Here is a 57323-nt window from a genome sequence, read left to right on the forward strand (position 1 = left end):
GATCGGGCAAATCCCCGTTTCTATATTCGGGCAGATAGAATCGTTCGAAAAATTCTTCCTCTTCGATCCGTCCCTTTTCGAATTCCACGAAAGCTTCTCTTTCCCTTCCCTGAATGAATTTTTCTCTCGATTCGCTAGGAAGTATTTTATAAAGTGCAGAATGAAAGGGATCCTTGATTAGGGTGTCCATCAGATCAAAAGCAAATAAAACTCCGCTCATAAACCTATGATTTTTCTTTATCAAATCCTGACGATCTTTCTTCTCGTCTTTCTCGTTCCGTTCCTTCTCTTATTTCCGTCGGCCAGGCTTTTTTTGGGCAAACGTTCGGCGGATAAGAAACGAATTCTTTCCAAAAATTTGGATCTTTCGGGAAAACATACGATCTGGCTGCACGCCGCTTCGGTGGGAGAATTGGATCAGTGCCGCGCTCTTGCTTTGGAATTTCGAAAGAAAGATCCTTCTTCGTTTTTGATCCAATCCGTTTTTTCGGAAAGTGTGCGCGATTCTCAATTGGAAGCGTTTCCCGCGGACGAAACCTTCCGTCTTCCGATCGACACTCCGTTCGGATACGATTGGATTTTTTCCCGTTTTCAACCGAAGGTTCTCGTGCTGATGGCCTGGGACACTTGGCCGAATCTGATCTTGTCCGCAAAACGTTTCGGCGCCAAAGTCGTGTTAGGTTCCGCGGTGATAGGCGCGCGCAAACAAGGTTTGATGGGAAGATTGACCGAGGCTGTCTTTCGTCATCTCGACGGAATCTATCCTTCGCACGAATCGTTTTACGAAGCGTTTCGCGCGCTGGTTCCGGAATACGTTCCGGTCAAGGTTTTGGGCGACACAAGATTCGACACGGTATTGAAAAAGATCGAGGACAATAAAAAGGAATTCAAAAGACCGAAGAATTATCCGTATTCGAAAATCATACTATTCGCATCCACCTACGAGCCCTGCGAAGAATTGATCGCCTCTTTATACGGACTTCTGCGGGAAAAAAATCCCGGATTGTTAAACGAATTCGCATTTTGGATTTTTCCCCACAAAACGTCTCCCGATCGGATCGTTTCGATCGAACATCGTCTGCAGGACGCAAAGATGGAATATCGAACCTGGACTTCCACTCCGTATGAGACGATGACCGCGCAGACGATCGTATTCGACGTGTTAGGCGTTCTGGCTTTCGCGTATCAAGCGGCGGACTTCGCGTATGTCGGGGGCGCGCTTCACAATCGTGTGCATAACGTTTTGGAACCGGCCACGTTCGGTTTACCCTTGATGACCGGTCCGAAAATCTCCAATTCTCCCGAGGCGATGATTTTGCAAAAAACGGGAGGCCTGTTTATCGTATCGAGTCCGGAAGACGTATTCCAAGTTCTGAATCTTGCGGAATCGGATTTAGAAACGATTCGAAAACAAAACCGAGAATTCGTTCAGTGCGGACGCGGTGCGGCAAAGAGGTTGTATGAGGAAATCCAGGGATTGTTGTAGTAGATTTTGACAACGTTGGGGAGATTTGTCGAAGTTCCGACGATCCTTTGTAAATCGTGCGAGCTCGAGCTATGGCGCGCCCTTAAGAAAGCTTTCCATTAAGTTTGTACGGAGGCGGGAAGATTTCCGGATTTTCCCCCTATCAGAAAATCCTACGTTCTACAAGTATAAATCCATCCCCGAAAATGTTGGAACTCCAGCGTTCTAAACAAAACAACTGCTTTACCGAATTCGAAGCGGCTTCTACGAAACCCCCTTTATATCGAGAAAAATATCCGTTCTACTGACGAACTCCCGTTCATCCCAGAAATTAAAATTCGAATTTTTTCTAAGATGTCGGATCGATTCGGAAATCTAAAATTTATTTCCTAAATTCAGTTTTACAGTCTAAGAAAAGAAATTCGGGAAAACAAAAAATGAGGAAACTAATCCCATTCTTAATTTTAATTCAATCATTTTCAATATACGGGGAAACTAAAAAGTTGCGGTTTTTCGGAACGGCAACAGATCTAAATTCGGGAAAAATTCTCTATTACGATCATCACGAAGAAGTTTGGGAGAATGGAGACCATTCCTATTCGATAATCCGATATAAGGACACGAATGGGAAAGTCTTTGCAAAAAAGAAAATCGAATTTTCCAAAAATAATATGATTCCGGATTTTCAATTGGACGATCTGCGTGACGGTTATCTGGAGGGAGGTTCTTTTTTAAAAACGGGAACCGTACGACTATTTGCTCGAAGGGCCTTCGAAAAACCTTTGGAAGAAAAGTTAGTATCGTTTTCGGAGCCGGCATCGATGGACGGAGGTTTCGATTATTTTATTAAAGCCAATTGGGATTCGCTTTTAGAAGGTAAAACCATTCGTTTTCGCTTTTTAGTCCCCGTCGAGAAGGACTCTTTTGCGTTTTCCGTTTCCAAGACCAAAATCGGAGATTACAAAGGCAAACCCGCCCTTTTTTTGAGGATGAAAATCGACAACGCGCTCTTTTCCGTTTTCGTGAAACCGATCGACATGGTCTACGATACGAATTCGAAAAGGATTATGGAATACAGAGGAACCTCGAACATAAACAACGAACAAGGAAAAAGTCTCAACGTGAAGATTGTCTACGATTTTCGATAACGTCCGGTTTCTATAATGATTTTCTTCGGCATCATCTCAAATGAATCATTTCAGGACGGATTCCTTTTTTTAGAATTCTTCCACAATCGTATCAGAAAGGATACAAAGACAAAATCTACGATCGTTGAAAACATCGCAATTCAATTCATTTCCCTTCCATTCTCCGTTTCAAAATTCTTAATATAGAATTCTGAATGTCCCTCATCAAAAAATCGCCCCAGAGAGAAGCATAAAAATTAAAGTGAGTCGATAGACGGTATTTGCTTCTCAAATGAAGAACGACGGTTTTCTTTCCAGGATACTTTAAGTTTTCATTATATTCCAATTCGTATTCCCCTTGCAACGCGTCGAAATAAATTCCGCCGGGAACGACGTGAGGATCCAAGGTTGTCAGAGGAGTCAGATTCGGATCCGCTTGGATTTCGAACTTCAACCTACGCTCCGGTTTCCATTCGGTGATCGTTTCGTAAAAGACCAATCCCTTCTCAAACCTCGCTTCTCGAATTCCTCCGATTCCTTCGTGAGAAAGAGTAGCTTCCACCGGTCTTGGAAATCCCATTGAATAAAAAAATCCTTCCTCGGTTTTTTCTAGTTCCGGAATGCGAACGATGTTCTTCCAAATTTTTTCCGGTGTCGATTCGATCGTAATCTTCGTTTCCACAATACGAATTTCATTCGGCAAATCCCAAAAGGTTTCGAAATATCCGGTAACAAGCGGAAGCGAAAGAAGTGAGAACACGGCTAGTAGATTCGTTCGATTCTCGGGAAAAATATAAAACCAAATCGCGACCGCTATTCCGCCTAAACTCGATAAGACGAGATAAATCGGAAGACCCATGGTGAGACAAATCATTCCTTCGATATTCACCAAAAGCGCGAAAAGCATGGAAACGATCGTCGGCAACCAAGGAAAGAATATATGAAAAAGCACGGTTCGGGACTTCGATTTTTCGGCGCTGTAGCACGAAATCAATCCGATCAAAAAGGGAAGAATAAAAATTCCTCCGTAAGTCATTCCGAGCCCGAGGTCCTTTAGGGATTCGATTCGAAAACAATACTGCACCGCGATCGCATACAAAACGGAAATTACAACAGGAATCAAAAAAGAACGTAGATTCATAACGTTGAAGGAGATCGTTCTTTCGTAGAATTGGCAAGAAAAAAGCGAAGAGAATTCTGTCAAAAAAAGCGGCTTTGCGCTTTTAAATCCAAAAAATTTCCGCAGAGGCGCCCGAAAATAAAAAAGGTTCTTCTCGCGCGAGCGAAAAGAACCTCCTTGTTTTCTATTTCAAGAAATCCTAATTTAGAAATTCTTAATGGTGAAACAATCTCATCAAAAGTCCGCCTTGTTGAACGAAAAATTCCGCAAACACGAGGCTTGTGATCGCCATCAATTTGATGAGGATGTTGATCGAAGGCCCGGAAGTATCCTTGAACGGATCCCCAACGGTATCGCCTACCACGGCGGCCTTGTGCTGATCGGAACCTTTTCCACCGGCTTTTTTCTCGATGTATTTCTTCGCGTTGTCCCATCCCCCGCCGGAGTTTGCCGCGGAGATCGCGAGAACAACTCCCGCAACGAGCGCACCCGCAAGAACACCCGCAAGAGTTTTTACTCCGAAAAGATATCCAACGAGAATCGGAGTCAAAAGAACGAGTAGTCCCGGAAGAATCATTTCGCGCAGAGCCGCGGTCGTGGAAATATCGACACAACGTTTGTAATCCGGCTTGTTCTTTCCTTCCATAATGCCCGGTATTTCGCGGAACTGTTTACGAACTTCTTCCACCATGTCGACTGCAGCCTTACCTACAGACTTCATCGTCATCGCGGTAAAGAGGAACGGCAACATCGCTCCGAACATCAATCCTCCGAACACTTCCGCGTTCAGAACTTCGAGACTTGTGGTATGAGTTCTCGTGATAAACGCAGCAAAGAGTGCAAGAGAAGTCAGCGCTGCGGAACCGATCGCGAATCCTTTTCCGATCGCCGCAGTCGTATTTCCCGCCGCATCCAGCGTATCGGTTCTGTCGCGAACTTCTTTTCCGAGTTCCGCCATCTCAGCGATCCCGCCCGCGTTATCGGCAACAGGACCGTATGCGTCGATGGTCAATCCGACAGCGATCGTGGAAATCATTCCCAGAGCCGCGATCGCGATTCCATACATTCCCGCAAGAAGGTTCGCGGTAACGATGGTGATCACGAGCAGGATCACGGGAATCACGGAAGAATGATATCCGAGAGACAATCCGTAGATGATGTTGGTCGCCGCACCGGTGTTAGACGCTTCCGCGACTTCTCTTACGGGTTTGTAAGAATGAGAAGTATAATACTCGGTTACGATTCCGATGAACATTCCGGAGAATAAACCCACGATCATGGAGATATAAACGTCCCATTTCGTGATCGTCTTTCCTGCGATTTCAAAAGAATCCACCATGAACGTGTTCGTTACGAAATACATGATTCCCGCAACGAGAAGCGTGGAAACCCAGAGCTGAACTTTCAGAGCCGATTCTACGTTTCCGCCTTCCTTCACTCTTGCGAGAAAACTCGTCAAAAGAGAAGCGGGAATTCCGAATGCGGAGATTAAAAGAGGATACAAAAGCGCGTCCACGGAACCGGAAAGAGCCGAAGCCGTCGCACCGATCACAAGAGCCGCACAAGTCGCTTCCGCACAAGAACCGAATAAGTCGGCTCCCATTCCGGCAACGTCTCCCACGTTGTCTCCCACGTTATCCGCAATCGTTGCCGGGTTTCTCGGATCGTCTTCCGGAATTCCCTTCTCCACCTTGCCGACTAAGTCCGCTCCGACGTCCGCGGCCTTTGTGTAAATCCCGCCGCCTACTCGACCGAAAAGAGCCACAGCGGAACCGCCTAAACCGAAACCGGCTAAGGATTCCATAAGAAAATGTTTTTCAACGGTTGGATGTAATCCCGTAAAAACGAGGAAAAGAACGATCATCCCGAGGATCGCAAGACCCACCAGACCGAATCCCATCACCGCACCGGAGTCGAACGCAACTCGGAAGGCTTTCGCCATAGAAGTTTTAGCCGCTTCCGCAGTTCTAACGTTTCCTGCGGTGGCGATTTTCATCCCGATAAAACCGGAAAGACAGGAGATCAAAGCCCCGGAAACAAACGCGATTGCGGTATGAACTCCGTCGTTAAAGCCTTCTGTGATCGGATTGTCCAAAAGAAGGACGATCAAAACCGCCATAAAAGCGATGAATAGGGAAATGACTTTGTATTCCCGAACGAGGAAGGCCATTGCGCCTTCGGAAATGGCGGAGGAAATTTCTAAAAGTTTTTTCGTTTCTTTTTCGTTACCGCCTGCGGCGCCGACTTGGATACGGACGACCTTCAGGGTATACACAACCGCAGTAACGATCGCCAAAATAGACATGGCGATAATAATCGTAACTGAATTCATTCAGTGAAACCTCTTGTTTTTTTTCAATGTTCCGATGTTTAAAAAGATGGGAAGAATTCTACCCGACAGACTGCCTGGGAAACTACTATCCACTTGTTTCTTTTTTTTACTTTGCACAGGTTATTCAACGCTCTATGGGAATTCAACCTTTTCTTACGGGGAGTTGCTCCGCCAGGCCAGGGAAGAATTGGGCCGCCTCCGCTACGATGAAGCCCTGCAGAAACTCGAAATCGCGAATTCTCTTGGAAACAAAAAAACGGCCGCCTATTACGAGATCGAAGGAAGAGCCTGGATCGGAAAAGGAGATCTCACAACGGCGATGGAGAGTTTTGAAAAGAGCCTCGCCATCGAACCGGACAATTCGGTCCTTTGGACCGAAATCGTAAGCGGTTATGAAGAATTAAAAAAGCCCGCAAAAGCCTATCATTTCGCAAGACTCAGTCTTTCTCAAAATCAGGAAAATCCGATTCTTCGATTTAAGATTCTCGTGTTGAGCTCGAGATTGGGAAATTTAGAATATTACAAAGAAACGTTGCGTTGGATCGAGGCAAACAATCCGTATCAGAACGATTTGTCCGCGATCGAAGCCGAAGTGACCGTTTCGTACGAAACCGGAAAAATCGACGAAAGCATCGTAAAATGCAAAAAATTCCTCCTCTACTTTCCCGAAAATCGATTCTTGCACAGAATTCTTCTTTTATGCTTGAAGAAAAAAAAATCGGCCGGGCTCGAACAAGCGCTCTTGGATCGGGCGGCGATCTTTCGAAACGAACCGATCTTCGCATACGAATCCGCGCTTGAATTTTTGCAGAACCGAAGATTTGTGGAATCGCTTTCGATGTCCAGACGAGCCTACTATCTAACTTTGAAAAAGAACGGACAACCTTCCAAAGAGATTCTGTATCCACTTCATAGAATTTACAGACAACAGGGATCGGTCATAGACGTACAGGCGATCGAAATTCTTCAAGAAATCGTGGAAAACGGAAAAGAAGGAAACGAAACGTTCCTCGACGCCAAACTCAAACAAACCGGATTCAACCGCGAACTCCTGTTATACGCTCTTTTTCAACTGCGGAAAAATCCGAGCGAAACTTCCGAACAAAGATCGAACGAATGGAAATCCTTCTTCGCAAAACTCCGAAAGCAACAAGAGGAAGAAGACTTATCCAATATCATATCGCCGTTCACATACGATACGGAAGAATCCGATTTTTTATCCGAACGTTAAATTCGAAATCTCGATTGTCAGACTATTGTCAGCGTTCCATCCTTCACAAAGATTCGAATGGATATTTTTTCCCAAAAAAGGGAATTTACTGTCATAGAATCAAGGTCTTTCGGGATATAATTTCGCGGAGGATTCAAGATGGCTCGATTCCAACTATTTTCAGGTCCGAGGATTCCGATTCGAGTCCCGATCCTTTTTCTTCTATTGTTCGTTTTCCAATGCACCGGAGTCAACATACTCAATTCCCCGGTGGGATCGGAAGAGATGAACACCAATCCCACCCCGGCGTACGGAAGACCTTCCCTCGAACTTTGGTACAAGGGAGGATTGATCTTTCACAACGAATCCATTCCTCACACGATCAACGGAAACGCTCGAAACCTGGAACGCGGAGAATCCTGTTCTAGATCGGCGCTCGCTCTTTTCGCCTGGGGCGATTCCTCCATTCGAAACGCATCCCGCAAAGCGAATATTCAAAAAATTGCACATATCGAATACGAACACACGGCAATTTTAGGAATCGTCTATCATAGCTTTTGCACGATCGTAACGGGAGAATCCGCGGCGGTTCCGGCGCTGAAGGTTAAGGAAGAAGCGAAAGAAAAACGAATCAAACAAAAAACTCCGACCGTCACCGAAATCAAACCCGAAGGAGACAAATCGGACGAGGAGGAAGACAAATGACAACGATCGTAAGAGTCCTTTTTTGTCTTTTCCTTTCCACCGTTTTCGTTCAATGCGCTTCCGGACCCGTGGGCGGGTTGTTATTCACGCACAACTTATATCCGGGAGAAATCAATCCGACGAACGAAGTGCGACAAGACGCTACCGCGGAAGGATGCATTCATAACATTCTCGGCGTGCTCAGCTTCGGGGACGCCGGTGCGGGCTCCGTTGCCAAAAAGAACGGAATACGGAGAATCGCGATCGTCGATTACAGCGTTCTTCACATTCTCGCGTTCGTTTATAGAAACCACTGCGTGATCGTAACGGGAGAAAAAGAATGAAACGGATTTTGAATATTCAAAAAATAGCGATTCTTTTCTGTCTCGCTTTCGCCTTCTCTTTCGCGGGATGTATTTCCACTTCGGAACCGGCCGCCGTTTTTTCCTATAATACGCAGCACCTTCTTTCCAAAACGAACGGAAACATGATTTCCTCCGCCAGAATTTTGAAAAAGGGAGAAAGTTGCGCCTATGCGATTTCCCTTTTTTATTACAGCACATCGTATCGGGGACCGAAAAACAGCGTCGCCGACATAGCGAAGGAATTCAACATCGAGAAAATCGCAGTCGTCGACTATTCTTCCTTCAGTTTTTTGGGCCCGATCTTTTACAAAAACTGCGTCGTAGTCTGGGGTGAATGAACTTTAAAAAACACTTTACGCCGCAAGTCGACCGCGGATAACATCGACGCGGATTCTTTTATGAAACGCGTCCTTGTGGTCTTCCTCTCGATCGGGTTGTTATACGCTGCGTTAGGCTGCTCTTCCGAATATGTGGTGATACAACCCTCTTTGAACGGAGAGGAAAAACCCATCGGGAGGGTGCAGGGAACCGCCTGCGGTTTTTTGGGGTTTATCGTTCCCTGGTACACGTTCTTTCCGATGACCCAAAACTCGAAACTCAATCGAGCTTATTTCGAAGCGGTCAAACAATCTCCGGGCGCCAAAGGTCTGAAGAACATCCAAATCGAAGAATACTGGTTTTGGGCGGTGGCGGGAATGGTCCAGTGTATGACGATTTCGGGAGAGGCGGTCCGATGAAGCTGCGCCCCGTCTTCCTGTGTTTCACATCGGCTTTCCTCTGCTTGTTCCTTTTTGTTTCTTGTTTTGCGCAGCCGCTTCTGATTCCGGAAAATAAAATCGTTAAACCGACATCGGAAAAAAGCGTCACCTATCCCGTATATGCGAAAGAATGCGGATTCGTTCTCTTGTTGGTCATTCCCATCGGGATCAACGATCGTTTTGTACGAGCCTACGCAAAACTCTCCGCACAAGCAAAGGACGGTTTTCTTTCCGAGATCACTTTGCAGGAATCCTGGTTTTACGGACTGCTCGGAACTGGATATTGTACGACGATGACGGGCATGGTCACGAAAGAGGTCGCCGATGAAAAACAATAATTCTTTCGTTTTGCGGATTCTCGCTTTCGCGTTGTTGCTTTTACTTTCCGGTTGCATCGCGATCCGAGTTTATATTCCGAAACAAGGGACGGATGCGTTCGACATAGGAAATTTGGATACAATTCCTCACTTGGCGATTCCGCATCCCAATCCCCAGTTTGAAATCGGCGAAGCACCGCATCTCGGCAATGCAACCTTTGCGCGTCGCGTATCTTCCCTTTTCTTTTTAGCTCCCGATAAGCTGGAAAACGAATACGGTTCCATCGGAGTGCTTCTCCGCCGCGAACTGGATCGAAACCGCAACGATTACAAAACGAACGGCAAATACAAAATCTTCGTCAAAGACTTCGAACTTAAAACCGACGATCATTGTTTTTCGGGAAGCGTGACCGGGGTCAAACTTGCCATCGAGGTGACCGATCTTTCCAAAAATACGAGCGTCTTGGATTTTCAATATGCCGATTCCATAGAATCGAACGTGACCGATTGTCATTCTACTTTGGCGACGGCCACCATCGTCGGCTGGCTGATCTACATGCCTTATTTGGGATTTCGAGGAAACAGAGAAGATCAACTCAACCAACTCGGAAGAACCGCTTTATTAGAATTTTCTGAAAAACTAAAATTCTCACTGCGGAAAAAAACGGAACCCGCGACTTCCGAAACTAAAAAAGAGATTCCGACACGATGAATCCGATCTTAAAATTTTTGAGCGCATTCGTTCTTTTAACCGCTTTGATCGCTTCGATCGGCTGCACCTATTCGATCGAAAAAAAATACGTCTACGCGAAACCGTATTATCCGAATCAGAATTACTTCGATGAAAACAATCCTCAGTTCGAAGAGGGCGAGCCTTACTGGCTTTTGGACTTTTTAGGAAACGTTTTCGGGGTTCTTTCCAAACTCATTCTTTGGAACCGCAAGATGAGCAATCATCGTTTTTCCGAAGAGACCAAAAATTATCTGAAAGATTATATTCGGGAAAACAACCTGAAAGACGTCAAGGTTCGTTTTAATCAATACGCTCCGATCGACGATTTGGTTCAACTTTGGAAGTCGGATACCGTTCATCCGATTTTGAAATATACTGTGGGAATTTTTAACTGGGCCATCGGCGCGATTCTTCCCGGAAGACTTTTTGCGGGATTGTTCAACGGAGATCATTACAACCCGTATTCGAACACGATCAATCTTTACAGCGATCTTCCTTCCGTCGTTCTACACGAGGGGGGACATTCGAAGGATTTTGCGCTTCGTAAATATAAGTCCTTATACAGCATCGGCTATTCGATTCCGTTTTTAGGTCCGTTGTATGCGGAGGCCCGTGCTTCGGATGATGCTCTTCGCTATCTGAGACACAGATGCGATCTGAAAAACGAACTCATCGCCTATCGAACATTATATCCTGCGTATGCGACGTATGCGGCAGGACCGATTCTCGATTCGGTCGGCGAGCTTGTAGGGTTGGCGGCTTCGATTCCCGGACATATCGTAGGATATCGAAAACAAAAGAAAGTGGAGAAGGAAGAAATTCCGGAGTGTAAGGTTTTGGAAGAGATGCGTTGATTTTTCGGACCTCGAAAGGAAAAATCCGGACGTCGATCAAAAAAGAATTTTCCCGAAACAAAATCGGATTCCGTTTTAAATCATCGATTATTTCGGTTTCGTTTCGGATTTTCAGAAGTATTTCATTCTATAAATCCGTAGTCGAAAAGCTTTTCGAAAACAAATTGACAGCCTCGCAAAAAAGAGGGATGATCCTTTTTCGCATAAAGGAGTAAAATCGTGAAAAAAAGAATCTCCTGGATCCTTCTGACACTATCTTGCGCTGCTTTGCTGAGTCCTCTCTCGGCCAAAGATTATCACGTCGCAGGTTGCGGATTAGGTTCCTTAATTTTTAAAGAGAATAAAATGTTACATCAGATTCTCGCGTTGACTACGAATGTAACCGGATTTCAAACGATCGGTATTACGATCGGAACTTCCAATTGTAAAACGGACGGACTTGTGAAAACGGAAAAAGTTCAAGAAGTATTCGTAGCGGTTAATTATTCTTCCTTGGAACAAGAAATGGTAAGCGGGAAAGGGGAGAAGTTAGACGCTCTTTCATCGCTCCTCGGTTGCCCGTCCGAGATGAACGAAAGATTTTCAACGCTGACGCAGAATCGATATTCGAAGTTATTCGTGCCGAACGGAACTCCGGCAACGCTTCTTGACGGAGTCAAAAACGAAATTCGACAGGACGAAGTGTTAGCTTCGGCTTGCAAGATCTAAAGGGAGAAACAAGAATGAAACCGAATCGGAAAATCATATTAATTCTTCTTGCCATCCTTTCCCTTTCCTACGCAAAAAAAGCGGATGCGTACGGCGCCGCCGGATGCGGGTTAGGATCGGTCGTCATCACCGAAAATAAGGTGGTTCACCAGGTGATCGCGGCGACGGTAAACGGGTTATTCTCCGGAAATCAGCTTTTCGGAATCACCACCGGAACTTTGAACTGCAAAACCGACGGCGTAACCCAAAAGGAAAAGGAACAGGAAATCTTCGTTCATCTGAATTACGATTCTTTAATGTTAGAATCGGCTCAGGGTAAAGGGGAAAAACTGGAAGCATTCGCCTCTCTAATGGAATGCAAGGATACGAAGGCGCTCGCCGATCTTACAAGAAAGAACCATTCTTCCCTGTTTGCGAACGCGGACCCTTCCGATTTTCTTGTTAAAATCAAATTAGAAATGAGCAAGGATACAATCTTATCCAAAAGCTGCAAAATCTAATCGACATCAGGCTTCCGGAAACAAACGGAAGCCTGTACAATAAATTTTAATTCTTGAATATTCTAAAATCTTTCCATTTCATTCCGCTATCAGACGAGGTCGCAATTCTTAGAAGCCGAAACAGATCCGTATTTTTTCCTCTTTCCTTTCTTTTTTCATTCTTCGCAATTTCTCCGCTTCTTTTTGCGCAAGAGTCGACAACCGCAACACATCCTCGACAAGAAACGATCGATTCCTACGTTCAGAACGCGGAAACAAAAAAACTTCATTCCGAACGCTATTGGCTCCTTCTGCTGCATTACCGCAAATCGATCTTCGGAAACGAAAAAAGCGAAGTCGACGGACAAGATTTTTTTCTTTCGACCAACGGCAAATGGAACGCCAAAGACGAACTCGCGGAAACCATTCGGGAATTTTTTAGAACGCCTACGCCGGAGGAAATCGAGGAAAAAGTATTACATCCGATGTGCAAATATCCGGAACGGTTTCGATGGTTGGATTCTCATTTGCATTTCGACAAAAACATACTCCCCCCTCTTCCTTGCACTCGATTCAACAACTGGATTGCTGCGTTGAATCCGACGTCGATTCAAGTAATCTTCGCTTCCTTTTACTTAAACAATCCCGCGTCCTTATTCGGACACAATCTCCTAAAAATCGGAAGCAAGAATCCCAATCGATCGGAGCTCTTGGATTACGCGGTCAATTTTGCCGCGAATCATTCGCCGGAGGACGGAAGTCTAACGTATGCCGCACGAGGACTTTTCGGCGGTTATCCCGGCGCATTCAGCCTCTTTCCCTATTACTTTAAAATAAATGAATATAACGATATGGAAAGCAGGGATCTTTGGGAATATGAACTTGAAATCGAGGAATCGGACGCGAGAAGAGTCGTGTCTCATGTGTGGGAGTTAGGCGCGACCCACTTCGATTATTACTTCCTGGATGAGAATTGTTCGTATCACCTTCTTTCCTTGTTGGAAATCGCAAGAAGCGATCTGTTCCTACGAGAAGAATTCAATCTCTATACGATCCCCACCGATACGGTGAAGTTGATTCTCAAAAAGGAAGGTTTTATTCGGAAGAAAAGTCACAGACCTTCTCTTTCATCCAGGATGGAACAGAAAATCCGGGAATTATCCCCCAAGGAAAGGACGCGATTTTACGATTATATCTCTTCCAAAATCTCCCTTAAAGATTTGTTAAACGAATTCGAAGGTGAAAGACTGTCGCGGATCTTCGACGCGGCTTTGGACGCAAAACGATTCCAAAAGACGCTGGAAAAACAGAGCCTCGATCAAGAACAGGAATATAAGAATCTCCTAATGGAACGGAGCCGCCTGCCGTTCCCTCCGATCCCGAATCAACCGCCCGTATTCGCTCCCCCCGAGGAAGGACATGGAAGCGGAAGAATCAAACTCAGCCGCGGAGCATCCGCGTTAGGCGGCTTTACGGATATTTCGATCCGTGCGGCATATCACGATTTCATGAACTACGATAAGGGATTCGTTCCTTTTTCCACGATCGAATATTTTTCGATGAATCTGCGACAATACGACCTACAAAAAAATCCGCACTTAGAAGAATCAAGCCTAATCAAAGTTCTTTCCTTGGTTCCGGTAACTCCCATTCAAACGCCGTTTTCTTTTTTGATCGACGTGGGAAGCGATTCTTCCATGATCCGGTCCGCATATTCACCGAGAAATCAGATCGTATTTCTCCCTTTTTTATCGGACCCGACTTCTTTGAGCGTTCTCCATTCCGTATACGAAGACAAAAAAGAAAAACGGGAAACCGCTACCCGAGTTGCAAACTTCAACACGGACGCGACCCTAGGTTATTCTTTTTCGAACGGTGATCGGGAAAATTCGTTCTCTTGGGTTGTCTCGTTTCAGGCGGGAGGAAAGGCGAGAGGAAACGGCTATTACCGCGAAGGACTTTTGGTCGCTCCCCAGATCGCGTTTTTCGGAGCGGTCGCTTATCAAAAATGGAAGTTCGGTTTAACGGCTCAGTATTTCGCGTTCTCGATCTACGGTTACTTGGACGACTTCAAAGTCGCACCGATGTTCGCTTATGCGCTCTCCCAAAACTGGGAAATTCGAATGGAAGGAAAATTACAAAGATATTATGAAGAATTTCAGGTTTCCGCGGCGTTCTTTTTTTAAAACGATTCCGTTTTCCACACTTCTTTTCCTATCCTGTTCTTCCTTGTTTTATCAACCCACGCAGGAACGATATTGGAATCCGAACGCATTCGGTTTTTCTTATAAAGAAGAGGACTTTCATACGATCGACGGAGAAACACTCAAGTTCTGGAGAATCGGCCCGAAATACGACAAACCGAAAGGTGTCGTTCTACAATTTCACGGAAACGGAGAGAATCGAACGAGTCACTTTATCAGTCTCGTCTGGCTCGTAAACCAAGGATACGAGCTCGTCGCCTTCGATTACAGGGGATATTTGGATTCGACCGGTGCGGCGGAACGCGAAAAAATCCACGAGGATTCGATCGCTCTCATTCGAAAAGAATTAGAATTTTCTAAATTACGAAATCTTCCCCTCATCGTTTACGGACAAAGTTTGGGAGGCGCGATCGCGGCTCGGGCGGTATCCGAAATCGAAAACAAATCCGGAATTCTTCTTTTGGTTTTGGACGGAAGTTTTGCAAGTTACCGTCAGGTGTTTCGAGGAGTTCTAAAAAACGTATTCTTCGCTCCGATCGATCTGATCTTCGCAATCTTTATGGACGACGACTTAAGTCCGGGGGAAACGTTGCATAAAATTTCGCCCGTTCCCATTTTGATCGTTCACGGAACGGCAGACCCGATCGTTCCATACGAAAACGGTTTGGAATTGTTTCGACTCGCAAAAGATCCGAAATGGTTTTGGGAAGTTCGGGGCGGCGGCCACGTGGATTGGATGGCATTGGGGAACTCGAAAGAATCTAAGAATTTTCTAATATTCTTGGATTCTCTCGTTCGGAATTTCAATCCGTAGAATCAGGATGACGATCCATATGATCCGCCTCGATTAAAAATTCGAGGGCTTGTTTCGCGCTCAATTCCTTAAAATAAAGTTCGGTGAAGGAAAAAAAGGATTCGTTGAAAAGATAATAGTCCACGAAACGGATTTTGTTCTTTTCCAAAAAAAGAATCTTCCCTTCTCCTCTGGATTCCAAACGGTAATACCCTTCCTCCATATCCAAACGGATATATTCGCCTTCGTCTAACGTAAATTCACGATACGGACTCGGAACGGAATTCTGAAACGAACCTTCGTATTTGGAAATAAGTATTTTCTGTTTCCAAAAAGCCAAAGGAACTCTGGAAGGTCTGAGCAAATACAGAACCGCTGCCGCCGGAGCTTCTTTTTTCAATCGAATGAATTTGGATTTCTGTAATCCGCAACCGCTCACGAACATCAACAAAATCACAGCAAAAAGCGGAAGCGCTCTTTTCATCACGCATCCAGAGAATTCTTTCGAGAGAACGGATCAAGGACTATTTCGATCGGGGACAATCCGATAAATTCGGAGAAATAGATTTGGCAATCCGGGCATCTCTTCTGAAATGGGAATTGCAATGAATATCGAACTTACGCGCGAACAATACGAAGCTCTTTTGAAGTCCTTGGCGATCACCCGTTTTCTCTATCATTCCATCTTAGAGGAAGAAGAGCCCGCTCCCGATAGATTGGATTCGTATGACGCTTACGAAGATATGGAACAGCAGATTCTCTCGTATGCGAAGGCGCTGGAAGTTTCCCACCTGGTCGCATATGACAGCGAAGAAGAACTTCATTATCTCACAAGAGAGTTCGAAGAAAAGACGGATATATCCGATCTGATCACCGAATATCAGGACAGCATCTTCTGGGATGAATTGGTTCAGAGACTCGCGGCAAGAGATTTTATGAGAACCTACAGCGAATCCGAAATCAAGGGAATGGCGATCGAAGAAAGAATCGAAAAAGAAGCCCCCTTCATTTCCAAATACGAGGAGATCTTCACCGAATCGGGAATCGAAACTCTCGAACTCAAGTGATCAGGTTCCGGTGGATTCGTAACGGCGCTGTCCCTTCTTCCAGATAAACAAGGATCCGAAGAATAAAAGGAAGCCCACGGGAAAATTCAAGTATATAAAGAAAGGATGAAATAGAGATTCGGAATTTTTCGCTAAAAAATAGTGAGCCGGATAAAAGTTCACGAAACCGAGAGGCAACAAAAAAGTAAGAAGAATCCGAATCGAAACGTTGTAGATGTTCATCGGATACATCATGAACTCTCTGCTCGAAAAGATGAATAGATGCACCAGAGAATAGTTCTGGACCGCATAAAACGCGATCGAAGCGATCGCGATCCGAATGCCCGCCAAAATCATCGCGCTTCCGAAGACCGAAAGAAACAACATACAAACTTTCCAAAAAGTCCATTCAATATTCGTAAACTGATTCGCCACGAGAAACGTTAGAATTCCCAAAACGAGGTGTAAAAGCCCGGTGATATCGAAGTGATTCATCAGCACCTGACCGATCGGAGACAAGGGACGAAGCAGATAACGATCGTAACTCCCGTCCCGAACCAAAGAACCGAACTCCACCATTCCTGAAAAAACCGAGGCTACGATTCCCTGCGCGAAGATGAGTAAACTGTATAAAAACGCGATTTCACCCCGACTCCATCCGCCGATCGAGGAAAATCGGGAAAGAAGTATGAAAATCGTTCCCGCCTGCGCGGAATAATATACGAGTAATGTTACGAGATAAATCCAAAAACTCGCCTTATATTCCATGTGGGATTGAATGGAGGAAAGCGCGAGTTTGAAATACGTTTTGATCGAAGAGATAGACATCTAACCTCCCGCTAGCTCCAGACGCTTTAAACCGGAAAGATAAACCGCGGATGAAAGAGCGGTTAACGTCCCGATCATCAGGCAATAGCGAATCATCAGTTCCGCGAAAGACATTCCATATTCTCCCGAAGTCAAAATCTGAGTCGGGTAATAATACATATATGGAAACGGTAGCCAAGAAGATATGTTCCGCAAAAACTCCGGAAACAGATCCAAAGGAATCACAGCTCCCGAAAACAACGTAATCAAAGCAAAATACAAAAGGAAAAATGAGAATATCTCCGTGAAATAAAACGAAAGCGATGAGATCATAAATCCGATCAAAAAGAAAATCAAAAACGCAAGGATATAAACGACGACAAACAATATGAACGCGTTCGGATCGGGAACAAAGCTGAGATCCAAAACGAAATAGGCGAGCAGCAACAAAGGAAGCGCTCTGGAAAAAAGATGATACAAACTGACTCCGATCGTATCCGCAAAAACGATCAACGGAAATCGGATAGGTTTTAAGAGATCGAAAAGAATCGTTCCGTTCTTGATCTTAGAAGATACAAGTCCGTCCTGCCTTCCGAACGAAACCTTGATCAGTGTGGAAAGAACCGCATACAGCACGAGAGAATTCCGATCCCTTCCTCCTCCGAATTCATTCAACGCAACCGATTTCCATACGGAAGTGAGAATCGCAAGATACAGTACCGCGTTCAAAATTCCGGTAAAGTATTCGAGTCGATACGTGGCCGATCTTTGGAACGCCTTGGAGACGACCTTTAAATACAACATCAGACTTTCCTTTCACCGTACATCTGTTTGATGACCGCGGCGAGATCCGGTTTCTTATGTTTTACTTCCAGGATTTCGAAACCGGATTCGCCCAAAAACGATAGAAGTCGGTTTAACGATTCTCCTTCTTTTACGGTGACTTGAATCGAATTCGGGTTCCCGTTTTGGATAACGTGAAATTCGGAAGGAAGTTTTAATCTCTCTTCTCCCTTGTATCCGATCTCAACTACGTTGTCCGTTCCTCCCAAATTTCGAAACGAATCCAAATCCCCGTCAAAATGAATTTTTCCGTGGTCGATCAATACGATTCGTTTTGCTAGCGTTTCGATATCTTGAACGTCGTGGGTAGTCAAGAGAATCGTAACCTTTTCCTCTCGATTGATCGTCCGGATAAAATCCCTTACGCGTTCCTTTACAAGAACGTCCAGACCAATCGTGGGTTCGTCCAAAAATAACACTTTCGGAAAATGCAAGAGACTCGCGCCGATCTCCGCCTTCATTCTTTGTCCCAAGCTCAATTTACGGACCTGTTGATGAAAGAATTCGTCCAATCCTAAAAGATCTCGAAACATCTCCATTCGTTTTTTATAATCTTTGGCGTCGATTTTGTAGATGGACCGCAAAAGATCAAAGGACTCTCCCACGGGAAGATCCCACCAAAGCTGGGTCTTTTGTCCGAAAACAACTCCGATCTGTTTGGAATTTTCTCTTCGATCTTTGGAAGGATCCAATCCGAAAATCGAGATCGATCCGGAATCCGGAGTCAACACACCGGTCAATAATTTAATGGTAGTCGACTTCCCCGCTCCGTTCGGGCCGATATAACCGATAAATTCTCCCGGTTGAATCGAAAAAGAGATATCATCCACGGCACGAATGGTTTCCGGATTGGAATAAAACAACGATCCAAGAGCTCCAAGAAATCCCGGCTTTCGTTTCGATATGATAAAATTCTTTTTGAGGTTTTTAACGGTGATCAATGATAAAAAAGCTCCGCATTACAGATCTAAGAAATTAAACGTCGGTTTGGAAGGAAATCTAAAACCGCTATTGCATATATCTGACTGGATTCTTTCCGAAATAGAATAAAAAATACGACTCTGAAAATAAAAATGAAAATTCGACTTTAATCGAGTTTCGACTCAATCCTTTGATCGATTGAAACCGGATCGAAAAAATTCCGAACTCCCGCTCAAAACAAGCGATTTACAGAGGCCCTCGCGATTCTATCGTGGCATTCATGGAAAACGATTCAAAGCCGCGGCCGCAACCGCCGACTCACACCGCTTCCGTTGAAAGAATCGCTTCCAATCTTCGCGGAATTCTTATCGTAGAAAAAAACAAAATCGAAGTTCCCTATTCTCTTCCCGGCGACGCATACAACGTAACGCTTTTTAAAAAGAAACGGCGCAAACCGTCCGCCAAACTCGAACTGATCTCCCGGGTTCCGAGAGCCGTAGAACCGCGTTGTCCTGTTTTCAGTCGTTGCGGAGGTTGTTCCGCCCAACATATTCCTTACGAAGAACAATTCATTCTCAAAACGACGAGCTTAGCGGATAGTTATCGTCGCGATTTCGGAATCGAACCGATTCTTCTTCCCGCAAAAGAAAACTATCATTACAGAAATCGAATGGACTTTGCGGTGTTTCCGGGTCCGATCGTAGGCCAGAGAGAATCGGGCTCTTTTCGTCATATCGTGGACATCGATTTCTGTTTTATACAAAGTCACGAATCCAACGCGGAACTCCGAAGATTTCGCGATCTGATTTCCCGATTTCCTCAACTGCCGTACGATAGAAAATCAGATGCAGGATTTCTAAAGTACGTTACTCTTCGAAAAGCGAAAAACACTTCCGAGCTGATGACGATTCTTACGTTCGTGGAAGAATTTCAAAATACGCAAGAGGAACAAGAATTCTCCGAAGCTTGTATCGAAACGTTACGCGCGGATCATCTTCTCTTTTGCTACAACCGCAGAAAGGGAGAAGTTTCGGCGATCGGAGAAGTAAAGGTTCTTCGCGGTAAGGAATCCTATCTGGAGCTCGTTTGCGAAAAAGAATTCAGGGTTCCGTTCGATTCCTTCTTTCAACCGAATCCGAACGGTTTCCAACCGATTTTGGATTTTATCCGGGAAGAAATTCCACACTCGTCCGAACATCTCATCGATCTGTTTTGCGGCTCCGGTTTTTTCAGCAGGATCTTTGCGGATCGATTCAAAAAGATCACCGGAATCGATTCGATCGAAAGTTCTTTGGAAATTGCACGCAAACAGATGTCCTCCGATTTCCCGAACGTAGGGTTTTCCTATCTCCGAGAAGACTTGTTCGCGAAAAAAGCTTCTGCGAGTTTGGACGCTCTCTTCCAAACGCAAGAAAAGAATTTTCTGATCGCCGATCCGCCGCGGGCCGGTTTGGGCGAATTCGTAATCGAGGCTTTACGAAATTCTAAGATTGATTCGTTTCTGTATGTTTCCTGCAATCCCAGCTCTCAAAAAGAGGACCTTTGGAAATTAAAAGAAACGTTTCAGATTCGAAAAATTCTCATCACGGACCCGTATCCGCAAACTCCGCATCTGGAATCCGCCGCGCTTCTTACTTCCAAAACGGCATAAAACCCAAAAATCTCTGTAGGGATTTTCGAATCGCTTCGATATTCAAGAAGAGAGATAGACGTATCTCCGGGAATTCTTATGACCAGAAAACTAGTTTTACTTTTGATTCTTTCCATCATTCTTTTGGAAGTCGGTTGTAATACCGTCATCATTCGTCCTTGGACCCCTCCCTACAAAAGCCGTTCGGTTCACGAGGTGCGGGTTCTCCTCGGCAAGGCGGAAGGCGATCTTCAAATCCGCGGAGAAGGAATCATCTCCGTCTACGACGCGAATGATCTTCTCATTAAAAAAGGGATCGATATCATCTCTCTCGACGCGTCCCGTTTGAAAGCTCCGATCCGTTTTACGGGAGAAAACCCGGGCTTGGAATTCAAATCCCTAAAAGTAAGAGGTTCGATTCATCTGATTCCTCAGGGCCAAGGTCCGGCTCTCGTGGTGAACGTTCTTCCTCTAGAGGAATATTTGTACGCGGTCGTCCCTTCGGAAGTTCCGTATAGCTGGCCGATGGAAGCGTTAAAGGCGCAGGCGATCTGCGCGAGAACGTATGCGGTTCGTGAAATATTAAATAAAAAGAATGCACTCTACGATGTGGAAGCGACTACCAATTCCCAAGTGTACGGCGGTTATGAAAAGGAACATCCATCCACTACAAAAGCCGTGCAGGACACGACCGGGGTAATGGCGGTCTACGACGAAACTCCGATCCAAGCATTCTTTCATTCCAACAGCGGCGGTAAAACCGAAACGCCTGAGAACGTATGGGGCGGCAAAAGAATTCCGTATCTTTCCACGGTCGCTTCGGAGTTCGACCGCGCGGGTGATAACTTCTATTGGAAAGAAACGATCTCCGGGGATCTCGTCAATTCCAAATTCTCGAACTTAAAACTAGGTGAAATTCAATCGATTCAAGTTCTTTCCAGAACCGGATCGGGAAGAGTCGACCTCATGGAACTTTCCGGAACGGAAGGAAGTTCCAGAATCCGAGGAAAAGAATTCAGACAAGCCCTCGGCGCTCCGGTCCGCTCCCTTCGTTTCGGAATTCAGAAAGAAGGAAACGGTTATCTCTTAAAAGGAATGGGTTCCGGTCACGGAGTCGGCTTAAGTCAATGGGGAAGTTTCGGAATGGCGAAAGAGAATTACAACTACGTTGAAATTCTCAGACACTATTATCCGGGAACCGATCTCGCAAGGATCACCCGTTAAACCGTGGGAATTCCCACCAAAAAATGACGACGCCCGAATCGAAACGAATCAAAATCGCGAATCTTCGCAAGTCCTATCAAAGCGGAAAACTCAAAACGGAAGTTCTCAAAGGATTGGAATTGGACATACCCAGTTCTTCCGTCATCACTTTGATGGGACCTTCGGGTTCCGGAAAATCAACTTTTTTGAATATACTTTCCGGCATCGATACCCCCGATCAGGGAGAAGTCATCGTCAACGGAAAGTCTCTTCATTCGATGAACGAACGGGAACTCACGCGCTACAGAAGACAGGATACGGGAATCATATTCCAATTCTTTCATTTACTTCCTTATTTAGACGCTCTGGAGAATGTGGCCGTTCCTTTATACATTTCCGGAATCGGTAAAGCCCAAGCCCGCAAAACCGCGGAAGAAGCCCTTGCAAAAGTCGGATTGACCGAACGAAAACTCCACAAACCCGACGAACTTTCCGGAGGAGAACAACAAAGAGTCGCGATCGCCAGAGCCGTTTGCAAAAATCCGTCCCTCATCTTGGCGGACGAACCGACTGGCAACTTGGATACGAAGAACGCGGAGAAGATCATTCGTCTTCTTATGGATTTACAAAAACAAAACGGCTTCACGTTGTTCATCGTCACCCACGATCAAAAACTCGGTTCCATCGGAGAATACCGTCTGAAAATGGCGGACGGAATTCTTACGGATTGAAACCGATGTCATTTCGGATTTACATCCTTTTTCTCTTCGAATACTTTCGCAGTCACAAAACGGCCGCCTTCTTTGCGTTAGCCGGAATTTCCCTGGGAGTCGGACTTTTCATATCGACGACCGCGAACGGAATGAAGGCGGAAAAAAGCCTCGCCGATTTTGCGATGGGATACTTTCAGGGAGAATACAAGATCAAGATTTCCTCCGCACTCGGAGAACAGAATTTTCCCGTTTCTCTCATTCGAACGTTGTCTTCCGATCCTTCTCTGTCTTGGATCGTAAAAATCGCGCCTCGTTTTCAAAAAGAAGTCATCCTAAACGATTCGATTCGAGCCGTATATATCGGTTTGGATTTTTTAAAAGAAACGCCCGAGTTTCGGCGAGATTCGAATTCTTCCCTTTTAAAGGAAGAAACGAATCCGCTCGCCCAGGTTTGGATCAGCCGTTCTCTTTCGGAAAATATCTCGTCTCGCAGCGTGAACGTTCGCAACGGCTCTCAAAATTTTACCCTCGAGAATCCGATTCCATTCGATATGGAAGGCGGAAGCGTTCTGATGGAAGACATAGAATCCGCGATGGAACGTTTCGAAACGAACGGAAACGTTAGTTTTTTTCTCATACAACCGAACGAGTTTCGATCGGAACAAAAAAGAATTCTCGAGCAAAAATTGGGATCGAACTTTCGAATCGAAACCGTCGAAGACATCCGCGAAAAATCGGGAAACGCGTTGCGATCGTTCCAACTCAATCTTTTGGTGATCTCTTTTATCTCTTTGATCATAGCGTTCTTTATGGTTTCCAACACGATGTCCGGTTTATACGTCAGTCGTGAAAAGGAACTCGGAATCTTAAAGACGATGGGACTGAGTCCGGGTCACACGTTCTTGCTCTTCGTTTCGCAAGCGATGTTGCTCGGAGTTGTGGGAAGCGTTCTCGGACTCGGTTTAGGATTTCTATTTTCCAGATTGGATTTTTTCAGTCCGGAAGCGGCCTCCGCCGATCTTTCTTATCTCAAAACGTATAAGTCGATTCCCTCCTCCACTTGGATGTTCGGTTTAGCGATCGGGATCGCGGGTTCGTTTATCTCCGCGGCCTTTCCTTCTTTCCGTGCGGGAAGAATCTCTCCGATTACGATTTTGCGGGAATCCGCTTCGGGCACGGTTCGCGTTCGAGAATCTCGTCTTTTTGCGATCGGACTTTCGCTTCTTCTGACGTTTTCGTTCGTCGCATTTTTACCGGTTCGTTCCAAATTTCCTTGGGCCGGTCTTTTGGGGATCGGAGGAATCGTGATCGGCGTAACCCTCTGTTTTCCCCGGGTGTTTCAAATTCTTAGCGCGTTCTTTTTTCGGCTCAGCGAACGATCCGACCGTTCTTTTGTGTTTATGAAGGTCGGCTTGGAAGAAACGAGAAACCAACCCTTTCGAAACACTCTTACTTCCGCGACGCTGATGCTCGCCACGGCCCTTGTCGTTTGTCTTTCGATCCTCACCGATAGTTACCGCAGATCCTTAAACGACTGGGTCGAGGCGGAATTTCCCGCCGAGCTTACGATCATCAACACGGCGAACTTGGCGGCGGGAATTCACGGAGGAGTTCCGATTTATTTGTTAAGCGAACTCCGTAAAATTCCCGAAGTTTCTTCGTTGGACGGCTTCTGCGTCAACACGAGAATTTCAACGAACCGAGGGAACTTTACGATTCATGCATATACGTTTTCCGCATACGATCGCGAACATTCTCCGGAACGTCTGATCGTCAACGAGAACGAACTTCTGATTTCCTCGAATATGGCGTATCTCCAAAACTTCCAAGTCGGAGACAGGATCACGATCGAAACCAAACTCGGACCGAAGGAATTTCTGATCCGCGGAATCAAGGAACACTTTTTTTCGGAACGGGGAACGATCATGATGGATATCGGAAACTACGAAAAATTTTTCGGAATCCAAGGATACAATTCGATTAAGATTTTTCTAAAGAAGGACTCTGACCGGCAACGAGCGGAACGTTCTATCGCCGAAATTCTTACACAAAATTCTTCCCTGAAATTGTTAAATTCAAAGGAACTCCGGGAACTCTACACCGAAGGGGTGGATAAGGTGTTCGGAATTTTAGGAACCCTCAAAACCACCGCGTTTATCATCGCTATGATTTCACTGATCTCTTCTTTGCTTCACAATCTGATTTCGAAAAAAACGACTCTCGGAATTTTGAAATATCTCGGCGCGGATCAAAGACAACTCGGAAGTATTCTTTTGACCGAGAGCGTTTTTATCACGGTCGTTTCCACTTGTTGGGGAATTCTACTTGCGTTCGTTCTTTCCCCCGTCGTCTTGTATGTAATCAACAAAAACGCGTTCGGTTGGACCTTGAAGTTTACCGTGTCTCCGGAAGTGCCTCTCTTTTTTCTCGTATTGTCGCCGATCCTCGGAATTTTTTCCTGCGCCGTCCCCTTGTATACTTTGAGAAAACTCGGATTTCATATCAGCCGGGAATAGACGATGATCGTTCCGCTTTCGCGATGAAAACCAACTTGATTTACAACCTGAATCCACGTAGGATGTTCAACCTATGAGTGCCTTGAGCGAAGTATCGCTGGAAATCGCTTCCGAAATCAAAAGAGTCAATCTTCAGGAGGACGATAAAATCCCTACTTCGGATACGTTCATCAAGGAGCTGATGTCCCTTTTTTCGAGGGAGCCGGACGATATACGAAACATCCTCGAAACCCTTCGCGAAGCGAAGATCATCTTCATCATCAAGATCGTATTGCCGGAAGAAAAAGCGAGCAAGATGAACGATCCCGGCGTGGACGCGTATGCGTACGCCGATCTCAAAATTCTGCACGACCTGAAATACTACGCCGAGAAAAAACTCGAACGTCTCTACGAAGCGACGTATTACAAAAAGAAATCCCCTTCTCTCATCACGAGAGAACTCTTTCCGAAAATCCGGGAACTGAACAACACTCCGATCGGGAGAATCGTCAACATCGCCGTGATGCTCGAAGAGTTCATCCGAATGATGAACAACAACCCGAACGATTTCCAGGAAGAATTTCGCGTTCAAGCGATGGAAGAAATTCTCGTCGCGAAAGGAGACGTGGCGCCGACGGAAGGAAAGGATATCGCCGACGAACCTTCAAGGTCCAAAACTTCCTTTTCGAATTCTTTCGGTCCCGTTCCTTCGCAAAGAGCTGCTGATCGAATCGAAGCCCAGGCGCAGGCGGCCAATCTCAATCCGAACAGTCCTTGGGGAAGAATGGTTTCTAAATTTTCGGTGGAATTTCTGCTGCGCGTGCATCTACGCAAATGCGAGTTCGAGACGGTCAAAAAACTGATCACATCGGGAAAAGTAACCGACGGTGAAAATCTGAAGCTGATCCGGGACAATCTTGTAAAGATGGAAAAGAACATCAACGTCGACAAGGTTCTCGCTTCCTATCTGGAAGAAATGACGGAGCTAAGAAGGCTCGTTCAAAGAAAGCTGAACGCCCTCTCCAAACCGAGAATGTTGTAGAAATTCTTCCGTAATTTGCAAACGAATCGCGAATTTTTTTTCCAAAAATTTCAGAACATGTTTCAATTTTCTTTTAAATATTAAAGAACCTTTAAATAGATCAGACACTGCGCGATCAAAAGCGCCCCCAAAAGAAAAATCCATCTTCGTTTGGCGGAATATACGAGTTTGACCTTGTCTTCCGGAAAATAAACCGCGACCAACAACGCATTCACGTTTGCGATCAGATAAAAGGATTCGATCCGGATATGGAACGCAGGATATGAAACGACTCCCAACGCGACAAAAGAAGGAATAAAATACAAAAGGGTTTTCGGATGCAGAAAACCTGCCTTGGATTCCTGAAGGACGACCTTCTTTCCCGAATTTTTTTCCAACTCTTCCTGAAAACGATCCGGCTCCAATAGATTCAAAACGGGAATTTGATCTTCCTTGGTTGCGATCAAAAAACGAACGTAGGAACGGAACACATCCCTTTCGATCGAAACGATGGACTTCAGTCTGGTTTCGAGAGCTTGTCCTTTGGAATTGAAAAGTCTGAGTGCGTTGGAAGTCAGTTCCACCTTCGCGCCCTTCAACACCTTGATCTGTCTGGAAAAATTCCGATAGAGAAGAAATCCGAGAACCAAAGAAAGAAGACCGAAAATCCGCACGAAGTCTTCTCGGTTTTCTTCCGGAACTTTGAGGAAGTTCCACGTGATGAACGCAAGATACAAAAGAATCACCGCGCCGGAACGAAGAATCAGATTCTTCCGAAACTTATTAAAATCATACGCGAATTCAGTCATGCTGGAGGTTTCCAAAATCACTTTTTTTGAATATAGGAAACATCTGAACTCCTTCCGCGAGAATCGCTTCCATTCCGCCTTCTTGACGATCGAGGATGCAGATGCCCTGCGTCACTTCGATTCCCGAGTCGCGCATGGAACGGATCGCTTGGATCGTGGAGCCGCCGGTGGTGATCACATCGTCCACGATGACGCAGGTTTTGACGGCGTGAACCGCTCCTTCCACGAGTTTTTTCGTTCCGTGATCCTTGGAAAGTTTACGCACGATCAAAGGATAAACGTTCAACTTTTGTTTTCTGAATTCTAAACTGATTCCGTAGCAGATCGGATCGGCGCCCATCGTCAAGCCGCCGAAAGCTTCCGGTTTTAAAATTCCGGAATCCTTTAAGTGCTGTTCTACGATGAACTTGCAGAGGAGTTCCAATCGATCCGGAACGAGAGTGATCTCTTTGCAATTGAAATAATGCCTGGATTGTTTTCCGGATGCGAGCGTAAAGGGCTCTTCCGAATAACGATAAGCGTGCAAACGAATGAGTTCTAAAAGTTCTTGTTTCATCTTGTTGTAGAATTCCGGTGCGGTTTGATTTAACCAGTGAAATTCCCCGAAAGAATCTGGAAAACCGTTTTCGATAAAACGATTCTTAAAAAGCCCGAAACGCCGCAGCTTCCATCCTTCTTACCGAATAAAAAACACTTTCAAAACGGATTCGAGCCTGAATCCTGTAAAACATGCAGTCAGTCAGACTTACGTCCGTTTCTCTCAAAACGAGAGTCTTCGATTTTGAAGGCAACTTTGCGAAGATCCAAAAAGTTCTCGAGCTCGAAACGAATTCGGACCTCATCCTATTCCCCGAGCTTTGCATTTCCGGATACGGATGCGAGGATTCTTTTTTCTTTCCGCGCATCTGGAAAGAATCCTGGAACACTCTGACTCGAATTCTTCCTTTGACCGAAAATAAGATCGTAGTCGTCGGACTTCCCGTATTCCAAAATCCGTATCTATTCAACTGCGCGGCCGTTCTTTGCAACGGAGCCGTCGCCGGAATCGTTCCCAAATCGAACCTCGCCACGACGGGAGTTCATTACGAAAACCGTTGGTTCGCAAGAGGGGAAGAAGCACAGGAGAATTTCGTGGCGCCGGACGGTTCCGCGGTTCCGTTCGGCTCGCTCGTTTTTGAAACCGATCATTTCTCCTTCGGTGTGGAAATCTGCGAGGATTCCTGGGTTTTACAAAAGCCTTCGATCCCTCTCGCGGAAGCGGGAACCGATCTGATCCTTTCGCCGGGTGCGTCCCATTTCGCGTTCGGAAAACAAAGAACGCGCAGACAGATCTTCCGCGAAAGTTCGAGAAGAGAGTCTAACGTGTATCTTTTTTCCAATCTTTGCGGAAACGAATCCGGAAGATTGATCTTCGAAGGCGGTTCTATGATCGTTCAAAACGGAAAGTCGATCGCGGAATCGGAACGGCTTTTTTTCGGAGATTTTCATCTTTGTTCTTCGGAAATCGACTTTGACGCGTCCAGAGCCGACCGCGCCAAAAACTTTCGCCCGTCCGGAAACCGTTTCGGCCAAAAAAAAACGAACGAAGAAAACAGAATCTATCTGGGAATCGAATTCCCGAAACGGATTCCCAAGGTCAACCAACCGATCTCCGAACTTCCGATCACAAAGGAAGAAGAATCCTATCGCGATTTTACGCGGGCCGTTGCATTAGGACTTTTTGATTATCTAATCCAATCCAAAACCAAGGGCTATACCCTTTCACTTTCGGGCGGAGCCGACAGTTCCGCCTGCGCCTTGCTCGTGACCGCGATGAAAAAGATCGCCAAACAGGAACTCGGCGATAACTTCTTCCCATCGAAAGGAATTTCGGAAGAATCCCTTCTCTATACCTTGTATCAAGCCACGGAAAACAATTCGGATCGCACGAGAAGTCTCGCCCAAGCTTTGGCGAACGAAGTGGGTTCCATTCACGGAGATCTTACGATCGATTCGGAAGTAAAAACCATCTCCGAAAAAATTTCCAAGATCACCGGAGTTTCGCTGAATTGGGAACAGCACAATCTCGTTTTGCAAAACATACAGGCGCGGGTTCGTTCTCCGATCGTCTGGATGCTCGCGAATTTAAACGGACATCTTCTTCTTTCCACAGGAAACAGAAGCGAGGCCGGTGCGGGTTATACCACCATGGACGGAGATTCTTCCGGTTCGGTCGCGCCGCTCACAGGAGTCAGCAAAGAATTCATCCTGCGTTGGATGCGCTTTATCGCCGAAGGAAAGGATCCGATTCTTCCCGCATACGAATCCGTAAAGGAAATCGTGTTGTCACCTCCGAGCGCGGAACTCAAACCCCTCGAAGACAAACAAGAAGACGAAAAGGATTTAATGCCGTATCCTTTGTTGCAAAAGATCGAAGAATTGTTTGTGGTCCGCGGCGCCGGTTATTCGGAAATCGTTCAATTGTTGAGCGGGGATCCCGAGGTTCAGAAACTGGCGCCCGGCTTTTTGGAAGGCGCAGTTCAAAAATACATCGGATTGTTTCACAGAAATCAATGGAAACGGGAAAGGTTACCGCCATCGTTTCATCTGGACGATTACGGACTCGATCCCAAATCGAGTTTCCGTTTCCCGATCCTTTCGGAAGAACGCGGATCCGGAATTTAATGCAAGATCGAATCCACTCGAGATTGGCATTAGCGGGGATTTTTAACGAAGAAAGCGCGTCGAACCTTCCGCTTTGAAAAAAGAAATTCTTAGATAAAAAAAACGAGATGAAAGCCGTCGAACCTAAATCGCTTTTCGATTCAAGGGTTTGATTTTCTTATATTCATCTTTTTGAGTACGTTCCAATTCTTCCAAATCGTAAGCCATTTGATAATTGAGCCAGAAATCGGGAGTCATTTTGAAATACCTCGCGAGTCGTAGAGCGGTATCCGGAGTAATCGATTTTTTACGATGGATGATCTGAGAAATCAAACTTTCGGAAATGCCGATATCCTTAGACAAACGATAGGCGGATAAGGACATCGGTTCCAAAAAATCGTATTTCAGCACGTCGCCGGGATGCGGATTTAAAGAGGTTCTTCTTACTTTCATAGCCAAAACTCGTAAAAGGTCTATTTACTAATTTTTCGTAGACCGAAAAATATCTTTCCTGTCTCCGTAAGACTAAATCTTACAAAAACCAAATATTCGCTTTTGTTAATTTTCGCTTTTAAAATCGAAGTTTCGTAAATCAATGATAATCGACGATTTGTACTTCGTGCGGACCGTTGTCTTTCCAAAGAAAACAAATTCTCCACTGATCGTTAATCCGAATAGAATACGTTCCTTTTCGATCCCCTTTTAAGGATTCCAGGCGATTTCCCGGAGGACTTTTCAAATCCTGAAGAATCTTTGCGGAATCGAGCGAACGGAGTTTTCTTCTGGCTACCTCTTCAATGGCCCGAAATTCCTTTGTGTCCCATCCGTTATGAAGATTTTCGGTAGATTTATCTCCAAAGGATTGAATCACGCATCTTTACTTTACGTAAAGCAACACAAACGTCAAGCTAATTTAATATTTTTGAACGAGCAGAATTCTTTTTTTGAAAAGTTGGATTCTTCCGCTAAGACGTATGCTTCGATCCAAGAACGAATCGAACGTCCGAACCTTCCGCTTTGAAAAAAAAATTCGAACTGGAACGTCGGCCCAAAATAGAACCGACGTAGGATGGAAATTTGAGTTCTACAATCCCGCTTGTTTAAACGCGTTTTCCTTGTCGCGTTGCACTTGCTGGAGTTGATTCTTGATCGAATCCTGAATGTTCTGGAGCTTCTTTTCGGTTTCCTCTTCTCCCGAACCCTTTTGAAGATCCACGAGATAATTGATGATGTCCATTCGATCCTGGGTTTGTTTTTCCATGTGCGTATAATACGAACGGATCTGAGCGGGAGAAGCGGTCCTCGCATACACGTTACGCGCCGCTTCCGCAATCTGAGCTTCTTCCTGCTTCTTCGCTTCCTTTTCCGCGGGCGATAATTTTTTGGGAATCAAGGAGTTGTTCGGAAATCGTTCGCGCAACTGGCTGAAACGTTCCATCTCTTCATTGGTGTACGGTTTGTTGGTCTGAGGGTTGAGCGGGTTATCCGCGTCGGCTGCGTTCGGATCGGCTTCTTTTTGTTCTCCCGTGGGATTTTCGATATATTCTCCCTTACCCGCCTTGTAAAAGGAAGAATCAAAGATGGAATCGTTGGTGCGTCCGCCGGAGGAACCCGAAGACGAAGAACCGGAGGAACTTCCTCCGCCGCCCAAAAGAAGGGCCACGCTGTCCGCTTCTCTGCTTTTTCGTTCGCGTTCGCTCGGATCATCGGAAGAAAATAGAATCCAAATCAAAGCGATGAGTGCGACGCCGATGCCGGAATAAAGAACGAGTTTACGAATGCTCATGACGACAGCTCCGAAGAAAACGGGGAAATTTTGATTGTAAGACCGCCGAACTAGGAAATTCTATCCGGAAGAGCGGAATCCTTCTCTAATTTTTGAGAAATTAAATCCTGCGCAAGATAAAAATGTTTCTGAAAATTTTCCGTCCAGCGATTCTCCCAATCCTATTTTTTATAGGAATCTCATTCGGTTGCGGTACGAATACGGACGTGGCTCAGTCGCCGTTCGTTTTTATTTCTCCGGTTGGAGTTCCCCAGTTTTTGAGCGTCATCGCGGTCAACGAAGGAATCACCGATACGGTCGCAAAGGATATCGACTTTGTTTCCGAACCGAACAGCTATAAACCGGAATTCTTAATTCGTTATTTTGTGACAAACGCCGAACCGCAGTTTGTAGGTTACAATCTCTACATTACCACGGCGGCCCCTTCCGTCGCGGAAACTTTGGCCGGTGGAAATGTTTATCTGGAAAACGGGGTTCAACCTTCTTTCCCGCACCTCGCTTCCGAAGCGTCCACGAGTTCCGCAAAACTGCAAACACATCGGATCTTAAATCAAATTCCTCCTCCGGGTGTTTTTCCGTTTATCAAGTGCGAGGTTTATACGTTCACGTTGCGGGCGCTGATGAACAGCGGGATTTTTTCGAATCCTTCCACTCCCGTGAGAATGTGCGCGTCTTCCCGTCCTTATCTTTGTCCGGTCGGTTCGAGCTGCAATCCGTCCGAATGCAACAACGCGGCGTGTTCGACGACGGTAAAACAAAACTGTCCCGTGGGAACTCTCTGTAATCCGTGTACGGTCGCAGGCGCGGAAGAAACCGGTTGCGTTTGTCCTTCGGGCTCTTCTCCACCGGGCTGTAATCTATGAGTTCAGAGGAAGAATCGGCGGAACAAACTTCGACCGAAATTCCTCTCGAACCGGGAACATTGTATGTGGTCTCCACTCCGATCGGAAACTTGGAAGACTTAACTTTTCGAGCCCTTCGCATCTTAAAAAACACCGATCGAATTCTCTGCGAAAACGCGGGTCATTCCAGAAGACTGTTTCAATCCTATTCGATCACAACACCCGCTTCCACTCTGTATCGGGATCAATCGGAAACTCCGTATCAGGGTATATTAGAAGAATTGAAAGCGGGAAAAACGTTCGCCCTTGTTTCGGACGCGGGAACTCCGGGTGTTTCCGATCCGGGTTCTCATCTGATTCGGATCGTCCGAGAAGCGGGTTTTAAAATCGCTCCGATTCCCGGCGCGAGCGCCCTCACTGCGCTCCTCGGAATTTCCGGGTGGCAGGCAAACCCGTTTTTGTTTTTGGGATTCTTATCCGAAAAGAAGGGTAAAAAAAGAAATCAACTTACCGAGTGGAAGGAGTTCGAAGGGCTGATTATGATCTTTGAATCCGTTCACAGAATCGGAGATACGCTCGCGGCGGTGCAGGAGGTGTTCCCCGATTGCGAATATTTGATGGGCCGGGAAATGACCAAAATTCACGAGGAAATTCTCCATTTTTCCCCGATTCTATCCGGAAAACCCAAGGAATTTGCTCATAAGGGCGAATTTGTGGTTTTAATCAATACCAATCGGAAAAAAATGCTTAAAGGCTCTCTTGGATCGGTCGATACAAATTAGTAGAGGTAACAAATCATGACTATCGATAAAATCGGTGGGATCGGTGGAAGCGGATACGAACCGAAAAGAACCACTCCGGTTAGAAAAGCTGAGTCAAAAGAAGCTTTTGACAACGTTTCTATTTCCGATACCGCGAAACAAAAAGCATCCGAAGCAAAACTTCAAGCTGAAGTTCAGACAATAGCACGCAAAATTCTTTCTACTCCGGACGACCAAGACCGTTCCGTTAAACTCAAAGAAGTTAAGGAAAAATTAAAGAACGGGGACTACGACAATCTGAGTGCGGACGTATTGAATACGATCGCCGATAGAATCTCAGAAACCATGTTGGGCCAATAAGAACGTTCCGGATAAACTGATTTTTACCTCTATTTAAATTAGAAGAATTCCGATTCACCAGATAACTCTGGGGGACGACGACGATGCCGATACTCCCCGATTGGGTTAACTACACATTTCCTCCCAAGATCCACTTTGAAGCAGACTGCGGCTACAAAGTGGGCAACTTCGTAAAAAATATTGGCTCCCGCACGGTCATCTTCTCCACACAACAAGAGCTGGAGAATATGGACGAACTTTCCATCATCAAAACCAGTTTGGAAAAACATATCGACGGCGTGATTCTTTACGACGATATCGTGAAAGATCCCACTCCGGAAGAATTGGATACGGCCGCCTACTTTGCCAAGATCGCGAACGCGGATTGCATCATCGGTTACGGTTCCTATGAATCCATCTCGATGGCGAAAATCATCGCGCTCCTTGTAACGAACGACATCTTCGCCGAAGAAATGTTAAACGACAAGAAGGCGAAACTGAAAAAACCTCTTCCGTTGATTCTGATTCCCACTCATCCCGTTTTCGGTTTGGAATGTTCACCGATTTCAACGATTCTTCTCGGGGAAGAAAGAATCACGAAATACTTCTCCCACGAACTTTTATTTCCCGAGTTGATCATCGCGGACCCTAAGATTTCCTCCTTTATGAGTTCCACGGACATTTCCAAGGTCGGTGTGGGAATTCTGGCTGCCGCGGTGGATACGATTCTTTCCAAGTTTTCAACGGAACTTACGATTTCATCCGCGCTTCGGGCAATCGAACTTCTCCAAAAAAACCTGATTCCTTCCATCCGCGATCCGAAAAACATCAACTACAAGAACGGTCTCTATGCGGCGAGTCTTTTAACCGGAATCGCTCAGTCCTCCAGTTCCTTAGGACTTTGTTTCGCTCTTTCATTAGCAAGTGCGAATATTACGAATTTGGATATTTTCCAGTCCATGTCGATCCTTCTTCCCCACGTCATGGAATACAACCTCACCTCCTCCGCCGGTAAATACGTGATGATCGCGAGAGCCTTGGACGAGGATATCACGAATATCTCCGTGATCGAGGCGGCGATCAAAGCCGTGGAGGGAATCCGTAAAATTTTTATCGAACTCAAAATTCCGCAGAGGCTTTCTGAATACGAAGTGAGAAAGATCGATCTTCCGTTGATCGCCAATCTTGCGGCTTCGTTTCCGTTTTTGGATTCGCTTCCGAGAGAACTTCCTAAGAACGAGATCGAGACGATTTTAGTCGCCGCATTTTAAGTTGTCCGGCGTGGATGCGGCTTCGTTGAAGGGCGCATCCGTATGAAAAACCGGTTTTTTTTAATGTGGGAACTCATACGAAACTGCGCGAGCATGCCTAGTTCCGAATCTTCATAAATGTAGGATCTCACACAAAAAAAAGAACAGCGATGAAATCCAAAAAAATCTTTTTCATTCCATTCTTGCTTTTATTCTTTTCAACGGCCGGCTTCGGATTGTATGAGTTTTTGGATCGGGGTTGGATTTGGTTCGTTTCACCTTCCCGTTCCCGATATCCGATCTGTGGAATCGACGTTTCCAACCATCAGGGAAAAATCGATTGGAGCGCGGTTCCGAAATCGGAAATTTCTTTCGTATTTATCAAAGCGACCGAGGGAGGAGATTTTGTGGATCGCTCCTTTGCATTCAATTGGAAGGAAGCGAAACGCAACGGTTTTCCCGCGGGTGCGTATCATTTTTTCACCCTCTGCAAATCCGGAAAGGAACAGGCGGAGAATTTTATTCGAACCGTTCCGAAAGAAGTCGATTCTTTGCCTCCCGTCGTCGATTTGGAGTTCGTCGGCAATTGTAAGGAAAGGCCTCCTGTGGAAAATGTTTCCGCGGAGATCGCGGATTTTTTGAAAGCGGTCGACTCGCATTACGGTAAGAAGACGATTTTATATCTTACATACGAATTCATCGATCTTTATATCGGTTCGAACTTTCAGGATCGTTCCGTTTGGATTCGGGATATATTCAAACATCCGAATACGTTTTCGGATATAAGATGGATTCTATGGCAGTATCATAGCAGGGGACGGGTTCGCGGAATTAAAGGTCCTGTGGATCTGAACGTTCTCCAAGGAGATTTGAAAAGTTTAGTCGAACCTTTTTCTTTGTAAAAGTCGTTCCTTAAATTGGAAGGATCGGTCCGTTTTATTGAGCTGAATCCTCCGGTTCGAATGACAAAGGTACATTCAAAAACCCAATACAATTGGGACTCGTTCGTTCCTTGAAGGATGTTTAGGATGAAACTTTTTTCGGAGTGGCGGAGGTTTCTGTAGAAAAAATCCAAGTTTTAGGAACCGTTCTGTTCTTTTGAGAACCGCTTACTGTATGGGTTATTTACTGGTAAGTTCCGATTTTCAACTTTCCTCACGGCTGCAAGAATCGCATACGGAAACCGTCACACTTTTGATTCCGGAAGAAACCTGGAATCGTTACTCAGAGAAAGAAGCCAGAAAATTACCGCTTCGAATTCCTTATTTGCTACAGAGATATGGAAAGTATCTTTCCGCAATACCTCGTCTCGGTAAGAAAGCCGGTCGGACTTTGTATCAGCCAAGTTCTGGTTCGCGAAGGATGAAGCGCGTGAATGCTCGGTTGAGCACCGGGAGTTGGACTTTTTTGGGAGCACTTGCACAGGCTCATGGGGTATCCCGTTGTTTTCTCTTTCATTATCTTCTGTGGTTGGAGGCCGTGGGGGTCGGAGACTCTATCGAGAGAACGATGAATGAGGGAGTTCCCACATTCCATCGGTATTACAGTTACATCCTCACCCTAGATCTACTCAACAATCGGGTGACGCGACGCCTCCGCTGCAAACCGGCGTCCCATTTTTACGCGTTAAACTATACGGAATGGTACCCTGAATTCCGCAATTCCCCGACAAACCCTCAAAAAAACATTTGAAACCGGCTCTCTAAAACTAAAACTTGGAGCCAGAATGAGCGACGAACATATCGATACAATCATCGGAGACGATATTCATTTCCGAGGAAAACTGAAATTCAGTAACTCCCTCAAAATCAAGGGCAACTTTAAAGGAACGATTGAAACGACCGGAAAACTCGTCGTAGGCGACACCGGCGAAGTGGAAGCGGACATTGAAACAGGAACCCTCGAAGTCGAAGGAAATCTGAAAGGAAACGTTTCCGCAAACGAAAAAGTCTCCATTCGTAAAACCGGCAAAGTGATCGGCGATATCCGCACCCCCGATTTAGAAATCGAATCCGGAGCGAGATTCAGCGGAAACAGCGCTATGTAAGAATGCCAAAACTTTCCCCTTTTTCACACGGCCCGGGTTTAAAGGACTTAGTTCCTTCCGGGTTCCGTCAACATCTCAGCCCGCTTCAACATCGATTCTACGAAACGCACCTTCGGGATAAATCCCATCCGGAACATCTTCTCTACCACGGACTCCGCGAACTTCCTTCTCCGTTTTTACTTCCCGATCTCGAACCGGCCCTCGAACTTCTCAAAGAATTCGTTCGCCTGGAAAAAAAGATTCTTCTCTTCGGCGACCGGGACTGCGACGGGGTTTCCTCCACGAGCCTACTCGGAGGATTTTTAAAAAGGATTCACAGGGGAGAATTGATTCTGAAAACTTCGAACGAAGAAGACTACGGACTATGCCCCGCCGCTCTCGATTTCGTAAAAAAGAATCGACCCGATCTGCTGATCACTCTCGATTTCGGAACGACCAATCACATTCAAATCGACGAACTTGCATCCCTCGGAATCAAGGTCATCGTCCTCGACCACCACGAAATCCCGGAACGGATTCCCGATTGTTATCTGATTTCCCCGAAACGGCAGGATTCGCAATATCCGAACGAAAAAATCTGCACCTCAGTTCTGGCTCTCAAATTCATACAGGCTTACCTGTATTCTTCTTTGGAAGAATACAACCGCGCGGTTTGGATTCCCGACGGAAATTCCCTATTTTCAGGTTATCTAATATATCGAGGTAAACTTCTCTTTCAAGGGGATCGACAGGAAGCGGAATCGAAATTTCATCTTCCGATCATGGACGAAACGTTCGTATTCAAATCCTCTTACCCCGAAAGAGAATGGTTCTATCATGAATTTCTAAACTACCCCGCGATCCTCGAACAATATCTTCAGAACTTCGACCTGGCCTCGATCGGAACGGTCTCCGACATGATGCCTCTCTACGGAGAAAACCGGATCATAGTCCGCGAAGGCTGTAAGATTCTTTTCAGACTCTATCGCAAAGAAACACGCCACAGAGAGGGGCTTTTTCAACTCCTTCAATTGATGGAACTCGCAGACAAACACGTGACTTCCAAGGACTTGGGCTGGGGACTCGGCCCGATGATCAATTCCGCGGGAAGAATGAATCGGACCGAAGTCGCATTAAATTTACTCCTGGAAGAAGATCCGGCGCGTGCGCAGATCGGCGCAAAAGAACTTCAAAAACTCAACGAGGAACGAAGGGAAAGAACGAAACGCAACTTATTCAAGGTGGACGGTTTCCTAAAACGGAAAAAAGAAAGAACGGAAAAGCCCGTCCTTTTCTGTTACGAACCCGACTTCGAACCGGGAGTTTCCGGAATCGTCGCCACAAGGCTTGTGGAAGAATACAAACGCCCGGTTCTTTTCATAACTCCCGATCACGGTCACGCAAAAGGAAGCATTCGTTCCTACGGTAAGGAGAACGTCCTCAATCTTCTGAAAAAAGCGGAACCGCTTTTTTTTCAATTTGGAGGCCACAAGGAAGCCGGTGGATTTTCCCTGGAAATCGAAAAAATCCCTGAGCTTGCAAAGGTCGTTTTCGAAAACGCAGACCATTGGCTCGAAGAAGAACAAAAACAAGCCGCGCTCGATCAAACTCCAAGTCTCGTCACTCTGCAACCCGAAGAATTGAACGCAAAACTCTTTCAGGAACTTTCTATCTTCGAGCCGTTCGGTCATGAGAATCCGGTTCCTCTTTATTCCATCAAGAACGCGAAGATCTATCATACAAAACCGATGACGGACGGTAAACACGTTCGTTTTAGAATCTTAGGTGCGCCCGAATCGATCCAATGCCTGATCTGGAACCGCGGAAAAGATTTTTTGGATTTATTAAGCAGAGCGGGAAGCTTGGATCTCTGGGGTTCTTTGGAAGAATCCACCTTTCGGTCCAAAACGTCCCTTCAATTTGTGGTGAGTCATTTTCAAGAATCGTAGAATTAAGAATCGAAAACGAGCGATCGAATTTTAGATTTTGATCGTTTAGTCCGCGAATTCGACACTTACAATTTTTTGAATATACGCGCCTGCTGACGCAGGCGCTGCCATCGATCCACCCTTTGAACGGCGCCTACGACGACGCGGGCTCGGACGGACCGAATTTTCTTAATCCTCTCCGGGAAAGTTCGCGGAGTTGTTTCCGATGGAATCATCCAGATCGGCTTTTCTGGAAGTTTCGTTTCCGCCGCCGGGGGATTCTTCTCTTCGATTCCCGCGTTCTCCCTGAGATTGTTGCCCTTGTTGAGCTTGACCGCCGCCTTCTCGATTGCGATTCCGGAAATTTTTATTCCGATTTTTGTTTTGGCGCTGGCCTCCTTGCTGTTGGCCGCCGCCTCCACCACCGCCCCCGCTAAACTTCTTAACCGGGATCGGTCTTTTACGAACGGAAATTTCCCAAAAGAACGCGCTCTGAATCGATTGTTCGTCGTTTTCAGCGATCGCTCCGATCTTAAAGACCATAAACGCATCGTAGAAATAATCCTTCATTCGGAAGAAATTATTCTGTGACGATTTTTCGTCTTCGGTGCTTAAGAATCGTTGCTGGCTCGCAAAAATCTTTATCAAACGATCCTTGTCCTTTTTAGGGGTTTCCAAACGTTTGAAGATCGGTTCCAGACTGTTTTTGATGGCCGGAACCAGATGCATATTCTCTTTTTGTAATGCTTCCGAAGCGAGGTCCGAAAAGATCAGAGAATAAAAGATATGAGGAGTCATCTCCTCCCGTTCGGTCAGGAGTTTGTCCGCGATCGCAAGGCGTTTTCCGATATTGGTTTCGAGAAACTTCTCGCCGAAATTGGAATTCTTCTTTCTTTCCTTTTCAAAGGCTTCCTTAAAAAGGACTTCTAAAAGCCCGTGTTCGGCCATACCCTGAAAGATCAGGGAGGTTTTCCAAGTACGGAAGATCTTATTGTATTCTTCCAGCATTCTCGAGCTGGAAGCTTTTTCCAATTCGATCTTGTGTTTACGGATCGCCTTAGCGGTCGTCTTTTCAATATTCAATCCGAGAATCTCCGCGAACTTAACCGCGCGCAGCATTCTTACCGGATCTTCGCGAAAGGAGATGTCGGGATCCCCGATCACTCGCAAAACCTTATTCTGAATGTCTTCAAAACCGCCGACGTAGTCTATGATAGAATCGTTTCTTACGTCATAATATAAGGAATTGATTGTAAAGTCTCTGCGGGCCGCGTCTTCCTGTGGCGTCCCGAACTTGTTGTCTCTCTTGATGAGGTAATCTTGATCCTCCACGGCTTTCCCGAGTCTGTAGTCAGGCAGGGAACGAAAGGTACTGACTTCGATCACTTTTCCGCGGAAAAGTATATGCACGATTTTGAATCTTCTTCCGATGATACGGCAGTTATTAAAGATCTTTTTGATCTGATTCGGTGTCGCGTTAGTGACAACGTCGAAGTCTTTCGGCTTTCTTCCGAGAAGAAGGTCGCGAACCCCTCCTCCCACGATATAAGCCTTGAAGCCGAATTTATTCAGCCTGTGGATGATTTTGACCGCGTCCTCATCTATCATGTTTTTGCGGATCAGGTGGGCATCCCGGTAGTAGCGTTTGCCGTCCGGGTGAGAGAGAATATCCTCAACTGATCCTATTTTTTTCTTGAACAGATTGGACAGGAATTTCATATAAAGAATGGGTCTATAATCCCTTCGATCCCCCTACCTGCAAGTAAAAATCTATGACAAGCCCTGCAAAGTACGATCTCAAATTGACTCATTCCGAGCGCTTGCAGGTCGGAATTCTCAAATCCAAAAATTGGTTCAAAAAGTTCAAAGAATCCGGCTCCAAAAAGATCTCCTTTTTGCTCGTTCCGCACAGTCATGAGAACGTGATTCGTATCGAACTCAACGTCTTTATGGCTTGGTTCCTCGGAATCCTCTCCAGTCTGATTCTCGTATTGGCGTTCGTGTTTCTTTCTTACTTGAACTTCTTCTATCGTCCGGACGAAGACCTCTTTCAGAAGAGCGATGAGAATGTCAGTCAATATCTTTACTACGATATGCTTCTCCAGGACGCCAAAAAGGAAATCCGCGGCCTGGAAAGAAAGACGGAGCAGCTCAATCTCGTCGCTTGGGACGAGGTTCCTTGGAAACGGATTCTGACATACGAAGTCATCCCCGAGTTCCGTCTCAAAAAAGAAATCCCGGATTCGGAAACAAACCTGGAGCTCTACAAAAATACGGTCGAAGGTTTTGCCGCGCAAAACATAGAACTCTTTCGGATTCGTCAGGCGTTTGAAAACGCATTCGATTATCTCGAAGAAAGGGAATCCATTCTCTACGCACTTCCTAGGGGTCGTCCTTTAAAACCCGGAGTGGGTTTCGTTTCATCCACGTTCGGCGGAAGGGTCGATCCGTTCGGGCTTGTTGTTTTAGGAGAACATCACTCCGGCGTGGACTTCGCTTCCTCCGAAGGAACTCCGATCTATGCGACGGCTCCGGGCATCGTCGTCGAATCCGGTCAGTCTTCGGGCGGGTTAGGAAAGAACATTCGGATCAATCACTTAAACGGAATCTTTACCGTGTACGGTCACTGTTCTCAGATTCTCGTCGAAAAAAATCAGATCGTAAAACGGGGAGATCTCATCGGTCTTGTGGGTTCCACCGGTAAGGCGACCGGACCGCACGTTCATTACGAAGTTCACATGGGACAAGATCCTCCCGTCGATCCTGCGGAATTCATCAACATCGAGTGACCTCGACTTCTTTCTCTTCGTTCCTTTTCACGAAAAGAATTCGCTTTCTCGGAATCGCTTTTGCCTATTTTAAAAAAGGATTATGGGTTGATCCATTCCTGCGATCGTTAGTATTGGTTACACTATGATCGATAGAATTCCAGTTCCGTTTCTCAAACAATTCTTCAATTGGGACGGACCTTCCACGTTCAGCATCCTGATGATGTTGGGTTTTTTAGCCGCGTCTTATCTTCTTCCCAAGGAATTAAAACGAAGAGGTCTTGAACCGGAGCATTCCGATTGGCTTCTTCTTTTGGGAATCTTAGGCACCTTGGTCGGCGCGAAGATTTTTTTCGTATTTGAAATCTGGGATCAGATCTTCGTGGAAACTCCCGGCTTTGACGGAAAGTATCTCTATCCCCTAACGCATTGGTACGGTTTTCCGGGTAGAATGGCCCTCTGGGACAATTTGTTTTCGGGAAGCGGTCTTGTTTTTTACGGCGGGTTTCTGTTCGGAATTCTTTTCATATCTCTTTATATGAAATACTTCAAACTCGACGTGCCTGCGTATCTCGACGCAGCGGTTCCGAGTATGGCGATCGGTTATGCGATCGGAAGATTGGGCTGTTGGGTTTCGGGCGACGGCTGTTACGGATTTGCGACCGACGTGCGGATTCCTCTTTTGGTTTTCGACTATCACGGCGCTCATCCCTCCGGAGTTCCCGTTTGGAACACTCCTCTCATCGAATCCATCGTTTCGTTTTTGTTCTTCTTTTACTTTCAATATTGGGCAAAGAATCAGAACTTCAAAAAGTTTTCCATCGGGGCGCAGTATTTGGTTCTGCACGGATTTGCAAGATTGATGGTGGAATTTTTAAGAGTGAATAAGGCGGTGTTTCCGTTTATCGATCCTCCTTCGATCGTGAACATTCCGAACGCGGAACAGAACCCCGCGTTCTTGAACCAATACTATTGGCACGGCTTTTCTCAGTCTCAGTGGGTTTCGATCGCGATCATAGCGGCAGGAGCGTTCTTCATCATCAAGGGCAAGCTCTGGCAGAAAGAAGGTGCGGCCGCCTAAAACGGCGAGTCCGCGCGTTAACTCGGCAAAACGCTTCCTGAACTCAGCGGATGCCTCTCTACGGATCGGCACCTCACTCTCAGAACTCGGCGGATGCCTCTCTACGGATCGGCATCCAGGTCGTTCGTCCGGTCGCGTTTTAAAACGAACGCTTTAATGTTTGGATCATCGTGGTCGTGTCCTGATAATCCGTATTCTTATACAAAAGATTTCCGTGTTCGTCCAGGATCACAAAGAAAGGAAGGCCGATCTTGAGTTCTTCAAAACGGGGATCGTTCGCGTAGGTTTCAAAGATCGGATCCTGATCTTTGATCTTCAGTAGAACCGCGCCCCGCAACGCCTCGTTCAAAGCAGGATCGTTTTGCGTGAGCTCCTCAAAGGCCTTGCAGTTCGTGCACCAATCCGCATAGAAATCGATAAAAACTTTTTTACCTTCTTCCTTTCCTTCCGTGTAAGCCTTACCCGGAGTTCGAAACCAGGAAAGATTTCCTTTCGTTTCGATTTCCGCCGTGGATGCAGAATAAGAACCGCCTAAGTTCGGTGCGAGAAGAATGACAAGCCCCGTCGCGGACAAAACGACCCCGCCGAGAAACAAAGCCTTCTTCATTCTTACGTAGCGGTTCCAATCCTCCGGAAGAAAGAAGTAGAGACAAACCAGCAAAAACAAAATCCCCAGGGCCGCCGGCGGAATCGCAGAATCGGCAATTCCCCAACCGCTCAACGACTTTTGAAAATACGTATAAGAAAAGTATAATACGAAAATACCGAGAACCCACTGAATCCAGCGCATCCATTTTCCGGATTTGGGAAGACTCAGGCCGAATACTCCGATCATCAAAAACGGAAATCCGAGTCCGACTCCGAATAAGAACATTTTAAACGAAGCCAAAAGAATCGAACCGGCAGTGATCGCCCCCGCCCCCGCGGTGATTTGCAAAAGGATCGCGACGACCACCGGCCCGACGCAGGGAGAAGAAAGAAGTCCCGCGCCCATCCCCAAAAGGAACGTTCCTCCGCAACCTTGTGCGGTTTTCACTTCTTTCGATTGGAAAAAAGGAAGATGGATCAGATCCAAAGAGCCCAAGGCCAAAAGAAAAATCAAAATCGCGAGTCCGAGATTTACGATCGGATATCGAAGAATGACGTTAAACGCACCGCCCGAAAAACCGGCGATTACGCCGAACGACGCATATACGACCACGAGCCCGAGATAATAAATCGAAGGATGAAGAATGCGGGGGGAACCTTCTCCCCTGGCCCGAACGATTCCGACCGTGATCGGATATAAGGGATAAACGCACGGTAAAAGGCTTGCGAGAACGCCACCGGAAATCAGAACGAATCCGGTCGTCCAGTCAAAGGCCCCGCTGGAAACGCCTTCGGAAACGGATTTTTGAATTTCGGAAAACCAAGAAACGGAAGTGGTTTCTGCGGATAAGGAAAGACAAACGGTGAAAAAAGACAGGAACCCCCAAACTGCAAAACTGCGTCGAAAAATCTTGTATAGGGCGATTCTTAGTAACACGGATCAAACGACCAAAAAATACGAAATCGTTTCGAGAACTATGCTTCCGCTTAAAAATCAGAGGTCAACCCGATTCTAAACGCACCATGCCCGAACTCGTAGTTTAGACTGGATGCGTTTTCAAAAGATTCTTTTTTTGCGGAAAGGGAGAAGGGGCTACCCCGTTTTTTCAGCGATTCCTCCCTCACCTAAAAATCGGAATCTGCCGAAAATCATTCTGAATGCGCCCCGGAATTCTCAGACTCTTCTATTGTATCCTCTTGGGGATATGGATCGGTGCGGAAACCGCGCCGGTTGGAGCCGAGATCGACCTCGACTACAATTACGAATACGAGAAGAACGGGCCTTATACGAAATTCTCCGATTGGGTTCCTTACAAACTCCATAAATGGGAGCCCAAATTTTTAGAGGATTATTACCAGCTCTACGGACTCAAACTCCATTACAAAGAGAACGAACTGAGAAGGGATATTTACTTCCTAAAAATCGGATTGAAGAAACGTTTTCGTCATCCCAAGAACGCGCTCTGTCCGATCGCCGACGAGGACGAATATTACAAATACCGCAACCTTCTTTTTATGCACATCAATCTGCAGATCATGCGTTCCTACATGAGAATCGCGTCCCAATTTGATAAGCGACATCTGTATTTTTACAACCTGGACTTTGCATACGAACTGAACCGCTCTTTCGAGGTCGCCGACGGATTTTATAAGGAAGCCATTCCCTATTGGAAAGAAGCTCAGAGATATGCGGATCGTTCCTCCGAAATCGACAACGACTTGGATCTGGGAACCTTGGAGACGGAACGTTATGAAATCATCACGGGGAAACTCGATTTCGGAAAGATCATCGAGGATCATTTGGCCCGTTTAGAAAAGAAAAGAAATACGGTGAAGGAATATCTGAACAAACATCCGGACGCCAACAAACCCGTGCTCGAACAGTAAAAGTAGGAGTTCCCACAAGGAGAATTTTTCTTGAAAATGTAAGAATTCTCTGATATAGAAAAGTCTGCCGATTTTCTCCCGCAAGCCCGCCTCCTCCACCCAATTAGGGTGGGGACAACCTTGTTTTACAGCAAAATCGTCGGAGCTCTTACAGGCACAATTCTCCCTAAAAAAAAGCCCGAGAAAAATCCCGGGCTTTTTTTCGATTCTGCGTTTGAAAACGGCGCCTCCGTAAAGTCGACGCCCTTTTCGATTAGCAGGAATAGGTCGTAAGGAATTCGAACGGGTGAGGTCTTCCTTCCCAAGGCCAGATTTCAGTTTCAAACTTATACGCTTTGTAAGTTTGAATGAATTCTTCCGTGAACACGTCTCCTTTTTTGAGGAAGTCTCTGTCGAGGAGCATGTGCTCAACCGCTTCTCTCAAAGTGTGAGGCATCTGCTGAATTCCCTTCTCGCGGATTTCATCCAGAGAAAGTTCGAAAAGATCTTCTTCCCGAGGTGGACCCGGATCGATTTTCTTTTGAACTCCGTCGATACCGGCCATCAGCATCGCCGCGAAAGCGAGATACGGGTTCGCGGAAGAATCAGGGAAACGGAACTCGACTCTTCTTGCTTTGTCTCCGTTAACGAAAGGAATACGGCAGGAAGCGGAACGGTTCTGAGCGGAATACGCTAAGATAGAAGGAGCTTCGAAACCGGGAAGAAGTCTCTTGTAAGAGTTTGTGGAAGCGTTTGTGAAAGCCGCACAAGCTTTTGCGTGAGAAAGAACCCCGCCGATGTAGTTCATAGCGGTGTCGCTGAGGTTTTGATATCCTTTTCCCGCGAAAAGGTTCACGCCGTTTTTCCAGATGGACTGGTGGCAGTGCATCCCGTTTCCATTATCACCGTAAAGAGGTTTCGGCATGAAAGTCGCAGTCTTACCGTAGTTATGCGCGACCATCTTCACGACGTATTTCAGTTTTTGAACGTTGTCCGCGGCTTCGATCAGAGTTCCGAATTTCACACCGATCTCACCTTGGCCTTGCGCAACCTCGTGGTGAACCACGAAAGTTTCCATACCGATCTGGTGAAGAGTCTTAACGATCGCAGCTCTCAGATCCACTTGAGAGTCCACAGGAGCTACCGGAAAGTAACCGCCTTTGGTTCCGGGACGGTGACCGGTGTTTGTAGAACCGGGGAAATCCGTATGAGAATTCCAAATCCCTTCCGAAGAATCGATTTCGTAGTATTGAACGTTGATCGCGTCTCTTACTTTGATGTTGTCAAAGATGAAGAATTCGTTTTCAGGACCGAAATACGCGGTGTCCGCAAGACCGGAAGACTCGAGATATTTCAGAGCTTTCTTAGCGATGGAACGAGGACATTTTTCGTAGAGTGCGCCTTTGTAGATGTCGAATACGTCGCAGAAAACCACAAGAGTAGGATCCGCAGTAAAAGGATCTAAGAAGATCGCATCCGTATCCGGAATCAATTGCATGTCGGATCTGTCGATCGGCTGCCAAGCTGGAATGGAGCTTCCGTCAAAAGGTAAACCTTTAAAGGAATCTTCAGTGATAGCAACTGTGTGATAAGACACGTGGTGCCAAGCTCCTTTGATATCCGTAAAACGGAAATCGTAGAAAAGAACGTTATTCGCCTTGGCGTATGCGATAACTTCACTAGGTGTTCTGGACATTCTATTCTCCTATTTGTCTTCGAGTATTAATAACTAATCTCTAATTCACGCGTAGCGTGCGTCTGTAAACTTTAAGCAATTATCGTACCATTGGAATGAAATCCGATGATTTCCGAAAAAAAGGGAACAATTCCCTTCTTCTATCCGATTGCGGGACGAATCCGGAATCAAAGTAAAATTCCTTGAAAGGCAGGCAAGCCCTAAAATACACTGCGGTAGCAGATTTTATCTTTTTTCCAATCCGATTGGCAACTAGCTTAATTTTCGTACAAAGACAGTACCGATAATTTACATTCTGCATAAATATTATTCAGCGTTCGAGAAATCCATGAGACAAATTCATTTTCTTACCGAAGCGGAGTTAAAACGAAGAATGGATCGCGAAACTTTCACGACCTTATTCGAAACTTCCGAACCGACCGAAGCCGCTTTGAAAAAATTTTTTGCCCAATTGAAAACTTGGGCCGAAGAACAAAACGCGAAGTATTGCATCGCGTTTTCGGAATCTTGGTTTGAACGCTTCGAACTCTTGGAAACGGAAAAATCCCCCACCCGTTCGATTACGAATCTATCGAAGATCGTCAATCCTCCGTTTGCCGGAGTTCCGTCCAAATTCTTCCCCGCATTCGTATGGGGAGAATCCCTCTATTTCCCTTTCGCGACTGAAGAATCCACACTTTCCTCCAAGATCGCGATGATGGAAGAAAAGATCGAAGTCGAAGCAAAGCAGAAAACGAAATCGACTCGGAACGCCTCGATCTATCGGTTAGAATTTCAAATCATAACCGGGGATTCTTTCGGGCTAGAACAAATTCTGAATTTGGACATTCCCGCAAGTCTCGTCGAAAAAATCATCGAACGCGACGGAGAATTCTTTTTACTCACTCCGAAATTAAACGGAACCCGCGCCCTTTTCGCGATATATCTTTTGTCCACGATCTCCGAAAAAATCGAATTCAATTTTTCTAAAGTAACGATCGAACTGAACACCGATCGTGCCGTCCTTCCGATTTGGTTCAAACGTTCCGGAGGGGCGTTGGCGGGGATCGATGCGGAGAATTCTCCCGGCTACCAATCGGGAAATTTTCCTTCCTTGGAGATTGCCGCTTCTCCGTGGTTGAGCGCTTCGTTTTTGTTTTTAGTATTGAATTCTTCCTTATTGGATGCATGGGAAAATGCGGGAACAAACGAGGCCGGATCGGGTGGCGCCGCGAGTGAAACGAGCGGCGGCGGTTCTGAAAATCGTTTGCCTATGGATTTGCAAACGGAAACGATCGCTTCGTTTCCCCGTTTCGGAAGGAACGAATCTTGGAGAGATCTTACGGAACATCGTTTTGCGTCGCGGGTTTCGAGGCACGCGGGAGAAGAGGAGAATTTCTATCACACTCTCCTTCAAAAAGAATACGAAACTTCCAAGAACATTCTCGATTCCACATTAGAAACTCGTAAGGAAGAATTGGAAGAATTCGAAATTCCGGAATTACTCGATCGATTGAAAGCGGCTCAGGATTCTTCCCAAACGATTTCGTTTCACGAAGGCGCACGTGAGGATTGGAAAACGATCCAGTCGGCAATCATGAATTCGATTTTAGAACGTTGGAAGGAACGCACGGAACTGACGACGAAAAAAATCGAGGAAATCTCCTCGGCTTCCGCATGGAAAAATCTGATCGAAATCTGGAAGTCCTAGGTTAGAAGGAAACCTTGACAGGGCGATTCCCCTGAAAAAAATAGCACTGGAACCGATTTTATCGGGTCCAAACAAAGCGGCGACGTAGCTCAGCTGGTTAGAGCAACGGAATCATAATCCGCAGGTCCGGGGTTCGAATCCCTGCGTCGCTAATCGTTTCAAAGGAGAAGACGTTGAAACATCTCTTTCTATTGATTCTTTCTTTCTTCCTTCTGGCAGGTTCCGTGTCAGCCCAATCCGCTACTTGTAACGAAGTTTGCGGTTTTTACTTTGGCTGTGTGGAGCAAAACGCTCCGAGAAAACTCAGCGCAGATGAAAAAACGAAAGTAAAAGCAGGTTGTTTGAATTCTTGTAAAAAACATACGGCGGCAGTCGCAGCTTGTTTCGAAAATCACAAGTCTCAGTGTAAACCGTTCAACGATTGTATCGTAAACGCATACAACTCGAATAAAAAATAAATCTTAGAACCACCGAATTTCCTTCAAAGTAAAAACGATTTGAAAGGGAAATGTGAAAAGAGCGGGAACAAACCCGCTCTTTTTTTATACAAAGGGAACGCGGCATAATGAAGCAGCCTCGAGGGCGGCAAAGAATACGCCCCTCGCCTGTCCCCCCGTCACTCCAAAAGCGCGCGATCGAAGTCTTTAAAGACGGGATCCAATCCGCGCGCTCTGAGCGTGGTCACCAATTCGGGAATGGTTCGGTTGTCCTCGATTTCAAATTGTTTGAGCGCGCCGGAATCGGAATATCCTCCCGGCTCCGTTTTGGATTCCACGGACATGTGCGTAATCCCTAATTCGCAAAGATGGTCCCTGAGTTTCTGCGATTCTCTTGTGGATAGAACGAGACCAACGTCCGGAAAAGAAATCCGAAACGCGAACAGATAACGCACAAAGTCCTTGTCGCCGATCGGAACGATTTTTTGGAAATTCCCGGCCGCAGGCCGCATTCTCGGAAGAGAAATCTGGAAGGACGTTCTCCAGTATTCTTTCATTAGATATTTTGCATGTTCTCCGAGTTTATACAATTCTCCGAGAGGATCGGAAAGCCCGAGAAGCGCGCCGAGACCGATACGTCGAAATCCTGCCTTTCCTCCCCGATCCGGAGCCTCGAGACGGTAACGCATATTCTTTTTGATTCCGCGATAGTGATTCTCCGCATAAACGATCGGGTCGTATGTTTCCTGATAAACGACAAGAGCCTCCGCCCCCGACCCGATCAAAGATTCGTACGGTTCTAGATCGAGGGGATAGATTTCGATCGCGATGGAATCGAACGATTTTTTGAGAATCGACACCGCGTTTCGAATGTATTCCAAATTCGTTTTGCTGTAATCCTCTCCCGTCAATACGACAAGATGACGGATCCCCTTCGACTTGAGAACTTGCGCTTCCCGTTCGATCTCCTCTTCGCTTAACGTTTTGCGCGGAATTTTGTTTTCGTAGCTGAATCCGCAATAAAGACAGGAAGAGCGACATTCGTTGGAAAGGTATAAGGGCATGTAGAGCTGAATCGTGTTTCCAAAACGTTCTTTTTTGATTTGTTTCGAAAGAATTGCCATCGGCTCCAAATACGCGGATGCCGCGGGAGAAATTAGAGAAACATAATCTTCGAATGGAACAGATTGCCCGAACGAAGATTTATGAAGCGCGCTTTCGACGTCGTTTTTCGTTTTGGAACGAACGATTTCAACCGCGTCCTCGAACGAAGTTCTGTCAAAAAGATCCGTGTACATCTCTTTCTTCTTCGTTTAAAAAACCGGTTAAAGGACTGGAAGCCGAAGCCTCCAATTTGAATTTTGCGCCCGTTCCGCCGTAAAGTTTTGCGAGACGTCCCGCTTCAGTCGCGAGTCGAAACGCTCTTGCGATAGCGGATGGATTTTTTGCGATAGCGATTGCGGTATTGACGAGAACGGCGTCCGCACCGAGTTCCATCGCCTCCGCAGCGTGGGAAGGAAGACCGAGTCCCGCGTCGACTACGACCGGAATTTTGGATTGAGCGATGATGATTTCAAGATTCGCTTTCGTACGGATTCCGAGATTGGAACCGATCGGGGAACCGAGCGGCATTACTGTTGCGCAACCGGCTTCTTCCAAATGTTTGCAAAGTATCGGATCGGCGTTGATGTAAGGAAGAACTTTAAATCCTTCTTTAACGAGAATCTCGGCGGCCTTTAAAGTTTCGATCGGATCGGGTAACAAATATACCGGATCGGGGGTAACTTCGAGTTTCACCCAATCACCGGCTCCGAGTTCTCGCGCAAGCCTCGCAAGTCGAATCGCCTCTTCCGCATTTCTCGCACCGCTCGTATTTGCTAAAAGGAGAATTTTGTTTCGATCGATTCTGGAAAGAATATCGTCCTCAGGAGCTTCCAGATCGACTCGTCTAAGCGCGACGGTCACGACTTCCGTTTCGGAGGCGATGATCGCGCTATGCATCGCTTCACCCGAAGAGAATTTTCCGGTGCCAAGAAAGAGTCTGGATTGAAACGTTTTGCCCGCGATGACGAGCGGATCGAAGTTCATGTCGGAGGAAGAAGTCATTCTACTGTAGAAATCTTCGGACAGGGCCACACCGTCAAGAAGAGAAGATTGGAAGAAGAAATTGGAAGCAGTTTTCAATTTCGTTTGAAATTCTATTTTTCGTTTTAATTCGGTTAAAAAGAAGCGCTTCCGGCGCAGAGTTCGGATTTTGATGCGGTTTGATCTTTTTTTATTTTTTTCCCTCTCTGAATCGAGGACAGGGAACCGTACGAAACATGGCTGGCATTTATCTCGATATCGATCAGAAGATTCAATCCGTTTTGGTTTCATCCGAATCGAATGTGGAAACTCTCCTTTTCCAGGAAAGTTATCTCAATTCGTTAAGCACCGAACAGCGAAAGGTTTTGCCGAAACGAATTCTTCCCTTGTTGCGTAAGTATCAAAAGTTCCTTCTTTCTAAACGGAGAATCAATCGAAATGCTCAGAAAACTTTATACCAAAGGAATGTCGGGAAATTAGTTCGTTTGAATATGAGAGTGAACACCGGAGTTTGGGCAATCTTAGGTGTTATCGCCGCCGCTCATGGAGTGTCTCGATGTTTTTTAGTGAATTATATGATTTGGTTGGATGATTCCGGCGTCGGAGATTCTATCGAAGAAAAATTAAATGTGGGATCTCCCACCTTTCAAAACTCTTACAGTTATCTCTGGCACTTAGACCTACTTAACAATCGTATTACAAAAAGTCTTGAATTTCGGCCAAATCCGATTTGGTTCTTAACTTCGGAGGACATTCCGCCTCGATTTGGAGCAAAGTAAAAGCGATACATTTTTTAAAGAAAGTCAAGGCGTGGAAATACGGATCAAACAACGAACACAAGATTGATTGAGCCGAACAAAAAACGGAATAAGCGTCTCACAAAACGATTGCAGGTTCAGCAGCAAACTACAGCACATCGAATCACATTCGCCGCTGAGAACTACGTGCAAGCAACACCATGCCGCAACGCGCGAAGGAATCGTTTTCGTTGCATTCGAATCGAAGAACCGCGGAAGCACCGCGGCTTACGAAGCTAAACGGCCGTTTCGGTGACTTTCTCCGCGATCGAAGCGGCTTCATCCAGCTTCAAAGAGAGAATTCTCGAGATCCCCGGTTCCTCGTTCGTCACTCCGAACAAAGAATTCGCGCGATTGATCGTGGATTGTGCGTGCGTAATCACGATAAACTGGGACTTATCCTTGAACTTATCCAGAATTTGGCAAAAGCGAAGTTTGTTCGCCTCGTCCAACGCCGCGTCGATCTCATCCAGAAAACAAAACGGAGAAGGTTTCACCATGTAAATCGCAAAAAGAAGCGCGATCGCGGTCATCGATTTTTCACCGCCCGACAATAAACGCAAGTTCTGAACATGTTTGCCCGGCGGCTCGGCCATAATTTCGATTCCGGCATTTAAACTATCTTCGTTCTCGGTGAGTTCCAACATCGCACGTCCGCCGTTGAACAAGGTGGAAAACGTTTCTTGAAAGTTCTCGCGAATCTTCTCAAAAGTTTCGCGGAATAATTTTTCCGATTCTTCGTTGATTCGATTGAGAACGTCTTCCACGTCCGCTTTGGATTTTTCGATATCCTCTTTTTGAACGCGATGGTGTTCGTAGATCTCCTTCACACTTCTATATTCTTCGATGGAAAGAGGGTTGATCGAACCGAGCATTTGGATATCGGACTTGAGTCTCTTCAGTTTAACTTCTTCTTTGGTTCGTTCCAAATTGCGGTTTTGAAACTCCGCGACGAGTTCTTGTTCCGAAATCGAATAATCGTTGTATAATTCTTCCGTAAAAGAATCGATCTGAACTTTCAAACCCGAAACGGTTCTTTCCTTTTCGGTCAACACAGGAATCAGATTTTTAAAATCGTCCTGATTCTTTTGAATATCGTGTTTGAGATTTTGAATCTCTTTTAAGATGTTCCGCAAGGATTCCTTTTCGGATTCGAGAGCGCGGCTCATGTCCAAGAATTCGTTGTAGCTCGACTCGATCTGCTGTTCGAGTTCGGAGACTTCTCGCTCAAATTCCTGCTTTTTGGAGATTACGTTCTGGATCGAATCTTTCGCGTTTTGAATTCTCTTTTCGATTTCTTCCTTGCGGAGCCCGATCGCCTTTGCGGCTTCCAATCTTGAATTTCGTTCGGAGCCGAGTTCCAAAACTTTTTTTTCTAAGAATACGGTTTGTTCCTTGTTGGCTTCCAGGTTTTCGCGCAAGGATTCTATCTTTAAACCGGAATCCTTGATGCTTCTCGTAAGATTTTCGTTATCCAAGATCAAGTCTTCGATCTGTTGATCCAACGTTTCTTTTCTGGATAAGAATCCGTCCCGATCAAAAAGAATATTACGGATCATATCTTCGAGGTGAACGAACTCTTCCAATTTCGATTGAACATCGCCTAAGTTCAGTTTTTCGAGAACGGAAGCGATCTTGGACTTTTCGGAAAGCTCCCAATTCTCCCGTAGCTCCGCAATCTCGCGGGAATATTCGGACATCTTAGAAAGAAGAAACTCTTTCAATTCCTTTCTTCTATTTTCCGTATCGATCGCTTCTTTCTTTCTGGATTCGAGTTGGCTGATCAACTCAAAGATGACTTCTTTGAGTTTTTCGCGAAGTTCGTTGTGGGCCTTATCGTTGGAAGCGATCTTGGATTCCTTTTCGACAACGGCCGCGTTCTCGTCTTCGATTTGTTTTTCCAGAACGAGCTTGGAATCCTTCAGCTTTTGGATCTCTTCCTGAAGAAGTTCGATTTCTCCTTCGAGTTCGGCGCATTCTTTCTGAATTCTTTCCAAATCGATGACGAGCAAGCTCAAAGAAGATTCCTCTCCGTTCAAAGTTTCCGTCATCTCGGAGATTCTTTCCTCGTATTCGAGAATGATCTGTTTGTTCTTTTCGATCTTCTCTTTTTGAATCTTCGTTTGGGAAAGATGATCGTATAATTTCTTGTCGATTTCGGAAACGCGCTTTTCGATTTCCGATTTATCTTTTTCTAATACTTCGATCCGACCGGTTTCCTCGCTGATCGTATCGAGCAAGGTTTGATTCTTATCCTTGATGCCCTGCAGTTCCTCTTCCGAAGCTTTCAGCTTTTTGGTAAGAGTGGAGAATTTCAGATAACGAATGATTTTGTCGGTTTCGTCCAACTCCGCCTTGAGTTTGAAATAGGCTTCGGCTTTTTCGGCCTGCTTTTCCTTGACTTCCATTTCCTTCTTCATGGAATTCATGATGTCGTGGATGCGGAGAAGATTCTGTTTCGTGTCGTCCAGACGTTTCAACGCCTCTTGACGTTCCAGTTTGAATCTGGAAATTCCGGCGGCTTCTTCGAAGATCAGTCTTCGTTCTTCCGGCTTGGAATGAAGAATGCGGTCGACCTTTCCTTGTTCCATGATCGAGTAAGAAGACTTACCGATTCCCGTATCCATCAGAAGTTTTTCGATGTCCTTTCTTTGAACTCTGGAATCGTTGATGCAGTATTCGTTGTTGCCGTCCATGTAAAGACGGCGAGTCATCTTAACGGACGGATAATCCATCTTAATCAATCGGGAAGAATTATCGAAGATCACGGAAACTTCCGCATAACCCGCGGGCTTGCGCGCTTCGGAACCGTGAAAGATCACGTCGTCCATCTTGTCTCCGCGAAGTCCCTTCGCGGACTTTTCACCGAAGACCCATTTTACGGCGTCAACGATGTTCGACTTACCGCTGCCATTCGGTCCGACAACGGCGGTAAATCCCGGATCGAGAAGAATTTCGGTCTCGTCCGCGAACGTTTTGAATCCAACAATATTCAGACTTTTTAAATACATAGTTTTTGTGTTTTTCGTTTCCGATTGTTCCGGAAAGATGTTTCCAATTGACCAGATTTGGGCAGGGATTAGAATGCACCTGGGTTATTATGTCTCACAATCTCTCTGAAAAGACAAGAGAAATATTCGGGAAAAAGCCGTACTTATCTCTCTATTTCCAACGAGAACCCGACTCGAATTTACGATTCGCTCTGAAACCCGCTAAGAATCCGAAAGAGAGATTTTTAGAGTTGGATGGCCGCGCTCTTGCGAGCGCGGTGGCCCCTCTTACCCAAGCACAAAGAATTCTTCAGACGCAAAAAATAACACCGACCAATCTTGTTGCCGTCATCGGCCTCGGAAATCCGCATCTCATCGAAGAAGTTCACAGAAACATGGAGCCGGGACAGATTCTTCTTCTCGTGGACGAACATCCCGAACTCATCTTTCCTCTTTGGGAAGAAGTCCTCGAGCCCGTGATGGAAGTTCCGGGTCGACATTTGTTTTTAGGTCTTTCCGCGCTGGGTCTTCTATGGAATTATTTGGAATCTCTTCCGGTGGAACGCGTTTCGGGAATTCGCGTTTTTAGAAACGCGGCGAGCACTTCTCTCAACGAAGCCTATTACGGAGAATTGGAAATCAAGATCCGTAAAATTCTTTCCTCCAAGATGAGCGATCTTTTGACCAAGTTCGAGTTCGAAAGAATCTGGGTTCGCAATACGTTCGTCAACACCGCGAACTTTCCCGATCCGAACAATCGACGCACGCGAGTCGAACTCTTAAAGGAAAAATTCGCGAACACACCGGCCATGCTCGTTTCCGCGGGACCGTCTCTTCGAAGTCAATGCGAATGGATTTCCAAAATCAGGGACAAGGTGTTTCTGTTTTCCTGCGACACTTCTCTCAAAGCCCTTTTAAAATTCGGAATCGTTCCCGACGGCGTAATCACCCTCGACGCGCAAACTCATTCTTTCTTTCATTTTATGGGAGCGGAATCGTCTAACGTTCCTTTGTTCGCAGACTTGGTGAGCTCACCTTCGATCTTGCGTTCGCAGAAGTTCACCAAGATCGTTCATTCGTTAACCGCAAAATACATCGTCGACGCAAGCGGAGAGTTAAAACGGGAAGTCACCGCGGGCTCTAAAACCGCGGAAAAACTTTTGGGTCCGATCGGAGACATTCAATCCGGAGGAAGCGTCGCAACGACCGCGTTTGATCTTTTGCGGAACCTAGGCTGCCGTCCGATTTTTTTGGTCGGTCAGGATCTCGCGTATTCCGGAAGAGAAATCCATTCCACGGGAACGCATCACAACGAGAAATGGCTTACCTTGGTTCGCAGAACTCAAGGACTTGAAAAGATCAACGAGATGATCATCCGCAAACGGGACACGCGTCTGGTTCCTACCGCGGGCGGCGGAGAAGTTCTCACCGATTACGTTTTGGATTTATACAGACATTGGTTCGAGGAATCGTTTAAAACCCTCGATTTTCCGGTTTACAACGTGAATGCGCGCGGCGCCAAAATCGAAAATTGTGAAAACGTTTCCTTGGAAGAAGCGGACAAAATTCTTTCTTCGTTTCCGAAACACGGTTATTACTGGAAAGAATTTATTCCCTGGAAGATCGACGTCGAAAACGAAAGCGGCAAATCGTCCGGCAAACCGGGTGAAATCAGCGTCGCGGCCGCGGAAGAATTCAGGTCCAACCTTCTCCAGAAAATCCAATCCGTCCTCAAGATCTTTTCCGATCCTTCCATCCGCGAAGAATCCTATGACGTTGTTCTTTCCCGATTTCGCTCGGAAATCGCGGAATGGGAAGACTTGAGATTTCTCGTCCGCAAAACGGAAATCTACATTCTCAGACACAGGGACACGTTAGACGAAATTAGAAAGAAAAATCTTTTGATCGGCGCCGTGTTAAAGGAATTCACCGGACTCAAACGAAAACTTCTCGCAGGCTCCCTCTCGAGTTGAAACCTGAAAAAGACTCGTGAGACGCGTCGTAGATTTTATTCGAACAACGTTTTTAGATAAAAGGGGAAGGTTAACGAACCCATTAAAACCCCGATTGCTCCCATCAGAAGAAAAGCAATACCGATCAGCCTTGCCAAAGGTTTCGGAACCGGAGAAGAAAAGAAGATGTGGGATATCTCCAATTCTCCGGAACGAATCAGATTGATGCCTAAGGTCGTGGAAAGGAAAAGACCTCCGGAAAAAAGAAGAACGCTTACGAATACCGGAACGAAATGTCGTTCAATCCAGGCGTTTTGCAAACCCGGCACATACAGATAAACCAGCAGAAGCACAAATTGTGTGATCGCAATGGAAACGGAAATTTTGCCGATCTTTTCAAGTCTTTGGTAGTTCAAGGGAAGAACCTCGGTATATCAATCGATTCGATCGGATAACCGAGGAAATCGCATTTTTTGCGGAAAAAAGTTCGATTCCCGAATCGGCCGAAGTCGCACTTTTTTTGTTAAGCGAATTAGGCGTTTAAATCGATTAGATAACCGCGGCGGATCGCTTGATCGTCCGTATTGACTCCGACCTTCGCCATGTTTCTCGCGCCGGAATTTACGTTTTCCATTTCGGAAAGCGGATGAAGCCGATCGGGCATATTTCGAATCGTAAACTCGGACTTAGAAAACTGTCTGGCGCCCGTGGAACTCTGAAGAGCGTAATTGATTTCTTTCATCATAACTGCGAATTTCCTTTTTTCCGTTCAATAGAACCGCAAATTTAGAACTTTGTAAAGCAGAATTGGAACGCTTCTTTTACAAACCGTCAAAATTGAAATTGGATGTATCCTCTTCCGCTTCCGATTCTTCCGAATGCGATCCGCCCGATCCCGGATGAGAATCGTAACCCGGATCGTATTGAAAATCTCCGTGCGATTCCCGAGCGTGTTTTTTCTGAGCGACCGCGGGCTCGTCTTCGGATACGAACGCGCTTTCCTGTTTCGGTAATTCGAGTTCCGGTTCCCCTTCCTCTTTCATTTTCATCAAAAGGGAGAATCCCTTCGGCTCTTTAACGAACTCGGGAAAGTATTCGTAAAACAATTTTGCGGATACGACTCTGAATTTGTACGGATACGCTTTCTTGTATGTTTCGGAA

Annotated in this window: 57 protein-coding genes and 1 tRNA gene (2 of these 58 cut by a window edge); 37 read left to right on the plus strand and 21 right to left on the minus strand. The window is 45.9% G+C overall.

Annotation, left to right across the window (positions count from 1 at the left end; genetic code table 11):
• Window positions 1-220, minus strand: partial view of an HAD-IA family hydrolase gene (locus LFX17_RS11695; protein WP_238746827.1) — the 5' portion only. Its footprint begins 398 nt before the window's first position; the window shows 220 of its 618 coding nt (coding positions 1-220); it begins with the start codon at window positions 218-220; the stop codon falls past the left edge of the window.
• Window positions 221-226: 6 nt separating this feature from the next.
• Between LFX17_RS11695 and LFX17_RS11700 the strand changes: the two genes are divergently transcribed.
• Both LFX17_RS11700 and LFX17_RS11705 read left to right on the plus strand, forming a co-directional pair.
• A complete protein-coding gene (locus tag LFX17_RS11700) occupies window positions 227-1486 on the plus strand; it encodes a 3-deoxy-D-manno-octulosonic acid transferase (RefSeq protein WP_238746829.1) in 1260 nt (419 codons plus the stop codon).
• Window positions 1487-1968: 482 nt separating this feature from the next.
• The gene (locus LFX17_RS11705) at window positions 1969-2613 is read left to right on the plus strand and encodes a hypothetical protein (protein ID WP_238730412.1); all 645 of its coding nucleotides are present in this window, start codon (window positions 1969-1971) and stop codon (window positions 2611-2613) included.
• Between the two features lie 145 nt (window positions 2614-2758).
• On the opposite strand, the gene LFX17_RS11710 is transcribed toward LFX17_RS11705, so the two are convergent.
• Window positions 2759-3733: an SRPBCC family protein gene (locus LFX17_RS11710; protein WP_238746831.1), complete on the minus strand. Its 975-nt coding sequence runs from the start codon at window positions 3731-3733 to the stop codon at window positions 2759-2761.
• Between the two features lie 193 nt (window positions 3734-3926).
• Window positions 3927-6044, minus strand: coding sequence for a sodium-translocating pyrophosphatase (locus tag LFX17_RS11715; protein WP_238730414.1), 2118 nt, complete (start codon window positions 6042-6044; stop codon window positions 3927-3929).
• A 13-nt stretch (window positions 6045-6057) separates the two neighbouring features.
• Here LFX17_RS11715 and LFX17_RS11720 point away from each other — a divergent pair, with 13 nt between their 5' ends.
• The 12 genes from LFX17_RS11720 to LFX17_RS11775 all read left to right on the plus strand — a co-directional run bounded on the left by LFX17_RS11720 (window position 6058) and on the right by LFX17_RS11775 (window position 15170).
• Window positions 6058-7275, plus strand: a complete 1218-nt coding sequence (locus tag LFX17_RS11720) for a tetratricopeptide repeat protein (protein ID WP_238746832.1) — start codon at window positions 6058-6060, stop codon at window positions 7273-7275.
• A gap of 138 nt (window positions 7276-7413) precedes the next feature.
• Complete coding sequence (lsa14, locus tag LFX17_RS11725; protein WP_238746834.1) at window positions 7414-7959, plus strand: adhesin Lsa14; 546 nt, start codon at window positions 7414-7416, stop codon at window positions 7957-7959.
• Entirely contained in the window at window positions 7956-8282 is a 327-nt protein-coding gene (locus tag LFX17_RS11730; RefSeq protein WP_238746836.1) for a TRL-like family protein, read from the plus strand. The genes lsa14 and LFX17_RS11730 overlap by 4 nt, the downstream gene beginning before the upstream one ends.
• Complete coding sequence (locus tag LFX17_RS11735) at window positions 8279-8641, plus strand: TRL-like family protein (RefSeq protein ID WP_238730418.1); 363 nt, start codon at window positions 8279-8281, stop codon at window positions 8639-8641. The genes LFX17_RS11730 and LFX17_RS11735 overlap by 4 nt, the downstream gene beginning before the upstream one ends.
• 60 nt (window positions 8642-8701) lie before the next feature.
• A complete protein-coding gene (locus LFX17_RS11740; protein WP_238746838.1) occupies window positions 8702-9040 on the plus strand; it encodes a hypothetical protein in 339 nt (112 codons plus the stop codon).
• A gap of 44 nt (window positions 9041-9084) precedes the next feature.
• Window positions 9085-9399 (plus strand): hypothetical protein, encoded by a 315-nt coding sequence (locus LFX17_RS11745; protein ID WP_238730420.1) that lies wholly within the window; start codon window positions 9085-9087, stop codon window positions 9397-9399.
• The gene (locus LFX17_RS11750; RefSeq protein WP_238746840.1) at window positions 9386-10090 is read left to right on the plus strand and encodes a hypothetical protein; all 705 of its coding nucleotides are present in this window, start codon (window positions 9386-9388) and stop codon (window positions 10088-10090) included. Before LFX17_RS11745 ends, LFX17_RS11750 begins: the two co-directional genes overlap by 14 nt.
• Complete coding sequence (locus LFX17_RS11755) at window positions 10087-10965, plus strand: hypothetical protein (protein WP_238730422.1); 879 nt, start codon at window positions 10087-10089, stop codon at window positions 10963-10965. The genes LFX17_RS11750 and LFX17_RS11755 overlap by 4 nt, the downstream gene beginning before the upstream one ends.
• Before the next feature lie 219 nt (window positions 10966-11184).
• Window positions 11185-11673 (plus strand): DUF3015 family protein, encoded by a 489-nt coding sequence (locus LFX17_RS11760; protein WP_319937215.1) that lies wholly within the window; start codon window positions 11185-11187, stop codon window positions 11671-11673.
• Window positions 11674-11687: 14 nt separating this feature from the next.
• Window positions 11688-12173 carry a DUF3015 family protein gene (locus LFX17_RS11765; RefSeq protein ID WP_238730424.1) on the plus strand — a complete coding sequence of 162 codons (486 nt, stop codon included), beginning with the start codon at window positions 11688-11690 and terminating at the stop codon, window positions 12171-12173.
• A gap of 53 nt (window positions 12174-12226) precedes the next feature.
• On the plus strand, window positions 12227-14338 hold the full coding sequence (locus tag LFX17_RS11770) for an Lnb N-terminal periplasmic domain-containing protein (RefSeq protein ID WP_238746841.1): 2112 nt from the start codon (window positions 12227-12229) through the stop codon (window positions 14336-14338).
• Window positions 14301-15170: an alpha/beta hydrolase gene (locus LFX17_RS11775; RefSeq protein WP_238746844.1), complete on the plus strand. Its 870-nt coding sequence runs from the start codon at window positions 14301-14303 to the stop codon at window positions 15168-15170. The genes LFX17_RS11770 and LFX17_RS11775 overlap by 38 nt, the downstream gene beginning before the upstream one ends.
• On the opposite strand, the gene LFX17_RS11780 is transcribed toward LFX17_RS11775, so the two are convergent.
• Window positions 15160-15633: a hypothetical protein gene (locus LFX17_RS11780; protein WP_238730427.1), complete on the minus strand. Its 474-nt coding sequence runs from the start codon at window positions 15631-15633 to the stop codon at window positions 15160-15162. The genes LFX17_RS11775 and LFX17_RS11780 overlap by 11 nt on opposite strands.
• Window positions 15634-15754: 121 nt before the next feature.
• Between LFX17_RS11780 and LFX17_RS11785 the strand changes: the two genes are divergently transcribed.
• Window positions 15755-16216, plus strand: a complete 462-nt coding sequence (locus tag LFX17_RS11785; RefSeq protein ID WP_118957817.1) for a hypothetical protein — start codon at window positions 15755-15757, stop codon at window positions 16214-16216.
• Here LFX17_RS11785 and LFX17_RS11790 read toward each other — a convergent pair whose 3' ends face one another.
• Genes LFX17_RS11790 through LFX17_RS11800 form a run of 3 tightly spaced genes read right to left on the minus strand, consistent with a single transcriptional unit; the run spans window position 16217 to window position 18786 of the window.
• The gene (locus LFX17_RS11790) at window positions 16217-17023 is read right to left on the minus strand and encodes an ABC transporter permease (RefSeq protein ID WP_135778608.1); all 807 of its coding nucleotides are present in this window, start codon (window positions 17021-17023) and stop codon (window positions 16217-16219) included.
• Entirely contained in the window at window positions 17024-17806 is a 783-nt protein-coding gene (locus LFX17_RS11795; protein ID WP_238746846.1) for an ABC transporter permease, read from the minus strand.
• Window positions 17806-18786 carry an ABC transporter ATP-binding protein gene (locus LFX17_RS11800; protein WP_238730430.1) on the minus strand — a complete coding sequence of 327 codons (981 nt, stop codon included), beginning with the start codon at window positions 18784-18786 and terminating at the stop codon, window positions 17806-17808. Before LFX17_RS11800 ends, LFX17_RS11795 begins: the two co-directional genes overlap by 1 nt.
• A gap of 260 nt (window positions 18787-19046) precedes the next feature.
• Between LFX17_RS11800 and rlmD the strand changes: the two genes are divergently transcribed.
• From rlmD to LFX17_RS11825, 5 genes are all read left to right on the plus strand, one after another.
• Window positions 19047-20417 carry a 23S rRNA (uracil(1939)-C(5))-methyltransferase RlmD gene (rlmD, locus tag LFX17_RS11805; protein WP_238730431.1) on the plus strand — a complete coding sequence of 457 codons (1371 nt, stop codon included), beginning with the start codon at window positions 19047-19049 and terminating at the stop codon, window positions 20415-20417.
• Window positions 20418-20495: 78 nt separating this feature from the next.
• Window positions 20496-21620 carry a SpoIID/LytB domain-containing protein gene (locus tag LFX17_RS11810; RefSeq protein WP_238730432.1) on the plus strand — a complete coding sequence of 375 codons (1125 nt, stop codon included), beginning with the start codon at window positions 20496-20498 and terminating at the stop codon, window positions 21618-21620.
• 23 nt (window positions 21621-21643) lie between these two features.
• The gene (locus LFX17_RS11815; RefSeq protein WP_238730433.1) at window positions 21644-22330 is read left to right on the plus strand and encodes an ABC transporter ATP-binding protein; all 687 of its coding nucleotides are present in this window, start codon (window positions 21644-21646) and stop codon (window positions 22328-22330) included.
• A 5-nt stretch (window positions 22331-22335) separates the two neighbouring features.
• Window positions 22336-24828 (plus strand): ABC transporter permease, encoded by a 2493-nt coding sequence (locus LFX17_RS11820; RefSeq protein WP_238746847.1) that lies wholly within the window; start codon window positions 22336-22338, stop codon window positions 24826-24828.
• Window positions 24829-24901: 73 nt separating this feature from the next.
• Complete coding sequence (locus LFX17_RS11825; RefSeq protein WP_238746849.1) at window positions 24902-25849, plus strand: hypothetical protein; 948 nt, start codon at window positions 24902-24904, stop codon at window positions 25847-25849.
• A gap of 80 nt (window positions 25850-25929) precedes the next feature.
• Here LFX17_RS11825 and LFX17_RS11830 read toward each other — a convergent pair whose 3' ends face one another.
• Together LFX17_RS11830 and pyrE are read right to left on the minus strand one after the other, a co-directional pair.
• Window positions 25930-26637, minus strand: a complete 708-nt coding sequence (locus tag LFX17_RS11830) for a hypothetical protein (RefSeq protein WP_238746851.1) — start codon at window positions 26635-26637, stop codon at window positions 25930-25932.
• The gene (gene pyrE / locus LFX17_RS11835; protein WP_238730437.1) at window positions 26630-27193 is read right to left on the minus strand and encodes an orotate phosphoribosyltransferase; all 564 of its coding nucleotides are present in this window, start codon (window positions 27191-27193) and stop codon (window positions 26630-26632) included. Before pyrE ends, LFX17_RS11830 begins: the two co-directional genes overlap by 8 nt.
• A gap of 173 nt (window positions 27194-27366) precedes the next feature.
• On the opposite strand from pyrE, the gene nadE reads away from it, so the two are divergent.
• On the plus strand, window positions 27367-29301 hold the full coding sequence (gene nadE / locus LFX17_RS11840) for an NAD(+) synthase (RefSeq protein ID WP_238746853.1): 1935 nt from the start codon (window positions 27367-27369) through the stop codon (window positions 29299-29301).
• A gap of 123 nt (window positions 29302-29424) precedes the next feature.
• Here the strand turns inward: nadE and LFX17_RS11845 are convergent, their stop codons facing one another.
• The 3 genes from LFX17_RS11845 to LFX17_RS11855 all read right to left on the minus strand — a co-directional run bounded on the left by LFX17_RS11845 (window position 29425) and on the right by LFX17_RS11855 (window position 31066).
• Window positions 29425-29733 carry a HigA family addiction module antitoxin gene (locus tag LFX17_RS11845; protein ID WP_238730439.1) on the minus strand — a complete coding sequence of 103 codons (309 nt, stop codon included), beginning with the start codon at window positions 29731-29733 and terminating at the stop codon, window positions 29425-29427.
• A 139-nt stretch (window positions 29734-29872) separates the two neighbouring features.
• Window positions 29873-30151 (minus strand): type II toxin-antitoxin system RelE/ParE family toxin, encoded by a 279-nt coding sequence (locus tag LFX17_RS11850; RefSeq protein WP_238730440.1) that lies wholly within the window; start codon window positions 30149-30151, stop codon window positions 29873-29875.
• Window positions 30152-30364: 213 nt separating this feature from the next.
• Window positions 30365-31066 (minus strand): LIC_20245 family lipoprotein, encoded by a 702-nt coding sequence (locus LFX17_RS11855; protein ID WP_238746855.1) that lies wholly within the window; start codon window positions 31064-31066, stop codon window positions 30365-30367.
• 122 nt (window positions 31067-31188) lie between these two features.
• On the opposite strand from LFX17_RS11855, the gene LFX17_RS11860 reads away from it, so the two are divergent.
• From LFX17_RS11860 to recJ, 8 genes are all read left to right on the plus strand, one after another.
• On the plus strand, window positions 31189-31929 hold the full coding sequence (locus tag LFX17_RS11860) for an LIC11073 family putative lipoprotein (RefSeq protein WP_238746856.1): 741 nt from the start codon (window positions 31189-31191) through the stop codon (window positions 31927-31929).
• Window positions 31926-32690 carry a 16S rRNA (cytidine(1402)-2'-O)-methyltransferase gene (gene rsmI / locus LFX17_RS11865; RefSeq protein ID WP_238746857.1) on the plus strand — a complete coding sequence of 255 codons (765 nt, stop codon included), beginning with the start codon at window positions 31926-31928 and terminating at the stop codon, window positions 32688-32690. Before LFX17_RS11860 ends, rsmI begins: the two co-directional genes overlap by 4 nt.
• A gap of 15 nt (window positions 32691-32705) precedes the next feature.
• Window positions 32706-33029, plus strand: a complete 324-nt coding sequence (locus LFX17_RS11870; RefSeq protein WP_135572243.1) for a flagellar biosynthesis anti-sigma factor FlgM — start codon at window positions 32706-32708, stop codon at window positions 33027-33029.
• An 83-nt stretch (window positions 33030-33112) separates the two neighbouring features.
• The gene (locus LFX17_RS11875) at window positions 33113-34279 is read left to right on the plus strand and encodes an iron-containing alcohol dehydrogenase (RefSeq protein ID WP_238730444.1); all 1167 of its coding nucleotides are present in this window, start codon (window positions 33113-33115) and stop codon (window positions 34277-34279) included.
• A gap of 149 nt (window positions 34280-34428) precedes the next feature.
• Window positions 34429-35160: a glycoside hydrolase family 25 protein gene (locus LFX17_RS11880; protein WP_238746858.1), complete on the plus strand. Its 732-nt coding sequence runs from the start codon at window positions 34429-34431 to the stop codon at window positions 35158-35160.
• A gap of 214 nt (window positions 35161-35374) precedes the next feature.
• On the plus strand, window positions 35375-35950 hold the full coding sequence (locus LFX17_RS11885) for a DUF1564 domain-containing protein (RefSeq protein ID WP_238731586.1): 576 nt from the start codon (window positions 35375-35377) through the stop codon (window positions 35948-35950).
• A 34-nt stretch (window positions 35951-35984) separates the two neighbouring features.
• A complete protein-coding gene (locus tag LFX17_RS11890) occupies window positions 35985-36305 on the plus strand; it encodes a bactofilin family protein (RefSeq protein ID WP_100763885.1) in 321 nt (106 codons plus the stop codon).
• Window positions 36306-36307: 2 nt separating this feature from the next.
• The gene (gene recJ / locus LFX17_RS11895; protein ID WP_238746859.1) at window positions 36308-38233 is read left to right on the plus strand and encodes a single-stranded-DNA-specific exonuclease RecJ; all 1926 of its coding nucleotides are present in this window, start codon (window positions 36308-36310) and stop codon (window positions 38231-38233) included.
• Between the two features lie 168 nt (window positions 38234-38401).
• Here recJ and pcnB read toward each other — a convergent pair whose 3' ends face one another.
• Window positions 38402-39931, minus strand: coding sequence for a polynucleotide adenylyltransferase PcnB (pcnB, locus tag LFX17_RS11900; protein WP_238746860.1), 1530 nt, complete (start codon window positions 39929-39931; stop codon window positions 38402-38404).
• A 53-nt stretch (window positions 39932-39984) separates the two neighbouring features.
• Between pcnB and LFX17_RS11905 the strand changes: the two genes are divergently transcribed.
• Both LFX17_RS11905 and LFX17_RS11910 read left to right on the plus strand, forming a co-directional pair.
• The gene (locus LFX17_RS11905) at window positions 39985-41001 is read left to right on the plus strand and encodes a M23 family metallopeptidase (protein WP_238730448.1); all 1017 of its coding nucleotides are present in this window, start codon (window positions 39985-39987) and stop codon (window positions 40999-41001) included.
• Between the two features lie 124 nt (window positions 41002-41125).
• On the plus strand, window positions 41126-42061 hold the full coding sequence (locus LFX17_RS11910) for a prolipoprotein diacylglyceryl transferase (protein ID WP_238730449.1): 936 nt from the start codon (window positions 41126-41128) through the stop codon (window positions 42059-42061).
• 139 nt (window positions 42062-42200) lie between these two features.
• Here the strand turns inward: LFX17_RS11910 and LFX17_RS11915 are convergent, their stop codons facing one another.
• Window positions 42201-43586, minus strand: a complete 1386-nt coding sequence (locus tag LFX17_RS11915) for a protein-disulfide reductase DsbD family protein (protein ID WP_238746861.1) — start codon at window positions 43584-43586, stop codon at window positions 42201-42203.
• 221 nt (window positions 43587-43807) lie between these two features.
• On the opposite strand from LFX17_RS11915, the gene LFX17_RS11920 reads away from it, so the two are divergent.
• Window positions 43808-44536 (plus strand): hypothetical protein, encoded by a 729-nt coding sequence (locus LFX17_RS11920; RefSeq protein WP_238746862.1) that lies wholly within the window; start codon window positions 43808-43810, stop codon window positions 44534-44536.
• 253 nt (window positions 44537-44789) lie between these two features.
• Here LFX17_RS11920 and glnA read toward each other — a convergent pair whose 3' ends face one another.
• Entirely contained in the window at window positions 44790-46211 is a 1422-nt protein-coding gene (glnA, locus tag LFX17_RS11925; protein WP_238730452.1) for a type I glutamate--ammonia ligase, read from the minus strand.
• A 328-nt stretch (window positions 46212-46539) separates the two neighbouring features.
• Here glnA and LFX17_RS11930 point away from each other — a divergent pair, with 328 nt between their 5' ends.
• From LFX17_RS11930 to LFX17_RS11940, 3 genes are all read left to right on the plus strand, one after another.
• Entirely contained in the window at window positions 46540-47901 is a 1362-nt protein-coding gene (locus LFX17_RS11930) for a hypothetical protein (protein ID WP_238746863.1), read from the plus strand.
• A gap of 78 nt (window positions 47902-47979) precedes the next feature.
• A tRNA-Met gene (locus LFX17_RS11935) sits at window positions 47980-48053 on the plus strand.
• Between the two features lie 21 nt (window positions 48054-48074).
• Window positions 48075-48359 carry a Cys-rich protein gene (locus LFX17_RS11940; protein ID WP_238730454.1) on the plus strand — a complete coding sequence of 95 codons (285 nt, stop codon included), beginning with the start codon at window positions 48075-48077 and terminating at the stop codon, window positions 48357-48359.
• A 158-nt stretch (window positions 48360-48517) separates the two neighbouring features.
• Here the strand turns inward: LFX17_RS11940 and thiH are convergent, their stop codons facing one another.
• Window positions 48518-49636: a 2-iminoacetate synthase ThiH gene (gene thiH / locus LFX17_RS11945; protein ID WP_238746865.1), complete on the minus strand. Its 1119-nt coding sequence runs from the start codon at window positions 49634-49636 to the stop codon at window positions 48518-48520.
• On the minus strand, window positions 49617-50444 hold the full coding sequence (locus LFX17_RS11950; RefSeq protein ID WP_406600677.1) for a thiazole synthase: 828 nt from the start codon (window positions 50442-50444) through the stop codon (window positions 49617-49619). Before LFX17_RS11950 ends, thiH begins: the two co-directional genes overlap by 20 nt.
• A 215-nt stretch (window positions 50445-50659) precedes the next feature.
• Here LFX17_RS11950 and LFX17_RS11955 point away from each other — a divergent pair, with 215 nt between their 5' ends.
• Window positions 50660-51202, plus strand: coding sequence for a DUF1564 domain-containing protein (locus tag LFX17_RS11955; RefSeq protein WP_238746867.1), 543 nt, complete (start codon window positions 50660-50662; stop codon window positions 51200-51202).
• Between the two features lie 254 nt (window positions 51203-51456).
• Here LFX17_RS11955 and LFX17_RS11960 read toward each other — a convergent pair whose 3' ends face one another.
• Window positions 51457-54231 (minus strand): chromosome segregation SMC family protein, encoded by a 2775-nt coding sequence (locus LFX17_RS11960; protein WP_238746868.1) that lies wholly within the window; start codon window positions 54229-54231, stop codon window positions 51457-51459.
• A gap of 89 nt (window positions 54232-54320) precedes the next feature.
• On the opposite strand from LFX17_RS11960, the gene LFX17_RS11965 reads away from it, so the two are divergent.
• A complete protein-coding gene (locus tag LFX17_RS11965) occupies window positions 54321-56183 on the plus strand; it encodes a motility associated factor glycosyltransferase family protein (protein WP_238746869.1) in 1863 nt (620 codons plus the stop codon).
• A gap of 35 nt (window positions 56184-56218) precedes the next feature.
• On the opposite strand, the gene LFX17_RS11970 is transcribed toward LFX17_RS11965, so the two are convergent.
• The 3 genes from LFX17_RS11970 to LFX17_RS11980 form a co-directional block, all read right to left on the minus strand.
• Window positions 56219-56578 (minus strand): hypothetical protein, encoded by a 360-nt coding sequence (locus tag LFX17_RS11970; RefSeq protein WP_238746870.1) that lies wholly within the window; start codon window positions 56576-56578, stop codon window positions 56219-56221.
• A 116-nt stretch (window positions 56579-56694) separates the two neighbouring features.
• Window positions 56695-56907 (minus strand): hypothetical protein, encoded by a 213-nt coding sequence (locus tag LFX17_RS11975; RefSeq protein ID WP_238730460.1) that lies wholly within the window; start codon window positions 56905-56907, stop codon window positions 56695-56697.
• Between the two features lie 76 nt (window positions 56908-56983).
• Window positions 56984-57323, minus strand: partial view of a hypothetical protein gene (locus LFX17_RS11980; protein WP_238746872.1) — the 3' end only. The gene runs 497 nt beyond the window's last position; 340 of the gene's 837 nt are visible here — the last part of the coding sequence; the start codon falls outside the window, past its right edge; the stop codon is at window positions 56984-56986.

Origin of the sequence: Leptospira sanjuanensis, from assembly GCF_022267375.1 — a bacterium.
Classification (GTDB): Bacteria; Spirochaetota; Leptospiria; order Leptospirales; family Leptospiraceae; genus Leptospira; species Leptospira sanjuanensis.

Bases quoted from the DNA above. Each gene is read 5' to 3' on its own strand.
- LFX17_RS11700 (WP_238746829.1), top strand. From the start codon at position 227: ATGATTTTTCTTTATCAAATCCTGACGATCTTTCTTCTCGTCTTTCTC.
- LFX17_RS11710 (WP_238746831.1), bottom strand. From the start codon at position 3,733: ATGAATCTACGTTCTTTTTTGATTCCTGTTGTAATTTCCGTTTTGTAT.
- LFX17_RS11715 (WP_238730414.1), bottom strand. From the start codon at position 6,044: ATGAATTCAGTTACGATTATTATCGCCATGTCTATTTTGGCGATCGTT.
- lsa14 (WP_238746834.1), top strand. From the start codon at position 7,414: ATGGCTCGATTCCAACTATTTTCAGGTCCGAGGATTCCGATTCGAGTC.
- LFX17_RS11730 (WP_238746836.1), top strand. From the start codon at position 7,956: ATGACAACGATCGTAAGAGTCCTTTTTTGTCTTTTCCTTTCCACCGTT.
- LFX17_RS11735 (WP_238730418.1), top strand. From the start codon at position 8,279: ATGAAACGGATTTTGAATATTCAAAAAATAGCGATTCTTTTCTGTCTC.
- LFX17_RS11740 (WP_238746838.1), top strand. From the start codon at position 8,702: ATGAAACGCGTCCTTGTGGTCTTCCTCTCGATCGGGTTGTTATACGCT.
- LFX17_RS11750 (WP_238746840.1), top strand. From the start codon at position 9,386: ATGAAAAACAATAATTCTTTCGTTTTGCGGATTCTCGCTTTCGCGTTG.
- LFX17_RS11755 (WP_238730422.1), top strand. From the start codon at position 10,087: ATGAATCCGATCTTAAAATTTTTGAGCGCATTCGTTCTTTTAACCGCT.
- LFX17_RS11765 (WP_238730424.1), top strand. From the start codon at position 11,688: ATGAAACCGAATCGGAAAATCATATTAATTCTTCTTGCCATCCTTTCC.
- LFX17_RS11775 (WP_238746844.1), top strand. From the start codon at position 14,301: ATGAAGAATTTCAGGTTTCCGCGGCGTTCTTTTTTTAAAACGATTCCG.
- LFX17_RS11780 (WP_238730427.1), bottom strand. From the start codon at position 15,633: ATGAAAAGAGCGCTTCCGCTTTTTGCTGTGATTTTGTTGATGTTCGTG.
- LFX17_RS11785 (WP_118957817.1), top strand. From the start codon at position 15,755: ATGAATATCGAACTTACGCGCGAACAATACGAAGCTCTTTTGAAGTCC.
- LFX17_RS11790 (WP_135778608.1), bottom strand. From the start codon at position 17,023: ATGTCTATCTCTTCGATCAAAACGTATTTCAAACTCGCGCTTTCCTCC.
- LFX17_RS11795 (WP_238746846.1), bottom strand. From the start codon at position 17,806: ATGTTGTATTTAAAGGTCGTCTCCAAGGCGTTCCAAAGATCGGCCACG.
- rlmD (WP_238730431.1), top strand. From the start codon at position 19,047: ATGGAAAACGATTCAAAGCCGCGGCCGCAACCGCCGACTCACACCGCT.
- LFX17_RS11810 (WP_238730432.1), top strand. From the start codon at position 20,496: ATGACCAGAAAACTAGTTTTACTTTTGATTCTTTCCATCATTCTTTTG.
- LFX17_RS11815 (WP_238730433.1), top strand. From the start codon at position 21,644: ATGACGACGCCCGAATCGAAACGAATCAAAATCGCGAATCTTCGCAAG.
- LFX17_RS11820 (WP_238746847.1), top strand. From the start codon at position 22,336: ATGTCATTTCGGATTTACATCCTTTTTCTCTTCGAATACTTTCGCAGT.
- LFX17_RS11825 (WP_238746849.1), top strand. From the start codon at position 24,902: ATGAGTGCCTTGAGCGAAGTATCGCTGGAAATCGCTTCCGAAATCAAA.
- LFX17_RS11830 (WP_238746851.1), bottom strand. From the start codon at position 26,637: ATGACTGAATTCGCGTATGATTTTAATAAGTTTCGGAAGAATCTGATT.
- pyrE (WP_238730437.1), bottom strand. From the start codon at position 27,193: ATGAAACAAGAACTTTTAGAACTCATTCGTTTGCACGCTTATCGTTAT.
- nadE (WP_238746853.1), top strand. From the start codon at position 27,367: ATGCAGTCAGTCAGACTTACGTCCGTTTCTCTCAAAACGAGAGTCTTC.
- LFX17_RS11845 (WP_238730439.1), bottom strand. From the start codon at position 29,733: ATGAAAGTAAGAAGAACCTCTTTAAATCCGCATCCCGGCGACGTGCTG.
- LFX17_RS11855 (WP_238746855.1), bottom strand. From the start codon at position 31,066: ATGAGCATTCGTAAACTCGTTCTTTATTCCGGCATCGGCGTCGCACTC.
- LFX17_RS11860 (WP_238746856.1), top strand. From the start codon at position 31,189: ATGTTTCTGAAAATTTTCCGTCCAGCGATTCTCCCAATCCTATTTTTT.
- rsmI (WP_238746857.1), top strand. From the start codon at position 31,926: ATGAGTTCAGAGGAAGAATCGGCGGAACAAACTTCGACCGAAATTCCT.
- LFX17_RS11870 (WP_135572243.1), top strand. From the start codon at position 32,706: ATGACTATCGATAAAATCGGTGGGATCGGTGGAAGCGGATACGAACCG.
- LFX17_RS11875 (WP_238730444.1), top strand. From the start codon at position 33,113: ATGCCGATACTCCCCGATTGGGTTAACTACACATTTCCTCCCAAGATC.
- LFX17_RS11880 (WP_238746858.1), top strand. From the start codon at position 34,429: ATGAAATCCAAAAAAATCTTTTTCATTCCATTCTTGCTTTTATTCTTT.
- LFX17_RS11885 (WP_238731586.1), top strand. From the start codon at position 35,375: ATGGGTTATTTACTGGTAAGTTCCGATTTTCAACTTTCCTCACGGCTG.
- LFX17_RS11890 (WP_100763885.1), top strand. From the start codon at position 35,985: ATGAGCGACGAACATATCGATACAATCATCGGAGACGATATTCATTTC.
- recJ (WP_238746859.1), top strand. From the start codon at position 36,308: ATGCCAAAACTTTCCCCTTTTTCACACGGCCCGGGTTTAAAGGACTTA.
- pcnB (WP_238746860.1), bottom strand. From the start codon at position 39,931: ATGAAATTCCTGTCCAATCTGTTCAAGAAAAAAATAGGATCAGTTGAG.
- LFX17_RS11905 (WP_238730448.1), top strand. From the start codon at position 39,985: ATGACAAGCCCTGCAAAGTACGATCTCAAATTGACTCATTCCGAGCGC.
- LFX17_RS11910 (WP_238730449.1), top strand. From the start codon at position 41,126: ATGATCGATAGAATTCCAGTTCCGTTTCTCAAACAATTCTTCAATTGG.
- LFX17_RS11920 (WP_238746862.1), top strand. From the start codon at position 43,808: ATGCGCCCCGGAATTCTCAGACTCTTCTATTGTATCCTCTTGGGGATA.
- glnA (WP_238730452.1), bottom strand. From the start codon at position 46,211: ATGTCCAGAACACCTAGTGAAGTTATCGCATACGCCAAGGCGAATAAC.
- LFX17_RS11930 (WP_238746863.1), top strand. From the start codon at position 46,540: ATGAGACAAATTCATTTTCTTACCGAAGCGGAGTTAAAACGAAGAATG.
- thiH (WP_238746865.1), bottom strand. From the start codon at position 49,636: ATGTACACGGATCTTTTTGACAGAACTTCGTTCGAGGACGCGGTTGAA.
- LFX17_RS11950 (WP_406600677.1), bottom strand. From the start codon at position 50,444: ATGACTTCTTCCTCCGACATGAACTTCGATCCGCTCGTCATCGCGGGC.
- LFX17_RS11955 (WP_238746867.1), top strand. From the start codon at position 50,660: ATGGCTGGCATTTATCTCGATATCGATCAGAAGATTCAATCCGTTTTG.
- LFX17_RS11960 (WP_238746868.1), bottom strand. From the start codon at position 54,231: ATGTATTTAAAAAGTCTGAATATTGTTGGATTCAAAACGTTCGCGGAC.
- LFX17_RS11965 (WP_238746869.1), top strand. From the start codon at position 54,321: ATGTCTCACAATCTCTCTGAAAAGACAAGAGAAATATTCGGGAAAAAG.
- LFX17_RS11975 (WP_238730460.1), bottom strand. From the start codon at position 56,907: ATGATGAAAGAAATCAATTACGCTCTTCAGAGTTCCACGGGCGCCAGA.